This is a genomic window from Marinitoga sp. 1138 (assembly GCF_013363265.1).
Taxonomy (GTDB): Bacteria; Thermotogota; Thermotogae; order Petrotogales; family Petrotogaceae; genus Marinitoga; species Marinitoga piezophila.
Genome location: NZ_LBFA01000023.1, coordinates 1 through 51,296, shown reverse-complemented (window position 1 = coordinate 51,296; position 51,296 = coordinate 1). Strand labels below are relative to the sequence as shown.

At 27.6% G+C, this 51,296-nt stretch carries 50 protein-coding genes; 10 read left to right on the top strand and 40 right to left on the bottom strand.

Going from position 1 to position 51,296, the window contains the following annotated elements:
• Nucleotides 1–226 precede the first annotated feature (226 nt).
• From XO11_RS08145 to XO11_RS10665, 7 genes are all read right to left on the bottom strand, one after another.
• A complete protein-coding gene (locus XO11_RS08145) occupies nucleotides 227–949 on the bottom strand; it encodes an ABC transporter ATP-binding protein (protein ID WP_175418476.1) in 723 nt (240 codons plus the stop codon).
• An 11-nt stretch (nucleotides 950–960) separates the two neighbouring features.
• Entirely contained in the window at nucleotides 961–1,773 is an 813-nt protein-coding gene (locus XO11_RS08140; RefSeq protein ID WP_175418475.1) for an ABC transporter permease, read from the bottom strand.
• A gap of 43 nt (nucleotides 1,774–1,816) precedes the next feature.
• Nucleotides 1,817–2,557 (bottom strand): hypothetical protein, encoded by a 741-nt coding sequence (locus tag XO11_RS10420; protein ID WP_217671692.1) that lies wholly within the window; start codon nucleotides 2,555–2,557, stop codon nucleotides 1,817–1,819.
• Entirely contained in the window at nucleotides 2,554–3,183 is a 630-nt protein-coding gene (locus XO11_RS08130) for an ATP-binding cassette domain-containing protein (protein ID WP_175418474.1), read from the bottom strand. The genes XO11_RS10420 and XO11_RS08130 overlap by 4 nt, the downstream gene beginning before the upstream one ends.
• Nucleotides 3,184–3,338: 155 nt before the next feature.
• Complete coding sequence (locus tag XO11_RS08125) at nucleotides 3,339–4,670, bottom strand: radical SAM protein (RefSeq protein WP_175418473.1); 1,332 nt, start codon at nucleotides 4,668–4,670, stop codon at nucleotides 3,339–3,341.
• Between the two features lie 32 nt (nucleotides 4,671–4,702).
• On the bottom strand, nucleotides 4,703–4,846 hold the full coding sequence (locus XO11_RS08120; protein ID WP_175418472.1) for a hypothetical protein: 144 nt from the start codon (nucleotides 4,844–4,846) through the stop codon (nucleotides 4,703–4,705).
• Between the two features lie 384 nt (nucleotides 4,847–5,230).
• Nucleotides 5,231–5,362, bottom strand: coding sequence for a hypothetical protein (locus XO11_RS10665; protein WP_014295644.1), 132 nt, complete (start codon nucleotides 5,360–5,362; stop codon nucleotides 5,231–5,233).
• A 272-nt stretch (nucleotides 5,363–5,634) separates the two neighbouring features.
• On the opposite strand from XO11_RS10665, the gene XO11_RS10540 reads away from it, so the two are divergent.
• Nucleotides 5,635–7,227 carry a hypothetical protein gene (locus XO11_RS10540; RefSeq protein ID WP_254873320.1) on the top strand — a complete coding sequence of 531 codons (1,593 nt, stop codon included), beginning with the start codon at nucleotides 5,635–5,637 and terminating at the stop codon, nucleotides 7,225–7,227.
• A gap of 47 nt (nucleotides 7,228–7,274) precedes the next feature.
• Here XO11_RS10540 and XO11_RS08110 read toward each other — a convergent pair whose 3' ends face one another.
• The 26 genes from XO11_RS08110 to XO11_RS07985 all read right to left on the bottom strand — a co-directional run bounded on the left by XO11_RS08110 (nucleotide 7,275) and on the right by XO11_RS07985 (nucleotide 28,192).
• A complete protein-coding gene (locus XO11_RS08110) occupies nucleotides 7,275–8,882 on the bottom strand; it encodes a hypothetical protein (protein ID WP_075780693.1) in 1,608 nt (535 codons plus the stop codon).
• A gap of 12 nt (nucleotides 8,883–8,894) precedes the next feature.
• Nucleotides 8,895–9,647: an ABC transporter ATP-binding protein gene (locus XO11_RS10660; protein WP_014297115.1), complete on the bottom strand. Its 753-nt coding sequence runs from the start codon at nucleotides 9,645–9,647 to the stop codon at nucleotides 8,895–8,897.
• Between the two features lie 21 nt (nucleotides 9,648–9,668).
• A complete protein-coding gene (locus XO11_RS08100; RefSeq protein ID WP_014297114.1) occupies nucleotides 9,669–10,415 on the bottom strand; it encodes a LytTR family DNA-binding domain-containing protein in 747 nt (248 codons plus the stop codon).
• A complete protein-coding gene (locus XO11_RS08095; protein WP_014297113.1) occupies nucleotides 10,412–11,434 on the bottom strand; it encodes a sensor histidine kinase in 1,023 nt (340 codons plus the stop codon). Before XO11_RS08095 ends, XO11_RS08100 begins: the two co-directional genes overlap by 4 nt.
• Complete coding sequence (locus tag XO11_RS08090) at nucleotides 11,424–12,068, bottom strand: hypothetical protein (RefSeq protein WP_014297112.1); 645 nt, start codon at nucleotides 12,066–12,068, stop codon at nucleotides 11,424–11,426. Before XO11_RS08090 ends, XO11_RS08095 begins: the two co-directional genes overlap by 11 nt.
• Nucleotides 12,069–12,082: 14 nt before the next feature.
• Nucleotides 12,083–12,724 (bottom strand): hypothetical protein, encoded by a 642-nt coding sequence (locus XO11_RS08085; protein ID WP_014297111.1) that lies wholly within the window; start codon nucleotides 12,722–12,724, stop codon nucleotides 12,083–12,085.
• Nucleotides 12,725–12,737: 13 nt separating this feature from the next.
• Nucleotides 12,738–13,568, bottom strand: coding sequence for a hypothetical protein (locus XO11_RS08080; RefSeq protein ID WP_014297110.1), 831 nt, complete (start codon nucleotides 13,566–13,568; stop codon nucleotides 12,738–12,740).
• Nucleotides 13,569–13,580: 12 nt separating this feature from the next.
• A complete protein-coding gene (locus tag XO11_RS08075) occupies nucleotides 13,581–14,219 on the bottom strand; it encodes a hypothetical protein (protein ID WP_014297109.1) in 639 nt (212 codons plus the stop codon).
• A gap of 158 nt (nucleotides 14,220–14,377) precedes the next feature.
• On the bottom strand, nucleotides 14,378–15,106 hold the full coding sequence (locus XO11_RS08070; protein WP_075780690.1) for an AIR synthase related protein: 729 nt from the start codon (nucleotides 15,104–15,106) through the stop codon (nucleotides 14,378–14,380).
• Nucleotides 15,103–15,654: an alpha-ribazole phosphatase gene (gene cobC / locus XO11_RS08065; protein WP_175418471.1), complete on the bottom strand. Its 552-nt coding sequence runs from the start codon at nucleotides 15,652–15,654 to the stop codon at nucleotides 15,103–15,105. The genes XO11_RS08070 and cobC overlap by 4 nt, the downstream gene beginning before the upstream one ends.
• Nucleotides 15,654–16,394 (bottom strand): adenosylcobinamide-GDP ribazoletransferase, encoded by a 741-nt coding sequence (gene cobS, locus XO11_RS08060; RefSeq protein WP_175418470.1) that lies wholly within the window; start codon nucleotides 16,392–16,394, stop codon nucleotides 15,654–15,656. The genes cobC and cobS overlap by 1 nt, the downstream gene beginning before the upstream one ends.
• A gap of 10 nt (nucleotides 16,395–16,404) precedes the next feature.
• Complete coding sequence (gene cobU, locus XO11_RS08055; protein WP_014297105.1) at nucleotides 16,405–16,965, bottom strand: bifunctional adenosylcobinamide kinase/adenosylcobinamide-phosphate guanylyltransferase; 561 nt, start codon at nucleotides 16,963–16,965, stop codon at nucleotides 16,405–16,407.
• Nucleotides 16,966–17,106: 141 nt separating this feature from the next.
• The gene (rpsB, locus tag XO11_RS08050) at nucleotides 17,107–17,913 is read right to left on the bottom strand and encodes a 30S ribosomal protein S2 (RefSeq protein WP_014297104.1); all 807 of its coding nucleotides are present in this window, start codon (nucleotides 17,911–17,913) and stop codon (nucleotides 17,107–17,109) included.
• Nucleotides 17,914–18,009: 96 nt separating this feature from the next.
• A complete protein-coding gene (gene rsfS / locus XO11_RS08045) occupies nucleotides 18,010–18,369 on the bottom strand; it encodes a ribosome silencing factor (protein WP_014297103.1) in 360 nt (119 codons plus the stop codon).
• A 15-nt stretch (nucleotides 18,370–18,384) separates the two neighbouring features.
• A complete protein-coding gene (gene glmS / locus XO11_RS08040; protein ID WP_014297102.1) occupies nucleotides 18,385–20,211 on the bottom strand; it encodes a glutamine--fructose-6-phosphate transaminase (isomerizing) in 1,827 nt (608 codons plus the stop codon).
• A gap of 12 nt (nucleotides 20,212–20,223) precedes the next feature.
• The gene (plsX, locus tag XO11_RS08035) at nucleotides 20,224–21,216 is read right to left on the bottom strand and encodes a phosphate acyltransferase PlsX (protein ID WP_014297101.1); all 993 of its coding nucleotides are present in this window, start codon (nucleotides 21,214–21,216) and stop codon (nucleotides 20,224–20,226) included.
• Nucleotides 21,217–21,218: 2 nt separating this feature from the next.
• Nucleotides 21,219–21,404: a 50S ribosomal protein L32 gene (gene rpmF, locus XO11_RS08030; RefSeq protein WP_014297100.1), complete on the bottom strand. Its 186-nt coding sequence runs from the start codon at nucleotides 21,402–21,404 to the stop codon at nucleotides 21,219–21,221.
• A 32-nt stretch (nucleotides 21,405–21,436) separates the two neighbouring features.
• Nucleotides 21,437–21,991 carry a DUF177 domain-containing protein gene (locus XO11_RS08025; RefSeq protein ID WP_014297099.1) on the bottom strand — a complete coding sequence of 185 codons (555 nt, stop codon included), beginning with the start codon at nucleotides 21,989–21,991 and terminating at the stop codon, nucleotides 21,437–21,439.
• Between the two features lie 70 nt (nucleotides 21,992–22,061).
• A complete protein-coding gene (locus XO11_RS08020; protein WP_014297098.1) occupies nucleotides 22,062–22,985 on the bottom strand; it encodes an RluA family pseudouridine synthase in 924 nt (307 codons plus the stop codon).
• On the bottom strand, nucleotides 22,964–23,422 hold the full coding sequence (gene lspA / locus XO11_RS08015) for a signal peptidase II (protein ID WP_014297097.1): 459 nt from the start codon (nucleotides 23,420–23,422) through the stop codon (nucleotides 22,964–22,966). Before lspA ends, XO11_RS08020 begins: the two co-directional genes overlap by 22 nt.
• A 2-nt stretch (nucleotides 23,423–23,424) precedes the next feature.
• Nucleotides 23,425–24,243, bottom strand: a complete 819-nt coding sequence (locus XO11_RS08010; RefSeq protein WP_014297096.1) for a protein-glutamate O-methyltransferase CheR — start codon at nucleotides 24,241–24,243, stop codon at nucleotides 23,425–23,427.
• 11 nt (nucleotides 24,244–24,254) lie between these two features.
• On the bottom strand, nucleotides 24,255–25,043 hold the full coding sequence (locus XO11_RS08005; protein ID WP_175418469.1) for a hypothetical protein: 789 nt from the start codon (nucleotides 25,041–25,043) through the stop codon (nucleotides 24,255–24,257).
• A gap of 63 nt (nucleotides 25,044–25,106) precedes the next feature.
• Nucleotides 25,107–25,859 (bottom strand): YebC/PmpR family DNA-binding transcriptional regulator, encoded by a 753-nt coding sequence (locus tag XO11_RS08000; protein ID WP_014297094.1) that lies wholly within the window; start codon nucleotides 25,857–25,859, stop codon nucleotides 25,107–25,109.
• A 12-nt stretch (nucleotides 25,860–25,871) separates the two neighbouring features.
• Complete coding sequence (locus tag XO11_RS07995) at nucleotides 25,872–27,284, bottom strand: PP2C family protein-serine/threonine phosphatase (RefSeq protein WP_014297093.1); 1,413 nt, start codon at nucleotides 27,282–27,284, stop codon at nucleotides 25,872–25,874.
• Entirely contained in the window at nucleotides 27,277–27,645 is a 369-nt protein-coding gene (locus tag XO11_RS07990; protein ID WP_014297092.1) for a response regulator transcription factor, read from the bottom strand. The genes XO11_RS07995 and XO11_RS07990 overlap by 8 nt, the downstream gene beginning before the upstream one ends.
• Nucleotides 27,638–28,192, bottom strand: a complete 555-nt coding sequence (locus XO11_RS07985) for a TIGR03936 family radical SAM-associated protein (protein WP_014297091.1) — start codon at nucleotides 28,190–28,192, stop codon at nucleotides 27,638–27,640. The genes XO11_RS07990 and XO11_RS07985 overlap by 8 nt, the downstream gene beginning before the upstream one ends.
• A gap of 89 nt (nucleotides 28,193–28,281) precedes the next feature.
• On the opposite strand from XO11_RS07985, the gene XO11_RS07980 reads away from it, so the two are divergent.
• The 5 genes from XO11_RS07980 (at nucleotide 28,282) to XO11_RS07960 (ending at nucleotide 33,984) form a co-directional block, all read left to right on the top strand.
• Nucleotides 28,282–30,270 carry a transglycosylase domain-containing protein gene (locus XO11_RS07980; protein WP_014297090.1) on the top strand — a complete coding sequence of 663 codons (1,989 nt, stop codon included), beginning with the start codon at nucleotides 28,282–28,284 and terminating at the stop codon, nucleotides 30,268–30,270.
• 4 nt (nucleotides 30,271–30,274) lie between these two features.
• On the top strand, nucleotides 30,275–31,111 hold the full coding sequence (locus XO11_RS07975) for a cyclic nucleotide-binding domain-containing protein (RefSeq protein WP_014297089.1): 837 nt from the start codon (nucleotides 30,275–30,277) through the stop codon (nucleotides 31,109–31,111).
• 2 nt (nucleotides 31,112–31,113) lie between these two features.
• On the top strand, nucleotides 31,114–31,608 hold the full coding sequence (locus XO11_RS07970) for a hypothetical protein (RefSeq protein ID WP_014297088.1): 495 nt from the start codon (nucleotides 31,114–31,116) through the stop codon (nucleotides 31,606–31,608).
• A gap of 141 nt (nucleotides 31,609–31,749) precedes the next feature.
• Entirely contained in the window at nucleotides 31,750–32,787 is a 1,038-nt protein-coding gene (gene tdh / locus XO11_RS07965; RefSeq protein ID WP_014297087.1) for an L-threonine 3-dehydrogenase, read from the top strand.
• A 12-nt stretch (nucleotides 32,788–32,799) separates the two neighbouring features.
• The gene (locus XO11_RS07960) at nucleotides 32,800–33,984 is read left to right on the top strand and encodes a glycine C-acetyltransferase (RefSeq protein WP_014297086.1); all 1,185 of its coding nucleotides are present in this window, start codon (nucleotides 32,800–32,802) and stop codon (nucleotides 33,982–33,984) included.
• A gap of 46 nt (nucleotides 33,985–34,030) precedes the next feature.
• Here the strand turns inward: XO11_RS07960 and XO11_RS07955 are convergent, their stop codons facing one another.
• Nucleotides 34,031–35,206 (bottom strand): ABC transporter permease, encoded by a 1,176-nt coding sequence (locus XO11_RS07955; protein ID WP_014297085.1) that lies wholly within the window; start codon nucleotides 35,204–35,206, stop codon nucleotides 34,031–34,033.
• Between the two features lie 116 nt (nucleotides 35,207–35,322).
• Between XO11_RS07955 and upp the strand changes: the two genes are divergently transcribed.
• Complete coding sequence (gene upp / locus XO11_RS07950; RefSeq protein WP_014297084.1) at nucleotides 35,323–35,958, top strand: uracil phosphoribosyltransferase; 636 nt, start codon at nucleotides 35,323–35,325, stop codon at nucleotides 35,956–35,958.
• Between the two features lie 33 nt (nucleotides 35,959–35,991).
• Here upp and XO11_RS07945 read toward each other — a convergent pair whose 3' ends face one another.
• Genes XO11_RS07945 through XO11_RS07935 form a run of 3 tightly spaced genes read right to left on the bottom strand, consistent with a single transcriptional unit; the run spans nucleotide 35,992 to nucleotide 39,634 of the window.
• Nucleotides 35,992–37,089, bottom strand: coding sequence for an extracellular solute-binding protein (locus XO11_RS07945; protein WP_014297083.1), 1,098 nt, complete (start codon nucleotides 37,087–37,089; stop codon nucleotides 35,992–35,994).
• The gene (locus XO11_RS07940; protein WP_014297082.1) at nucleotides 37,086–38,546 is read right to left on the bottom strand and encodes an HD-GYP domain-containing protein; all 1,461 of its coding nucleotides are present in this window, start codon (nucleotides 38,544–38,546) and stop codon (nucleotides 37,086–37,088) included. Before XO11_RS07940 ends, XO11_RS07945 begins: the two co-directional genes overlap by 4 nt.
• A gap of 2 nt (nucleotides 38,547–38,548) precedes the next feature.
• Nucleotides 38,549–39,634, bottom strand: coding sequence for a class I SAM-dependent RNA methyltransferase (locus XO11_RS07935; protein WP_217671896.1), 1,086 nt, complete (start codon nucleotides 39,632–39,634; stop codon nucleotides 38,549–38,551).
• A gap of 178 nt (nucleotides 39,635–39,812) precedes the next feature.
• Between XO11_RS07935 and XO11_RS07930 the strand changes: the two genes are divergently transcribed.
• Entirely contained in the window at nucleotides 39,813–41,594 is a 1,782-nt protein-coding gene (locus tag XO11_RS07930; RefSeq protein ID WP_014297080.1) for an ABC transporter permease subunit, read from the top strand.
• A complete protein-coding gene (locus XO11_RS07925; RefSeq protein WP_175418468.1) occupies nucleotides 41,594–44,203 on the top strand; it encodes a sugar ABC transporter permease in 2,610 nt (869 codons plus the stop codon). The genes XO11_RS07930 and XO11_RS07925 overlap by 1 nt, the downstream gene beginning before the upstream one ends.
• A 62-nt stretch (nucleotides 44,204–44,265) precedes the next feature.
• On the opposite strand, the gene XO11_RS07920 is transcribed toward XO11_RS07925, so the two are convergent.
• Both XO11_RS07920 and XO11_RS07915 read right to left on the bottom strand, forming a co-directional pair.
• Nucleotides 44,266–45,909: an ABC transporter ATP-binding protein gene (locus XO11_RS07920; protein WP_041638577.1), complete on the bottom strand. Its 1,644-nt coding sequence runs from the start codon at nucleotides 45,907–45,909 to the stop codon at nucleotides 44,266–44,268.
• Between the two features lie 4 nt (nucleotides 45,910–45,913).
• Nucleotides 45,914–47,470 (bottom strand): ABC transporter ATP-binding protein, encoded by a 1,557-nt coding sequence (locus tag XO11_RS07915; RefSeq protein WP_175418467.1) that lies wholly within the window; start codon nucleotides 47,468–47,470, stop codon nucleotides 45,914–45,916.
• Between the two features lie 547 nt (nucleotides 47,471–48,017).
• Here XO11_RS07915 and XO11_RS07910 point away from each other — a divergent pair.
• Nucleotides 48,018–49,622, top strand: a complete 1,605-nt coding sequence (locus tag XO11_RS07910; RefSeq protein WP_175418466.1) for a hypothetical protein — start codon at nucleotides 48,018–48,020, stop codon at nucleotides 49,620–49,622.
• Between the two features lie 28 nt (nucleotides 49,623–49,650).
• On the opposite strand, the gene XO11_RS07905 is transcribed toward XO11_RS07910, so the two are convergent.
• The gene (locus tag XO11_RS07905) at nucleotides 49,651–51,174 is read right to left on the bottom strand and encodes an AAA-like domain-containing protein (RefSeq protein ID WP_175418465.1); all 1,524 of its coding nucleotides are present in this window, start codon (nucleotides 51,172–51,174) and stop codon (nucleotides 49,651–49,653) included.
• Nucleotides 51,175–51,296: the final 122 nt, after the last annotated feature.

Below are 51,296 nucleotides of genomic sequence, written 5' to 3'. Positions count from 1 at the left end.
CCAACTATAATTAATTTACACAGTATTTTGGATAGTCCCGAATTTAATTTTATAAAAACAGAGCCATTTCTTTGATAAACTCATTAAGAGGTTTTTAAAATAACCTTTCCAGAAATCTGGAAGGGTTATTTTAATTCAATTTCGACGGACTTTCAAAGTTCGTTTTTATAAACCACACATTCTACTCTTCAATTATACCATATCAAAGCAAAATGAGGCTTTCGCCTCATTTGATTAATTCCAGCAATTTTTCTTCATTTTTTCTCGTTGTTTTTTCCAGGATTTCTCCTGTCTTTTTATCTGCTGTTATTTTCCCTTTTTTTAATACCACTATCCTGTCTGTTTTTTCTATTTCACTTACATCATGACTGGCTAAGATTATTGTTTTTCCTTTTTGACTTAATTCTTCCATTATTTCATATATCTTTATTTTCGTTTCTATATCCACTCCATTTGTCGGTTCATCAAGTAAATATATTTCCGCTTCTTTTATTAATGCCCTTGCTAGATTTAATCTCCTTTTCATCCCCGTTGATGCTTCCATATACTTTATTTTCCTGGTTTCGTATAGCCCCATTTCTTTTAATCCCTTTTCTACTTTCTTTTTTAATTCTTTTCCTGTTAGGTTGTTTAACATTCCAAAGAAGTTTAGATTTTCTTCCAGGCTCAATCTATAGTAGAATGACCTTTCGTTTGATGTCGCTATTGATATTAATTTTTTTATTTGTTTTGATTCTTTTTTTATGTCATATCCTTTTATTGTTATTTTTCCTTTATCCGGTATTATGAACATTCCTATTGTTTTTATTAATGTTGTTTTTCCTGCTCCATTTGGTCCAAATATTGTTATTTTTTCTCCTCGGTTTATTGTGAGATTTATATTTTCCAGTGCTTTTATTCCATTTTTGTATATTTTTGTCAGGTTTTTGATTTCTATTATTTTTTCCATTGTTTCACTTCCTAATACTGCGATATTGTTCCATATTTCCTGGCTTTGTTAAATGATTCTCTGAACCAGTATATCCCTATTGGTAATATTATTGCTGTCATTATTATCAGGATTATTATATCCTCTTTTATTTCGTATAGACTGTATCCTTTTATTAATGTTTTTCTCAATCCATCCATTGCATATGTTGTTGGCAGTATATACGATACTCCCCTTATCCATTTTGGCAATATTTCCACCGGATAGTATATCCCTGAAAACATTCCTGTTAAGAATGAATATACCCAACTTACTGGATCTCCTTTTTTGGTTAGCATTATGAACCCTGCACTTAATAACCCTATTCCACTTAAACTTATCATTGTTATTATCAATAATATTATTGATGCTATTATATTCATTTTTATTTCTACATCAAATGTGTATATTAAGAATATAAATACTATTCCTGTGTTTATTATTGTAAATACCAATCTTGAGAAGATTGTGTATATAAATACTTCCCATAATGGTGTTTCTGACAGGAGCAGGTATTCTATTGTTCCCATTACCTGCTCCTGTCTTATTACACTTTTGAATGTTGTTAAGGAGAGAGTAGTGTAACTCATGAATACGCTTCCTGATATGAAATATGCTAGTATGTTTCCTCCATACTGCTCTATCATTGGAAAGTAATTTCCCTGGGCTATAAATCTTCCCATGAATCCAAATTGCAATAATCCTAAGAATCCACTCAGTATTCCCAATACTGCCTGTGTTTTGTAGCTTTTCCATATTAATATGTCTCTTATTAGAAAATATATGAATTTTTTTATTGTTTTCATGGTTTCACCTAGTATTTTAAATTTTTTAAAATATTACTTTTACCTAATTTCCTTGATTGGTTATAACAATCTTATCTATACGTCTCATTGATAAATATGTAAACAACCCAATCCATATTATCCCATAAATAAAAGCTTCTTTCGATTCTGTTAACCAGATCATATCTACTATGATTTTTAATATTTCATTTTCCTGAAATAATATCATTAAAATATTTGTTATTTTCATTATAACAAATATTATTCCAACTGATATAATACTTCCTAACATTAATTTTCCAGGTAAAAATGTGGTCATTAATATTGCAAATGATATGAATACTAATGTTTTTAGAACATTTATAATTATTGGAAAAATTATTTTTATTATTCCAGTATTTTCATTAAGTTCCATTGTTCCTAATGTAAAGGAACCCGTTATTATTCCTGCACTAACTGTTATTAAAATAAACGCTATAAAAAATTGTATAGTTATAAAAAGATAAAAATTGTATAGCCTATTTAGTATCCATTTTCTTCTGCTTTTACCACACAACAAATGTGTTAAAAATGTTCCTTCTACATATTCTATGTTAAAAGCTAAATCGGCTAACATCAACATTAATATTGGAATCAATAATTCCTGAGTATTAGATATGAAATGCATACTTATCGCTAGCCCACCAGCCACCTGACCTTTAATTATTTTTCCACTTGCTTTTAAAATAAAGACTGTTAATATACCTACAATAACATATATTGATTGAATAATTATCCAGTGTTTATATTTGAATAAAATTTTCATAAAATCACCTCTTTTTCTATTACCATATCCACGAGGTTTTTATAAATTTCAGGATTTGTTCCAGCGATTATACATGTCTTTCCTTTTTCTTTATAACTTTTAAGGATTTCTAACAATGTATTGATTCTTTTTTGATCAAGGGCAAGCTCTGGTTCATCCCATATCAATAGTTCTGGTTCATTTATTAATGAAAAGGTTAGTTTTGCTATTTTCCTCATTCCATGCGAGGATTTTTTGTATTTCCTATTAAAATCTATTTCCCAGAGTTTTTCATATTTTTCTATTTCTTTTTTTGCATATTCATATGTAAGACCTTTTTCTTTTGCAAAATATATTATATTTTCTTTTAAACTCAACTCTTTATATAATCCCATACCATCAACTACCATTCCCACGCTTTTTAAAACTTCTGGTTCCTTATATGGTTCTTTTCCTAAAATTTTTATTTTTCCATTTTTAGGTTTAATTATTCCTCCAAGTAATTTCAGAATTGTGCTTTTTCCGGAACCATTTGAACCTTTTATATAAACAAATTCTCCTTTGGTTATCATCATGGAAAATTTTTCAACAATTTTTGGTCCATCATTAAAATGAAACTGAATATCCTCCATAACAACTACATCCATACTTTCACCTCATATATATTTTTATAAATAGTGTTTTAAATTTTTTAAAAGTCTTTTTTTTGGCAAATCACCTTTACCCACAGATTAATTATATAGAGTAGGTAAAGGTGAAAAACATAAATAGTAATAAAATTATATAAATAACTTTGGACTTATTATTTTGTATTTACTTTAACTTCAAACTTTCTATTATTTAAAACATTATTTTTAATCCATAATGAAAGCTCGTTTTTTAATGTCCATTTATATTCACTACATCTTTTTCCAAGAGTATCACCATCTTCTGGAAATAGTATTCTATACGGACATCCACCATTACATAATGGCAAAATACTACACTCACTACATTCTTTTATATCCAATGGATCAAATGCCATCCATTTAATATATCTTGAATAATTTGTTATGCCTTCACTTACTGTTCCAATACTTTTTTCTTTTTGTCCAACTTCATTCCAGCATTTATATATATTTCCATCTGGATCTATAACAAATGAGTTTTTCCTTACAGCACCACAACTTCCAAAAGTTAAAACTGGATAGTTAGATAAATAAGAATATTCATCTTTTTCTTTTATTTTTAAATATTTCAAAGCAAATTCTTCTATATGAAAACAAGTTTTAGCAAAATTATTGTGATGAATATTGTCCAATGAAACAGGCGCTATGTATGGATGAATATTTAAATTTAACTTTTTTAATTCTTCTAACAAATCAGGAACTTTTTCTTCATTAGTTTTATCCATATTAATTCTAACTAATATTCTTTTAAAATATTGAGAGATGTTTTTTAAATTATTTATAATAATATCATAAGATTCCCCATTTTTATGTGGACGACGAATATCATGAATTTCTTTAGGTCCGTCTAAAGTAATCTGAATTGTTTCTACATTACAGTTTTTAGATAATATTTTTGCATATTCCTCATTTAAAAGATATCCATTCGTTATTATTGAAGATTTAAATTCTATTTTTTTATTATCTAATAGTTTTTTTATTTTCTTTGATAAATATTCTATTATCTCGATATTAAGAAGAGGTTCTCCTCCATACCAATTAATATGCAAAAATCGAATATTAGGTGTGATTCTTTTGTCGATAAAATCAAAAACTTTATCAGCCGTTGATTTATTCATATATGATTCTTGCTTATATTCTTGCTGATAACAATAAAAACATTTAAAATTACAATCTAATGTAGGAGCAATTGTTAAAGATAGGTTGTTTTGTAAAAATTTTGCTTCCCAATTTTTTAGTTTAACATAATTCTTTTCATCAAAATCTTCAGAAACTATATACAAAGCCTTTTTTAATTCATAAAAAACTTCAGGATATAATTTCTCTAAACTCTTGAAATCTTTTTTTATTAATATTTCATATGATTCATTTTTTAATTCGCATAACCCATTATTTAATGCATTATATGCATATATTTTATTTTGTATAACAAAAAAAGTTAAATATCTTCCAATTCTCATACTCATATGTCTCACCCTTTAAGATATACAAAGATTATTTAATGTACATATATTACGCATATATGCTTTGAACAATCTTGAGTTGTGCAATTTTGAACAAAACACCAATTTCCACACCAATCAATTCCGCATCCTTCAACTATATTTTCATCATTATTAATGGGTTCTATAATCCATAACATAAATAACACCTCCTAAATTCCTTGATCTACAGCTTTACAAAGATTAGAACCGCAAACGGGTGGTGAAAAATGACATGAATAAATCCAGCTACAACTATGCGAAGGATTATTACATGGACAATTTGTATAACAAAAAACTAATAAACAAAAACAACCTAATTCATCACCTTCATCTACGGGTTTCATTATCCATTCCATTATTACACCCCCACTAAGATCAAAATTACTATTTTAAATATTAAAAATGCTTTTATGGTATAATTTCATAGTAAATAAATACTAATAATTTTTCTCTGACACCAGGATAAAAACAGCCGACTGAAAAATTTAAATTTTTGATATAATATCTACGTAGATATAAAATAGAAAATAGATTTTAGTTGATTACTCAGAAAATTCAATTTGGATTTGAGGATTGATTGAATTTGTTGAAGAGTAATCTTCTTCATCTCCTGCAAATACAATACCCGTTAATAATGAAACTATAATTAATGTTATTACCAGAAATTTTTTCATTTATGCCACCTCCGATATGAATTTTACTATTTCTAACATGATTTTCAAGTGTTACCACAAAGTTAACAGGTTGCTGTTTATCAGGATTTATTTTAAATATTAGATTTAATTATTATTACCATATAATTTGTAACATTACTTGTGAAGTATAAAATATCTTTAAATAGTTTATTTTATCTTGTTTTTATTTTTATTTCACATTTTGATAATTAACAATATTTCTAAAGTTAAGAAAAGGTAAATATTGTAACAGTTTATAAAGGTGATTAATTATGAATATTAATAAATTGTTTCTCAAAAACATTGTAGAGATAATTGAATATGGAAAATTTTCTATACCTATTATTAATTATTTTGAAAATAATAATAAAGATATTTCTTTAAAATATTATTTTCACTTATTAAAATCAAAATGGAAAAAAGATTATTATTCTGCTATTGAATATGCAAATAAAGTTATTTCAACAACAACAACAATATTGAGGGAACTTGCAAGATATGAACTCGTATTAATTTATTCAAGAATGAAGAATTTTGATAAATCAAAAGAAATTTTTGTTTTGTTAAAAAACAATATAAGCAATATTTCTCCCTATGTAAGAAAAATAATTATACCTGGATTAAAAGCTTTAGCTGAAAAGTTAAATCAAGATTTTGAAGTTCTGAAATGTTATGGTGATTTATATGAGGAAAGTTATGTTCAAAAAGCAATAATTGAATATTCAAAAGCCAGGAAGTTATTAAATGAAAATAAATATAATAAAGCTTATAACTATTTTATTAATGGTTTTTTATATGCCAAAAAATTTAATCATCCTTCAATGATATGTGCAGGTTTAAATTCTGCTACCTGGTGGATAAGAAAGAATAATAAGAAAAAAGCATTATATACTGCAAATTTGTTGGAGTATTATACTGGTTATTATTTTGAGGATTTTAATTATATGTATAATTGGTTCGATACTATTATGAATATAAAAATATTGAATAATGATATAAGAATATATGAAATTGAAAATATTTATAGATATTCAAAGAAAAGTTCGAATGTAAAAGCATCTCTTGAAAATAATCAATACCCTGACTTTAAAATTGAGAAATATACATTAAATAAAAATTTGAGTTATTTTATATATAAAAAGAGCAAAAAAAGATTGAAAACTAAAGATATAAATTCAAAAAATCTAAAGGATTTCATTCATAAATATAAATTATCATATAAGAAAACATATCCAATTGAAATAAAAAATGAGTTGTATAAGATGCATATAAATAAAACCTTTAAGGAAAATACAATTAAATTTAGAAAACAAAAAGAAGTAAATATTCCTGTATTATTTTTTTCAACATATACAGCATTAATAGAAAAACCATTTTTTACAAAGAGTCATATTTTAAAATTGATTTTTGAAGGAGATAAAGATAAAATCATTAAATACCTCTCAAGAGATTATGAGAAAATGTATTTTTTTAACTTAATACTTTCTGAGTTTAATGTTAAAGAAGCTGAGAAAAGGTTAATGAATCCTGTGGATTTTGAGGAAATAAAATCTGATGTATCTCCATTTTTTATAGCGAGAAAAAAACTCATCACTGAGCTTTTTAAGAAGTCGAAGAATTTTAAAGACTTTGTTCTTCATTATTTTGAGCTCAGTGATGAGGAAATGAAAATCTTTGATGTGTTTTTAAGAAATTGTGTTCGATACGATATTAAATGGCCCATTACTCCTTATCCAAAAGGTAAGGTTCGTGATTTTGCTCTTAAATATGGTTTAGGCTATAAGCGTGTTGCTCTTGGTTATTACTCTTTTGAAGATGATGAAAGAGCTTTGATTGATGAGATTATTGAGAGGTTTTTAAAATAACCCTTCCAGAATTTCTGGAAGGGTTATTTTTAACTTCTCAAATTTTTTTATTCCCATGAAATAAGTAACTTGTGAATTTTCTTTGTTTCCTTTACAATTAGATATATTGTAAGGCAGAGTAGAAATATTGGTATCCCGGCGCCTATAAAATGATATAAAAATGGCGAATCAAAAAGCCAGTCTATAAATTTATCTTTCATTGAAGGGTTTTTTAATGATGCAATATAAAGATTTCCAAGAACAAAAATTCCCATTGTTAATCCCAGTGTTATACCTTCAAGCATAAAGACTTCTTTCCCATTTAATATATTTTTTTGAGACAAATCTCTTTTTGGGTTAGATAAATAAAGTTTTATACCAAGTATTGACGAATATATTAGAATTAAGGTTATTGGAAATACGCTATAAAATATTATAGTAGATGATTTTTCCATTGTTATTATAATAATCGCCAGAGCTATATATTCCAGAACAAAAATTATTACCGGTATAGCAACTTTCGAAAAAACTAATTCCTGAGATTTTAAAGGATATAATTTGGGATTTGGCCAAATTTTTCCTTCATAAGATAACGCATAAATAGCAATCATTGCTGCGTACATTCCAGATAGCATTATAAATATTGTTCCTATCATTTCAAGAGAATCAGATGTAAAAATCATTATTAGTGGCAAAAAGATAGGATATAAAATTAAAAAGAATGTCTGTGAATCTCTAAATAACAATTTGAAATCCTTTTTGAACATTGGAAATTTTGAATGTTTGAAATTTATTTCTACACTTTTCTTTTTCTTTTTTGATTTATTTGAAGAACTAAATTCTATTTTATCTGAAATTTTATAGATAAAGTAGCCCAATATAAATGTAGCCCCATATAATATAGCCATTGATATTAAATCTCCATTCATAGCTTTTAAGAACCATGTATGAGGCCAGAAATCATTTAAAATAATATTCAGTATCTTTTTAATAACATCCACAAAGTAATTCATATCCCTTCCAACACCTATTGATGGCATCATATTAACGCCACCTACATATAAGAAGATATTTATAAAATACATTATCATTGTCCATCTTTTAGCTGAGGTTTTTGTAAGATATCTTGATAGTATGGAACCAAACAAATTTGCAATAAAAAGCAACAATAATATATACCCAATACCAGATAAAATTGTAAAAAAGATATTTGTTTCTCTTAATATGGCATATATAACAAATACAGGTATCATCATACCTATTGGAATTCCAGCCATTATAAAACTATCTACAGCACTGGCTACATATATCTCAAATCTTCTTACCGGCATTACCAGTAATAGCTGAGTAATTTCACTTTCAAAGAGATTCGCAACTATTGCAGGAGCGTAATTTAAAACAAACATAAATCCCATTGTAAGAAACCAGCCACCAAATATAAGGTCTAATAAATTCCATGTAGTTTCTATTCCAAGTTCAGATAGAGGAAAATTTAAACTTTTAAACATCATATAAAATATTGGAGCAAGCATTCCACCAAATAATATTGGCGGGAATAAATATGCAAGTAATGCGCTCCATGGTCCTCTTCTTTTAATAATACCTTTTTTATTTTTTCTGGGTCTTACTTTATTTTGATATGAATATTTTAATATTAACCATATTTTGCTTTTCATTTTTTCACCCCATTATAGCTCTTTTATTATGTCATCCAATTCCCCAGCACCAGTTAATTCGAGGAATAAATCTTCAAGTGATTGTTTTTCATCTGTTTCAGATAAATGCTTTAATTCTTCCAATGTACCTTCGGCTATAAGTTTTCCTTTTGAGATAATCCCTATTCTATCACACATTTTCTCTGCTATTTCTAAAATATGTGTTGTCATAAATATGGTTGCACCTTCTTTAGCATACTTTTCTATTAACATTTTTAAAAGTTTTGCCGATTTTGCGTCAAGTCCAACTGTAGGCTCATCAAGGAATATTACTTTCGGTTTTCTCATTAATACAGAAGCCACCATTAATTTTTGTTTCATACCATGTGAATAATCTCCTATAAATGAATCGAGATAATTTATTTCAAATATTTCACATATTTCGTCAAATCTTTTTTTTGCTTCTGTTTTATCCACTTCATATATATTCATTATGAATTCTATAAATTCTGTTCCTCTAAGATTTTCGTACATTCTTGGTTCATCTGGAACTACTCCTATATTTGCTTTTATTTCAATTTCTTTTTCTTTCATGTTCATGTTCAATATTTCAACTTCACCACTTGTAGGTCTTAAAGTACCTGTTAGCATTCTTATAGTTGTTGTTTTTCCTGCTCCATTTGGTCCAAGAAATCCATAAATTTCTCCTGGTTTAATATTAAGACTTACATTATCAACTGCTGTAAAATCTCCAAATTTTTTTACTAAGTTTTTTGCTCTTATCACTAATTACACCCCCAGAATTTATTAAAATCCAAATTTTTCTTTTAATTCATGCAAATAGCTTCTTCCTATCTTTAACTCTGTGTTTTTTAAATCATTTAATTCAACGATATATTCTCTTATAAATAATCGTTTGAATTTTTTTATATAATTTATTGAAACTATATAGCTTTTATGTATTCTTATAAATACTTCTGGATCTATTTCACTTTCTAGTTGCTTTAATGTTCTGTTGTAATAATATTCCTTATTTTTGGTGCATAAAAAGACGTATTTTTCTTCCGCTTTAAAATATACTATATCCTTTTCCGGTATTACCAGTATTTCATCATTATCTTTTACTGTAAAAATCTTCTGGTAGTTCGCTTTTTTATTTATGAATTCATCGATTTCAACAATTTTTTCTTTTTTAATTCTTGGTTTTCGTTCATATATTCTTTCAATTGAGCTTTTTAATCTTTTTAAATCAAATGGTTTTAATAAATAATCTATAGCATTTTCTTCAAATGCTTTTATAGCATATTCCTGATATGCCGTTATAAATATCACAAATGGTTCATAGGAAATGGATTTTAAAACTTCAAATCCATTTTTTCCAGGAAGATTTATATCTAAAAATACAAGTTCTGGTCTTTCTTTTTCGATAAGTTCAACGCCTTCATCTCCATCAAATGCTTTACCGCATATCTGTATATCTTCAAAATTTCCCAACATCTTTTCAAGCCTATTTGAAGCATGAATTTCATCTTCAATTATAACACATTTTATCATTGTTCATTCCCCTTTATATTTTTTATTAAAATAATCACTTTTACGCCAGAAGGTTTATTTTTTAATATTTTTACTTCAGCATTATTTTTATATATAAGATTTAATCGCTCTATTACGCTGTTTATTCCAAAACCATACTGAATATTTTTATGTGTTCCTGAACCATTATCCCAAATTTCAAGAAAAAGCGTATTTTTTTCTAAGTATGTTTTTATTGTTATGATTCCTCCTTCTTTTTTTGGAGATATTCCATGAATAACCGCGTTTTCAACAAAAGGTTCCAGAATAAATGGAGGAATTTTTAATTTTAATGTTTCTTTTGAAATTTCAAAATTACATTTTAATCGACTTCCAAATCTAATTTTTTCAATTTCAAGATATTCTTTTATCAAAGATATTTCTTCCTCTACTGTACAAAAATCCTTATCTGATGAATATAATACCTTTCTATATATATCTGAAAGGTTTATCACCACCTGTTCAACCTTTTCTGGTGATGTGTACGCAAGATCAATTATGGTATTTAACGTGTTAAATAAAAAATGCGGATTTAGCTTTGAACGCAATGCTTTTAATTCAGCTTTTAACTTTTCCTGTTTTAACTTTTCATTTTCCTCTATCTTATTTTTAAGCTTATAATATATTATTATCAAAAGTAAAGTTAATATCAATACAATTATGCTATATATTAAAAGAACATACTTCTCCGTAGAAAAAAAAGTATATGATAGCAATCTTGAAATGAGGTCTTCAGCAATAAATACCCCTGAAAAAAAGCTAAATACAAAAATAAGAATTTTTATTATACGTCTTAAAAATTTTATTTCTATTTTTACTGTATGAAACAACATTTCTGTTGAGATATAGTATATTACACCTATAGTTGTAACAAATAATTCCGTAATAATCAGACTAATTTGTATATTAAAATATGGCGTATAAAGATATATAAAATATGTAATTGATAAGGCTATTAATTGTGTTATCAACAAAACCTTCAATAATCGTCTATTTTTCATCATACACCCTTTTATAATATATAGAATTTTTATACTCTTTTAATTCGTTAAAATATTTTTGAGATTTTATAGGAGAAACTTTTTTATATAATATTCCCAATTTATATAGTACTTCTCCAAAGTCATACCTTTTTAAAAATTCTTTCTTTTCCTGAACTCTTAAATATATGTATTCAAAATCTTTTAATGAAATTTCATGTGCAAAATTATATTCGGATATATCATATGCTGTTTTTGCACGAATATATCTATATGTTAAATTATCAAAATCCTCTTCTATTACATGTTTCATTTCAAGCATCCCGGTATATATATAATAATATTTTAAAGGTAAGAACCATTCATATTTTGCTTTTTTTACCAATAAGCTTCCCCTGATTTCTTTTAAAATAGCGTATGAACAGGTATCTATTATTTCACTGTTTAACTCAAGCAATTTATCTATTAGTGATATATTTAAATCATTAAAATTCTTTATGTAAAAATCTTCCAGATCCTTTATGTATTCTTTTTTAAAAGGATTACTTTTAAGATTATTTTCTATTTTTTCAAACTCTTTTTCAATTGGAGTTGAAAAGGTAATAATATTTATCAGATATATAATTAAAAATATATAAATATTTTTATTTTTCACTTATCCATCCCCTTTTAAAATCCCCACATTACACCTGCACCTATTGTGTAATAATAATAATTAGTTGGTAATGTATCTTTTAAATTATATGTATTTTCTATTTTCCAGCCATCTGATGAAAAGCCATATATAAAATTACCATGTACTATTATACTAAAAAATTCAGCAAGATTTAAATATATTTTAGCCTGTGTATTTAATGCAAACATATCTGTATTTAAAGATACTATATAAGGCACTTTTTGAGGTGAATTTACGAAATCATCTATAGTATTTGCATCTCCATCAACAAATTTTTTTATTGCTATTTCGCTTCCACCAAATCCCAGACCAACTTCAAAAGATAATATTTTAAATGGATTTAAATGTGTTCCGAACATAAAGAAACCCTGATTTATACTAATTTCATATTCGCCTGTTCTTAAACTACCAGATTCACCCTGGCCTCCAATATAAATTCCATTTGCAATTCTTCCTGCACCACTGCCACCATATAATACCATTCCTCCATTAATTTTTAAATCATTTAAAGGTATTAATTGTTGCAACGAGCTTTCTGGAATAAACTGTATCTGGGAACCTCCCCAACCAAAATTAAATGCGAAAATTATACTGGTAGAAAGAATCATCATTAAAATTATTATATTTTTTTTCATAGGATTCACCTCTTTAATATTTTTTTATTTTTCCCTTGAAATCAATTATTCCGGGATTTTCTTTTTTTACATATATAATTAAATTATTTGAAATTTCATTACTTTCTAATCTACGAATTCCATCCCACATATCAAGATAATATATTTCACCACTAAGTGTTGTTGATGAAATTTTTATATTTTTTAAATTTTTACATTTAAAGTTAAGTTTAACACTTGTTCCATCTATATATAATTCATGTACATTTATTTCCCCTTCAACACTAATAGTTGTTCCATCAAGATCTATTAAATCAGCTGTTATTAGAGTATTTAAAAATTTTAAAGATGTTGTATCCATATATATCTTTTTGGTTTTAATATAACTGTTGATTATAGAAACGCTTGTTCCATCCACTTTAAATTCTGTATTGTTATTAATTTCAAAATCTCGAAATTTGATGTTCATAGAATCAATATCAAAAAATTCTGTATTTAACTTTCCATATATCTCTGCTGAAGCTGTATCTATAATTACATTTTTATATCTTTTTTTAGTCCCGATAACAATTTCAATAATGTTCTGACTTCCAAATAATGACGGGTTACTACTTCTTACTTCAACCATATTTTCTTTTTTCACAAGTATTATTTTATCTGAAAAATATATTTTATTACTTTCGGGATCAAATTTTATCCTAACCGCTGGATAATTAATCTTTATAATATCTATTCCATTAATTTCAATTGATTTATTCGGTTGTATTACCTGAGAACTCACATTATAATTTTCCAGATTAAAAGAGAAAATCATTAATATTAATGCTGTTATCGGAAATAAAAACCAATATTCTCTGATATTCATTTTGTTCCCTCCTTAATATAAGGAACCAATTTCAAGAAAGACAGAAATATCATACCATTTTAAAAAGTTATTCGTTTCACTGCTATCTCTTACTATATACAATGAAGGATCATCTTCAAAATACCATCCAGATTGAGAATATCCAAAATTATATGCTCCCTTTAAAAATAATCCAAAATGTTTTGTAAAATAAATATGCATTCCCATTGATGGAGATAATATATAATAATCTTTCGAAAGCTTTATATAATGAATAGCAGTATTATTTTTAAAATCTTCTAATGTCTTCCCACCATCAACTACTTTTAGAAAACTTTGAGTGTAATGTCCTCCTAATATCCCAAGATCCACTCCTATTTTGTTAAATATATTAAAAATATATCCAACTTTTCCTCCTTCATAAGATATTTGAAGACTATTGGTATTATTTTCCATATTCATAGTTCCTTCAATACCAAAATAAAATTTATCTACATTCATCCTAAAACCATACAAAGGATATAATACTCCATCATGTAAATCAATTGAATTATCAGGACTTTTTATTTCTGATACAGGAATATACGACATTCCCAAATAAAATCCACTGCTTCCTCCAAATACGATAAGTGATAATAAAAATATTATAATCAATAACCACTTAGGCTTCATTTTATCACCTCCACAATTACTATAATATATAAAAAATATTTTTAAAAACTTTTTCTGATATTCTGTCATTTATTGGAATAAAATTATTTTATTTCTTTTTATTCTGTCATAATACATAAAAACCGGTTTTATCACAACCGGTTTTTATGTGGAATTATTTACACTAACTTTCCTATTTCAACAACTGGAAGACTTATAGCTTTTTTTAATTCTGGAATATTTTCTTTTTTTAATGTAACCAGCACACATGTCGAAGGTCCTGCGCTTTTTGATAAATCTATTTTTATGTTTTTATTAAAAACAAATTTGTATTTCCCTGATTTTTCAATTTCCTTTATTTCATGAGTTATTCCTTTTGAACCAACTGGTATCATCTCATGCACAAATTCCAGATTTCTTATTTTTAATATATCTTTGATTGTCACAATATCCCTACTTTTTAGCACTTCTTCTCCAACACGCGGAATTCCAATTGCAACGCAATAATCATTTTTATTTGATACAAATTCTATACCTTTATTGGCAATTCCTATAATTGTCACACCTATTCCGGTTTGAACGGTAGGAAAATTTTCTTCGGTACTGCCTGTTATAATATTTTCTTCAATATTTATTTCCTTTAATAATTTTTTTATTCCATTTATAATCTTTTTTCCTGTATTATTCATTTCAACAGAAAGAGTATTAACTACAACTATTGGTTTAGCGCCATAAGAAATAATTTCAGCCATTGCAACATGAGTAGCATAATATCCAACTATTTCAGGTTCTGTTTTTACTATATCAAATTCTTTATCACCTACTGCCCCTGAAGAATCGCAGGCTATTACAAGTTTTTTATTTTCCATATCAATAATAGTTAAATCTCTAAATTTTTTTATTTTCATTTTATATTCACCTCTATATATTTTCCATTTTCACATTGTATCTCCCACATTTTATCAATATCCCAATTATATATTTTTGTTAATATTACTCTAATTACACCAAGATGAGTAACTATTAGATATGTCTTATTTGCACCTTTTTCGATGCTTTTCAGGAAATAAGAAATTCTTTCATTAAAATCTTCAAAACTCTCACCTTCAGGAAATTTAAAGGTTTTATAATTATCCAACCATTGTTTACATTCATCAGGAAATTCTTTTTCTATTTCCTGAAAGGTTTTGCCTTCAAAATTTCCAAAATTAATTTCTCTTAACTCTTCATATACTCTTATTTTAATTCCTTTCTGTTCAGCAATTGTTTTTGCAAGATTATATGCTCTTGGCAATGGGCTGGTAAATACCCTATCAACAGGTATTTTTTCCAATTCTTTTACTATATTTTTCATCTGTAATTTCCCTTTTTCAGTTAATGGATAATCTTTCCAACCATTAAATATACCTTTTATATTTGCTACTGTTTCTGGATGTCTTAGCAATAATAATTTCATTAATTTACTCCTAATAAAATTATATATGATAAAAATAAATATATTCCTTGAGATGATTCTATAATTAATCCTGCTATATCTCCTGTTATTCCGTTTATTCTTTTTTCGATATACTTTAAAATCATATACGAAAATATGTATGTTCCTATAACGGCAAAAATTAATTTTATGTTTAAAAAAACAGCTACTAAAATTACCATTAAAAATGAAATTATGGATTTTTTTAAATCACAATTGTCTATAAAAATATTTCCTAATCCATCTTTTTTGCCTGCATATGTTGTTATTGAGGATATAAATATAAGCACACTTCTACTAACCATAGGCATTATAATTACAGAATATGTTGAATAATAACTCATAAGGATTTCAAATCCCAAAACAATTAATAGCCCAATCACTCCAAATGTTCCTATTCTACTGTCTTTCATAATTTCAAGAATTCTTTCTTTTTTTCTATTGCTAAACAGCCCATCAAAACTATCTGCAACACCATCAAGATGTATTCCACCTGTAATCCATATATAAAAAATCCATGTAAAAAATATCACTATACTTTTATCTAGATAATTTGATAGTCTTAATATCAAAAACATCATTATACCTATAAATAATCCTACAATTGGAAAAAATATTATTCCCTTTTTAAAGTACTTTTCAGAAAATTCAAATTCATATTTTATTGGTATTCTTGTAAAAAAGGTTATTATAAGAATTATCCCTTTCATAATATCTTTCATTTTTACACCCCTATTTTAATTTAAGTGGTATACCTGAAATAGTGATATATACTTCATCTGCTCTTTTGGCTATATATTGATTCACTCTTCCTGCAATATCTCTGAAAATATTTCCAGACATATATGCCGGGACTATACCCATTCCCACTTCATTTGTTACTATTACTATATATTTATTATATTTTCTCACTAAATCCAATATAACCTCAACTTCTTTTATAATCTTTTCTTCTATATTTTCAAGCTTTTTATAGTCAATGTTTTCAAAATCTATCTTTTCATCCATTAAAATATTGGTTATCATTAGAGTAATGCATTCAAAAATAATCCCATTTGCATTTAAGAATTCTGGTTTTCTCTCAATATTTTCAAAGTTTTTGTATTGTTCTATTGTTTTCCATGTTTTTGACCTCATTTCCTGATGTTTTTTTATTCTATCTTTCATTCCTGCATCAAAAGGTATTGCAGTGGCTATATATAAGATATTTTTATATTTTTTGCTTATTATTTCCTGCGCAAATGTACTTTTTCCACTACGAGCTCCGCCTGTAATTAAAATAATTTTGGCCATTTTTCACCTCTTTATTTTATTATTAACTCATTTATTTTTCATTTAATCAACTAATATTATATCATGAATATTCAGTTTATGTATATAATATAAAAAATCCCGAGAATAAAATATTCTCGGGATTTATGTTAATTGTTATTATTACTCTTCTTCTTCAACAACATCTCCGTATTTTTCTTCTGCTTCTACTTTAGCTTTTGTTACTTCTTCTACTGCATCTACAACTTCTTCTTCTGCTGCTTCTGCTGCAGCTTCTTCTCCCATTCTTCCTTCTCTTCCTTCGATGTATGCATCTGCAATTTTTGAAGAAATTAATTTTATTGCTCTAATTGCATCATCGTTTCCTGGAATTACTATATCTATTGGATCAGGATCACAGTTTGTATCAACTAAAGCAATGATAGGAATACCTAACATATTTGCTTCAGCAACTGCAATTTGTTCCTTTCTTGGATCGATTAAGAATAATAAGTCAGGAATTCTTTTCATTCCTCTTAAACCACCAAGGTTTTTGTCAAGTTTTTCGTATGTTTTCTTGATTTTACTCTGTTCTTTTTTAGGTAATTTTTCAAATTCTTCTGAATTTACAAATTCATCTAATTCTTCTAATTTTTTAATTCTCTTTTTGATTGTTGGGAAGTTTGTTAATAACCCACCTAACCATCTGTTATTTACGTAGTATGCTCCTGCTCTTTTTGCTTCTTCAGCAATAATTTGCTGTGCCTGTTTCTTTGTACCAACGAACATAATAACCTTACCTTCTGCTGCTTGATCTCTTACAAATTCGTAAGCTTCTTCTACAGCCTTTAATGATTTTTGTAAGTCAATGATGTAAATGCCTTTTCTTTCTGTGAAAATATAAGGTTTCATTTTAGGATTCCATCTTCTTGTTCTGTGACCGAAGTGAACACCTGCTTCTAATAACTGTTTCATGCTAATAACTGCCATTTAAAAACACCTCCATTTTGGTTTTTACCTCCGCCGTTTTTCTGGCTTCCGACCCTTTTAAGGGCACCGGGGAAACCATATACCCGGCGTGCGAGGTTAATCTATTTTAATTCTTTCTGATTCCACCCATAATCCTTCTAAATCATAAAATTCTCTTGCTTTTTCACTAAATAAATGAACAACTATGCTACCGCCATCAACTATAATCCAATCTGTTATTCTATCTCTATCGTAATATAATAATTGATGATCATTTTTCTTAAACTCTTCAACAACAGCTTCTTTTATTGCATTTAAATGTGTTTCTGAATTTCCTGTTGCAATTATAAAGTAATCAACAAGAAGAGGGCTGTTTTTCATATCCAATACTTTTATATTTATTCCGTCTTTTTCATCAATTACTTTATATATTTTTTTTGCCAATTCAAAAATTTCCTCTTCTGATTTTATCTTCACTAATTTTCACCTCCATTACTCTACTGTAACACTTTTGGCAAGGTTTCTTGGTTTATCAGGATCTAACTTCCTTAATACTGCTACATAATATGAGAATAACTGTATAATCGGCGCTATTACTAATGGATATAACGCTTCTTCTGCTTCTGGTACAAATAGATATTCATTTGTAAGTTCTTTTATTTCGTCGTTTCCTTCTGTTGTTATTGCTATTATATTTGCGTTTCTTGCTCTTGATTCCATTAAGTTTGATTTCATTTTTTCATATAATGAGTCTTTGGGTATTATTGCAAATACTGGAAATTGTTCATCTAATAATGCTATTGGTCCATGTTTTAATTCTCCTGCCTGATATCCCGCTGCATGTATATAACTGATTTCTTTGAGTTTTAACGCTCCTTCTAATGCTGTTGGATATCCAAATCCTCTTCCTATATACATCATGTGCTGATAATTTACATATTCTCTTGATAGTTCTTTTACTTTTTCTGCATTTTTTAATACTTCTTCATATATTTCTGGCATTTTTTCTATATCTGATAATATTTTTTCTATTTCTTCTGTTAATCCTTCTGTTATTTCTATTATTTTTGCACCCAATGCATATAATATTGCTATTTGTGCTGTATATGTCTTTGTTGCTGCTACTCCTATTTCTGGTCCAGTATTCATGTATATTGCACCATGTGATTCCCTTGGTATTGTTGATCCAAATACATTGCTTATTGTTACTACTTTACTTCCTTTTTCTTTTGCTATTCTTATCCCTTCTAGTGTATCTATTGTTTCTCCTGATTGGGATATTGCTATTACTAATGTATTTTCATTTACATGTGGATTCATGTACCTGAATTCTGAGGCTACTTCTATATCCACGTCTATTTTTGAATATCTGTTCATGAAGTATTTAAATGCTAATCCTGCATGATAACTTGTCCCACAGGCTACTATGAATATCTTTTTTAAATCTTTTTTTATGAATTCTTCTAATTCTTTTATTTCTGATATTATTGGTTTCCCATTTTTTATCCTTCCAGCTATTGCCGATTTTAATGCTTCTGGTTGTTCAAATATTTCTTTTAACATAAAGTGTTCGTATCCGCCTTTTTCTGCTGCTGCTTCATCCCAATCTATGTGTACAGGTTCCTTTTCTATTTTTTCACCATTTACGTTATAAAATTCTATCTTTCCTGGTTCTAATACCGCCATTTCATTGTCATTCATAAAATATACGTCTTTTGTATATTTTAATATTGGTGTCACGTCTGATGCCAATAATGAATAATTTTCATTATGTGCAACTACTAACGGACTTCCTTTTCTAACTGATACTATTTTCTTTTCTTCAGCATGTATTACTCCTATGGCATATGCCCCATCTAATCTTTTTATTGCTTTTAATACCGCTTCAAATAAATCTCCCTCATAATATTCTTCGACTAAATGCGCTATTACTTCTGTATCTGTTTCTGATTTAAATTTATGTCCTTTTTCTTTTAATTCTTCCCTTAATTCCTGAAAGTTTTCTATTATTCCATTATGAACCAATGAAATTTTTCCTGTACAATCTGTATGTGGATGTGCATTTTCATCTGTTACTCCTCCATGCGTAGCCCACCTTGTATGTGCGATACCTATATTTATTTCTTTTTCTAATTGAGAGTTTAATTCTTTTCTTAGATTTTCTATTTTCCCTGTTTTTTTAACAAGCTCTACCTTCCCATTATTTGAAAATGCTATTCCTGCAGAATCATATCCTCTATATTCTAATTTTTGTAATCCATTTATTATATCCTTTACTTTTGCTTCTTTTTTCCCTACAAGTCCCACAATTCCACACATTTTTAATTCCTCCTATAACAATTCCTTTATCTTTGACACTATATCTTCTTCCACTGCTTTTTGAGCTACTTTTAGTGCATTTGCAATGGCCTCAGAATCAGAAGAACCATGTGCCTTTACAAGTATTCCGTTAATCCCTAAGAAGAAGGTTCCTCCGTATTGTCTATAGTCAAGACTGGATTTTAAGCCTTTTAATGCATTTTTCATTAATAACGCACCTATTTTTGCAAAAAATCCACCTTTTGATATTTTTTCCTTTAATTCAGAAAGAATATAATATGCTGTTCCTTCTACTGTTTTTAAAACTGTATTTCCTGTAAAACCATCTGTAACTATTACATCTACATTTTCTTCAAAAATGTCTCTTCCTTCAACAAATCCATCATATACTATTTTTGAATCTTCTTTAAATATTTCTGAAACTTCTTTAACCAATTTTGTTCCTTTTTCCTCTTCGGTTCCTATATTTAATATTTTTACTTTTGGATTTTCTATTCCCAGAAACTTTGCAAAGGCAATTCCTTCTTTTGCCAACGAAACAAAATGTTTTGGTTTTAATTCTGCATTTGCTCCACCATCAACAAGAACTCTTACCTTTCCTTTTTTTCCAGGTAATGGTATTACCAATGCTGGTCTATCAATTCCCTTAATTCTACCACAAACAAATGTTCCCGCTGCCAATAAAGCGCCTGTACTTCCAGCACTAACAAATGCATCTATTTCACCATTTTTCATCATTTCATTACCTATATAAATAGAACTTGTTTTTAGTTTTAATACATCTGTTGGTTTGGTATTATTGGTAACTGTGTTTTCTGCTTTTATAAATATAAATTTTTTATGTAATTCTTCTGGTATTTTTTCTTTTAAACTTTGATCTCCCCCAATTAAGTATACAGAATCGACAAAGTTATTTTTTAATGCAAAAATCGCGCCCTCAAGTGTAGCGTTGGGCGCGTTATCTCCACCAAATAAATCCAAGCCGATTCTGGCTTTTTCAGGCATTATTATTCTCCTATTTCTAAGATCTGTTTTCCGTTATAGTATCCGCAGTTTAAACATACTCTGTGGGGGAGTTTTGGTTCGCCACAGTTTGGACATTTTACTACATTAACCTTTACTGCTTTGTATAAATTTGCTGCTCTTCTTCTGTGTGTTCTTGCTCTTGATGTTTTTTGCTTAGGTACAGCCATTTATAATCCCTCCTAAAATTTATTTATTTTTATTATTCTTCGTCGCCAAATATATCAAGCAATTTAGCCATTCTTGGATCTATATACTGCTCTTCATGTTTATGATCTGGATTTTCGTTTAAATCTATCCCGCATATTGGACATAATCCTTTACAATCTTCTTTACACAATGGTTTTTCTGGAATTTCCATCATTATTGCTTCTATTATCCTATCGGTTATATCAACCTTCATATCAGAATAGAATATTATGTTATCCAGTGTTTCCAATTTTTCATTTTTGGTGAATATATCCTGAAGCCTATCGTCTATATAATATGCTTCTATCTCACCATTTATATCCTGCTCATATTCTTTTAAGCATCTTGAACAGACAAGTTTTACAGTTGTTTTTAGATTACCTTTTAATATATATCCCTGAGATGTTTTTGTTATATCAAATTGTATTTTTATAGGTTTTACTATATCCACTACACCTTCTGGTGTATCTAATTTTTCCCATGTTATTTCAAATGTATATTCTTCTTTTTCTTCTATTTTATCAAGATCATATATTAATTTTTGGTCATGTAATTTATCATTTAACATAAAATAACACCTCGCGCTTTATTTTACGACAATATCTTTTAATATATAACAAGAGTATGTTAATTTTCTGTTATAATTTTTCTATATTGACAATAGCTTTTTTAAAATCTTCTGGTAATGGTGCCACAAATTCCATCCATTCACCGGTTCTCGGATGAAAAAGACCTAATTTTAATGCATGAAGCATCTGTCTTTTTATTCCATATTTATAATCTTCATATGCTTTACCATATACTTCGTCACCAAACAATGGATGCCCAATATATTTAAAATGTACTCTTATTTGATGCGTCCTTCCTGTTTTAAGGTGTATCCATGCAAGCGACGCTTTATCTCCAAATTCTTTTATTATTTTATATACCGTAATTGATTCTTTTCCTCCCGGCACAACCGCCATTTTTATTCTTATTTGAGGATGTCTCGCAAGTGGTTGATTTATTTCACCCTGCTTTTTCTTTAAAATACCTTTTACCAAAGCTATATATGTTTTTTTAGTTTTTCTATCCTTAAACTGAGCACTTAGCGATTGATGTGCTCTATCATTTTTAGCAACTACAATTGCACCTGAGGTATCTTTGTCCAGTCTATGAACTATACCCGGTCTAATTTCTCCGCCTATTCCCTGTAAATCTTTGCAATGATAAAGTATAGCATTTACAAGTGTTCCACTAACCTTATTTGCAACTGGATGAACTATCATTGAAGGTGGTTTATTTATTACTATAATATCTTTGTCTTCATATATAATATTTAAAGGTATGTTTTCAGGTAACACCTCTATTGTTGGTGGTTTATCTGGAACTTCTATTGAAACCACTTCACCATTTTTTACTTTATATGATGGTTTTTTCAGTTCTCCATTTACTATTATTTGCCCCTGTTTAATAGCTTTTTGAACATATGTTCTTGATATCCAATCAGGAACCTTTTCCACTACAAATTTATCAAGTCTCCACCCATCTTCTCTATTAGTTACCAGGAAGTTTTCTTCCACGTATAATTTCTCTCCTTTTTTATAAAATATATTGCCAGTAAAATACCTCCAATTGTAACAAATGAGTCAGCAACATTAAAAACTGAAAAGTATTTTACACTAAACATATCAACAACATATTCAAATCTTATTCTATCATAAAGGTTTCCCATAGCTCCCCCTATAATAAAAACCGTGGCTATGTCAAATAATAACGACTTGTTATTATTCATATAAATTTTTCTATAAATATATATAATTGTCACAATTATCGTTGAAACTAATCCAAGATAAAAGGAATGGCCTTTTAACATTCCAAACGCCATTCCTGTATTTGTTACATATGTTAATGTTATATAATCTCCTATTATCTCTATGTTTTTTCCAATAAGATATTCTCTGGCAAGTACTTTTGTAATTTGATCTAAAAACAAGATTATAGGTATTAACCAGTCCAAGTTTAATCACTCACTTTTTGATAGAAGAACGGTTCAATTACTTCGAGGCCAAGACTTCTATAATTAAAAATTCTTTCTGTTGAACCAACGAATAACACTCCACCTTTTCTTAATGAAGCTGCAAAATTTTTATATAATCCATTTTTAGCTTCCATATCAAAATATATTACAACATTCCTACATACAATAAGATCAAGATTTTTTTCAAATGGATCCATTAATAAATTATGTTGTTTAAATACAACTCTTGATTTTATTATTGGAGATACTTCATATGAATCAGGCCCAACCTTTTTAAAGTATTTATTCTTTAGATCTTCTGAAATATTCACGAGCGATCTTGAAGAATAAACTCCTCTTTTAGCTTTTGCAATAACAAATTTATCAAGATCTGTAGCCATAACTTTTATGGTTTTTGGCGCTTTTAATTCTTCAAGTATTATGGATAATGTGTACGGCTCTTCACCTGTTGAACAACCTGCACTCCATAATTTGGTTTTTGATCCACTTTCTTTCATTAAACGCGGTAAAACATTTTTCTTTAAATATTCCCATTTTTCTGGATTTCTGAAAAATTCTGTAACGTTTATTGTGAGTTTATCAAGAAATTCATCCCATTTCTTAGGATCTTTTTTTAAGTCATTGAAATATGTTTTATAATCTTTATAAGAATATTTCCTCATAATCATGTCTATTCTTCTTCTAACCCTATGCTGTTTATAACCCCTTAAATCAAGTTCAAAATGTTTCGCTATGTTGTCCAATAGCCATTTATATTCGTTGTCATCATATGGTGATGTGTAAAGGCTTTTTTCGTTCATACTTATTCCTCCTACATTTCTAAATTAAAAGTAATTCCATAAACCTTTTTAGGCAGTATTGTAAAATATATTCTATCTTTTATTATTGGAATATTTATTTCAAATTTTCCAGAATTTATATTAAAAAATTCACTGTATATATTATTTTCATTTTTGGACAAAAATGTATATTTTAAATTTATATTTTTATTTATGATTTCTACATCTATCTCTTCTTTTGAAAAACCTATCATCCATGTATTTCCAACTACTAAAAAAATTCCATAATTATATTTTTTATTAATTGAATTTGAAAAAAAACCCACTTTAAGTTCAGATCCATTATAATAATATCCAATTGCTAATTCAGAAAAATTCGATGAATTTATCCAGTAATAAAAGTTGTTTTTTCCATTATACAAATTTAATCCCAACATTCCATTTGAAACTACATATGCCACTGGATATTTATAAAACGCATTTTCGAAAGTTATTATAAACGATTCATTTGCCCATTTAAAATAATTATAATCATCAAAATTTGGATTTTTATATTTATACTTTATACTAAAACCGGGTTGTGAGAAATCAAGATATTTTAAAACTTTGTTTAATTCAGAAACTTCAATATTATTTTCAAAATTTTCAGCCTTTAAATCTATATAAAAACTTAACCCGGCAACATATAAGTCTGTTGCTTCAAATGTAAAGTCAAATGTTGTTCTCAAATCACCATTATTTTTATATGTAAATTGTATGTTCTTTGAAAATGTAATTATTCCTAATGTTATCATTATTATTATAACAGATATTCTTTTCATTTTGACTCCTCATTTTATTTTTATTAAAAATAAAGGGGCATAGATGCCCCTGAATTATTGAAATTACATTTTTTGTGCTAATCTTTCCATTTCTTCATCATCAATTTCAAAATTTGCAAATACTTCTTGAATATCATCGCTATCTTCAAGAGCATCTATTAACTTTAACATTTTTTCAGCATCGCTACCTGCTATCTTTACTGTATTTTTAGGAATATATGTTAATGATGCTTTCACTGTAAAGCCTTTATCTTTTAATGTATCTCTTACCTGAACCATATCTTCTGGTGCAGCTATTACCTGTATTGTTTCGTCTTCTATAACATCTTCTGCTCCCGCATCTAAAGCTTCCATCATAAATTCGTCAAGATCTGCTACTTCTTCTTTTGGAACTGTAATCATAGCTTTTCTTTCAAAATTCCATGCAACAGCTCCACTTTCAGCAAGACTTCCTCCATTTTTTGAAAGAATATGTCTTACTTCTTGAGCAGTTCTGTTTTTGTTATCTGTTAATGCTCTCATTATTATTGCTACACCTGCAGGACCATAACCTTCATACATTATTTCTACATAAGAATCTGCATCTGTTCCTCCAGCACCTTTTTTAATTGCAGCTTCAATCTTATCTTTTGGCATATTTGCATCTTTTGCTTTTTCAATAGCTGTTCTCAATCTTGGATTTGCTTCTGGATCATCTCCACCTTCTTTAGCAGCAACTGTTAATTCTCTGATTAATTTTGTAAAGATCTTTGACCTTTTTGCATCCTGAGCTGCTTTTCTATGCTTTATATTTGCCCACTTGTTGTGACCTGACATAATAAAACCTCCTTATACTTTTGATTTAACTATCATTATTGTAGTATCATCGTGTTGTGGCGCCCCGCCAACAAATTCATCGAGTTTCTTTATAATTCGTTCCAGCGTTTCTTTAGAACTTAATTCTCTCGACTTAACGAATAATTCCGTGAGTCTCTCTAATTCAAATTCTTCTTTTTCCATATTTCTTGCTTCAGTTATACCATCTGTGTAAATAGCTATATTAATTTCATTCTCATATTCTAATGTTTGACTTTCAAAGAAAAAACCATCCATAATTCCAACAGGCATATATTCAGCTTCAAAACTAAGTAATTCTCCGTCTTTTATTATCAATGTCGGATTATGCCCACAATTTATCATTTCCAGTTTCTTTTCTTTGTAATCAAGAATAATGAATATTGCAGTAACAAACCTATCCTGCGGAATTTCTTTTGAAATGTAATTGTTTAATTTATATACTATAGTTGTTAGATCGTTATTAGACTCCAGTTCGTGCCTTAAAATAGATCTAAATGATGTCATAATCAATGCTGCAGGTACGCTTTTACCTGAAACATCTGCAAGAACTAAAAATGCCTTGTCATCATCCATTTTTACAACATCATAATAATCTCCACCTATATCATATGCTGGTCTATAAAATGCATGAATATCCACATTTTCAAATTCCGGTAAAGTTTTTGGAAGTAATGATTGCTGAATCTCCGAAGCTATTCTCAACTGTTCTTCTAATTTTTCCTGTTCAATTTTTTTGTTTAAGAAATCTAAAGTATCATAACTAAAAGCTATTTGTTCCGCAACAGATTCCATTATTTTTCTATTACCTGCTGTAAATAATCCTTTACTTGAACCATAAAAAAGGAAGAATCCCCATACTTTCATTCTGGATTCTATTGGTATAAACATTATAGGTACTTCTTCATGAGTTATTGGATGTTTTTCAAGAATTATAGGTTTTATTTTACCTTCGGCATTTAAGTAATCTATTATTTGAACTGTTTTTTCAAAATCCAATATGGTAAAATCAGCATGCAGTATACTAAAATCTTTTCGTGGAGGAAAATCGGAAAATTCTCCCACAATAATATCATTATAGCTTATTATATCTTTAATTCTTTTTATTATACTTTCCATCGAACCATGTGGATCTAATGTTTCATTTAAAATTTTACCTATATCAAGAACAGCGGTTAATTCTTCATATAGTTTGGATAACTCTTCAACCTGTGCTTCAAGTTGAAGCGAAAATTCCTCTAATTGCGTTCTATAACTTTCCCCTTCTTCAAAAAGCACATCTATCAAAACTTCTATACGTTTTTTTATTTCTTCTAAATCTTTGGGTTGATCTTCTTTTTTATAATATGCCAGCTTTTCGTTTAATTTGTTATATATTTCAAGTCCATACTGGGTACTTTTATCCATTTCCCCCCACCGCCTGTTTTATTATATCCACTATATTTTTAGGGCTAAATGGTTTTGTTGCAACTTTAAAAGCTCCTAATGAAAGAGCTAATTCCTCATCTTCTTCCCCACCTTTTGCTGTAAGAACAAGTATTGGAAGGGATATATTTTCTTCTTTTAATTTTTTTAAAACAGTAAAACCATCCATTTTGGGCATCATAATGTCCAAACATACTGCATCAGGTTTTAATTCTTTTATTTTTTGAAGTCCTTCTTCACCATCCCTTGCTTCGTGAACTTCAAAACCTTCTTTTTTAAAATTAAAATTTAATATTTTTCTCAACACATCAGAATCATCTACTATAAGGATTTTTTTACTCAATTTTCTCCCCCCAAATCGCATCATATACTATGGGATAAAACAAAAAGTCTTCTTTTGTATCGGAAAAAGTTTTCCATATATTATATACTTTATTGTACTCCTGTTTATATTTTAACACATAAATCCCTTTTTTGTTTATATAATATTCAAAATCAATAAATCGCTCTTTCATTTTGTTATATTCTTCAATAAATTTATCGAACAAATTTCTGGAAAGATAAACCCTGAAACTGTAATATTTTATTTTTATTTTAAAGTTATCCTCCACCTTTTTATAATCTAATAATCTAAATCCTTCTGACATAAAATCATTTAATCTGGAAAAATCATATTCTTCTATTGTATTAAGGGTTACATATAAGCTTCTATTTATATATCCCAGAGGAATAGCCTGGGCTATACTCATTTTTGGTTTTGAATGAAAACCTTTTGTAAATTCCATTTTTATTTTAGCACGTCTAAAGATACGTTCTATTTCTTCCAGTGTATCATTATGCGAAATATAAGCAGATTTCCCGGATTTCTTAAATCTCAAAAGATATTTCAAGTTCCCACTCCCAATATGATATAATATTAATAGCGTTTTTATTATATACTACTTTTATTAAAAAGTCTTTAAATATGGAGGAATATGCTTTGAAATATTTTTTTTCTGGTGTTATTGTCTCATTACTTATCAGTATTATACTACTTGGATACTCTTATTCTATATATAAATCACGTTCTATTTTTTCTATAAACAATAATTATAATACATATCTCTTTTCTGACGGAAATGAAATATTTCCACCTAAGTTTAAGTATATTGAGTTTAAAGATATTCCCGTAGATTTAACTTTTATATTATTATGGTCAGAAGATAGGGATTTTTATGGACATCCGGGGTTTAATTTAAAAGGGTTTACAAGAGCTATTATAACAAATATTTTGCACGGAACTTCATATGGCGGAAGTACCTTAACCCAACAAATTGTTAAGAATATTTATCTAACAAGAAAAAAAGTTATTACCAGGAAAATTATAGAAATATTCATCTCTTTCTGGGTTGAGAGAAATTACACAAAAAATGATATACTTGAAGCTTATATAAATACTGCTTATCTTGGTAATGATATAAATGGATTTGGCGCTGCAGCCAAAAGATACTATAATAAAGAACTAAAAGACTTAAATATGGCTGAAATTTCTGTACTCGTTGGAATATTAAATGCACCAGAATACTATAATCCTTATAAACACCCATTAAAAGCAAAAAAACAGGGACTTATTATACTTGACTCACTATTCACAAATAATTTTTTATCAAAAGAAGAATATAAAAATTATACTCAATTGTTAAATGAAATGACCTTTAAAAAACCTGATTTTGATGATAATAACTTACAACTTGTTCTTGCAATAAAGGAAGAAGCCGATAGATTGGGTATTAAAAATGGTGGGTATATTATTAAATCTACTATTAATAGAGATTTATTTGAAACAGTAAAAGATACCTGGGATGCTTCAAAAAATGCTATTTTATTAAATAACAAAACCGGAGAAATAATTTCTTTTTTTGGCAGCCAATATGATGTTTTTAAATCAAAACGTCAAATCGGTTCTAATATAAAACCTTTTTATTATTTACTGGCAATAGAAAAAGGTTTTTCTCCGGAAACTCAATTAATAGATGAACCTTTAAAAATTGGAAATTGGGCTCCTAAAAATTTTGAAAAGACATTTAGAGGCAGTGTATCTCTCAAAGAAGCTTTGATTCATTCTATTAATATACCTTCAATACAATTATTTCTAAAGCTTGGAAATAGTCCAACCGAATCAATAAAAATTGTTGAAAACTTTCTTAAAAATGAAATTGGTATGGACGCATATTATCCTGATGATATTACTATTTCTCTTGGAACTATTGAAAGTAATACCTACAATATAGCTCGCGCTTTTACAATATTCCCTAATTTTGGATTAATACCTAAAATTTATATAATCGATGAAATTATGGATAAAAACGGAAATGTTATTTATAAAAGACAACCTAAAATTGAAAGAAAGATTAAAACCATTTCTAATACTTCTTATAATACAATGAACAAACTATTAAAAGAGGTTGTTGAAGAAGGAACTGCCAGAAATTTATTTGCGTCTAAAAGAGATTTTTATGGAAAAACAGGAACGGCTGATAACTCTGTTTGGTTTTCTGGATTTGACGGAAAGATAACTATATCCACAAGAGTTGATGGAAAATTCTTATTATCAACAACACACGCAATACCAGCCGCCAGAAAGATTTTAGGAAATTATTATTCATATAATTCATTTGCACATGTCCCATATTATTATTTAGAATTAAGCAATAAACAGAATGATTCATTAACAACGTTTTTATCTACAAAATTTAATATTTCAGAGTTGAGATATAGTAAATCAGGATATATAAAAAATATTCAAAATTATGAATTCCTATTTCCAGATTACTATTATAAATCAAACAAATTATTAAACAAAGATAGTAATCCTCATATTTTCGAATATGAAAATATTCCTAACCAAACACAAATAGACAAAGATTCAACTGATATATTATTCATGGATACAGAGTTTCCTGATTTATATTTTAAAATTAGAAGGTGATTTTATGAAAGACTTTTTTAATCCTGGCGAAGTAATTTTAAAAGAAAATGAAACGTATAATTTTTGTTATTATATTATCTCCGGAAAGGTTATGACTTCTTTAAAAAACAACGAATTACAGCCAGGTGATTTTATAGGTACAATGAGTTTTATTACTGGAAAACCTTTGCTTGAAAGTTATATAGCAAATACTCGGGTTGAAGTTTTAAAAATAAGCAAGGAAACGCTTATAAAATTAATTGATGAAAAAGAATTCGAAAAATTTTTTGAGCATATTTCAAATCTTTACATAAATTTATTTTATAAAAGTGTTTTTGGAGTTATTCCTGATATTTCAGAACTTTTAAAAATGAAAGCTCGCGCCCTTAATAAACGCGATGTATTGGATGATTTAATTTTAGATGAAACAGACGCATTATTATCAGAATTAGATCAAATCTTAAATGCCGGTGAAATATTTGAAACTGAATTGCCGGATGATCCTGATGTTGCAGCTGAAAGTTTTAAGGCTTTATTTGATAAAGATAATTTAGACCTTCCCGGAATAATAGTATATACAACAAATTATATAAGAAAGAATTTAAGCAATAATGTATTGTGTGAGGACTTAATATATGCTTTTGAGAAATCAATAGAAATAGAAGACAGAGCGCTTGTAAAATATTTTTTATATCTATCTACCATTTTTTGTAAAGATAGAGAAAGAATACAGGAAATTTTAGAAGAATACCTTGAAATATTGCGTTTCTGGGGGATTCCTTCCTGGGGAGAAATGTTAATTAGAATAGAAAATTATGAAATGTATCTTAACTTATTTAATAAAAAGAATGAAGGTGAATAATCATGGAAGTTTCTTTAATTACAAACCTTTCAAAAGAAGTTCAGGAAATTGCATATATACAAAGCGGCGTTGTAATTTCTGTATTAAAATATGGAAATGATGAAAAGATGGGGCAGGTATTTTGCGAAGATGATTATTTTGGTCTTGATTCATTAATTTTTGGATTAAATATTATTGATTATTATAAAGTTGGAAAAACTCGTTTTAAAAAAGATTCTTATTCTTTATTTAGAGACCTTTTAAAGGATCCAAATTACATGGAACAATTCTTTTTTAATTTAAAAATAATCTTTATGGAAATAGCTTCTTTTATGAAAAAACCAGAAGAAGAAATATTATTATTAAATTTAAAAAAATTACATAATAGAAGTCAAAAAATAAAAGGATTACCCAAAGAATTTGTTTTAACATATATTTCTCAGGATAAAATACAAAAATTACTATCCAGCGAGCTAATTACTGAAGATGAAGAATTGTATTATTATAATCCTAAGTAAATCACACATATTTAACCTTCATTGTTTTTTAAAACATCTAATTGCACGTAACCTGAAAAAAATGACATTGAAATTTTTTTCATTTTTGCGATAAACTTAAAGTACGAAAACTAAAAAGGATGGTGAACTCTGTTGGGAACAATGAAGGCTATTGTCAAAAAAGAACCTGGAAAAGGATTTTCGCTTGAAGAAGTTGAAATTCCTGAAATTAAAGAGCCAAATGATGTAAAGGTTAAAGTTTTAAATGCTTCCATATGCGGAACTGATTTACATATCTGGAAATGGGATGAATGGTCACAGCAAAGAATTAAAACTCCACAAATTGATGGTCATGAATTTGTTGGTGAAGTTGTTGAAGTTGGTCCTATGGTAAAAGGATTAAAACCGGGAGATATTGTTGCTGCAGAAACACATATTCCATGTGGCGTTTGTAAACAATGTAAAACTGGTAAAATGCACATATGTAAAAATATGCAGATATTAGGTGTGGATAGAGACGGTGTTTTTGCAGAGTATGTTGTAGTACCTGAAATTGTGTTATGGAAACTTGATCCATCTATACCAAGAGAGTTTGCTTCTGTTATGGAACCCCTTGGAAACGCTATACATACAGCTACTGCAGTTGATTTAAGAGGAAAAACCGTTTTAATTACAGGTGCAGGTCCAATTGGAGTTATGGCTGTTCAGGTTGCAAAGGTATCTGGTGCTGCTACAATAATAGTAAGTGAACCTTCAGAATATAGAATGAATATGGCTAAAGAAATGGGAGCAGATTATATTATAAACCCTCTTGAAGAAAATCTTGTAGAAGAAGTTATGAAATTAACAAATGATGATGGCGCAGATGTTTTACTTGAAATGTCAGGTAATCCTAATGCTTTAAATCAAGGAATAAATGCTTTAACTAATGGCGGAGATGCTGTTATACTTGGCGTTTTTCCAACTAATCCTGTTCCATTTGAAATGAATACTGCCGTATTTAAAGGTATAAATATACATTGTATTACAGGAAGAAAAATGTTCGAAACATGGCAAATAGCATCAGAATGGCTAAGAACAAAAAAACTCGATCTTTCAAAGGTTATTACACATGTATTACCAATGGAAGAATTTGAAAAAGGTTTTGAAATTATGAATTCTAAAAAAAGTGGTAAAATAATCCTTAAAATCTCTGAATAAGGGGGAGAGAAAATGAATTTCTATGAACAACTTGTAGCTGAAATGAATGAATTAAAGGAAAATGGATTATTTGTAACTATTAGAACACTTGAAAGCGCTCAGGGTGCATGGTTTGAAGTTGATGGAAAAAAAGTTTTAAATCTTTGTTCAAATAATTATCTTGGTTTCGCGAATAATGAAAGAATGAAAAAAGCTGCTATAGAAGCAATAGAAAAATATGGAGTAGGTCCTGGTGCTGTAAGAAGTATTGCAGGTACAATGGATATACATACACAACTTGAGAAAGAACTTGCTGCATTTAAAAAAACTGAAGCAACTTTAGTTGTTCAATCAGGATTTAATGCTAACCAGGCAGTTATTCCTGCAATTACAACTAAAGATGATGCAATATTATCAGATGAATTAAACCATGCAAGTATTATAGACGGTGTAAGATTATCAAAAGCAAAAAAATACGTATGGAAACATAAAGACGTTAAGGATCTTGAAGAAAAATTAAAAGAAGCTAAAGAAGCTGGAGCAAGAAGACTCTTAATTATCACAGATGGTGTTTTCAGTATGGATGGCGATTTAGCTCCATTACCAGAAATTGTTGAAGTTGCTGAAAAGTATGATGCTATTGTTATGGTTGATGATGCACACGGAGAAGGAGTTCTTGGTGAAAGTGGAAGAGGAATTGTAGACCATTTCCACCTACACGGAAGAGTTCATATAGAGGTTGGTACTCTTTCTAAAGCATTTGGTGTTGTTGGAGGCTTTGTAGCTGGTAAAAAGGAATTAATAGACTATTTAAAACAAAAAGCAAGACCTTTCTTATTTAGTAGTTCATTATCCCCAGCAGAAGCAGGCGCTGCTCTTGAAGCTGTAAGAATACTTGTTGAAAGCGGAGAAGTTGTAGAAAGATTATGGGATAATGCAAAATACTTCAAAGAAAAATTAAATGCACTTGGGTTCGACACATGGCATAGTGAAACACCTATTACACCTGTAATGTTATATGATGCAAAGGTTGCAAAAGAGTTTAGTTTAAAACTCTTTGAAGAGGGTATTTTCGCTCAATCAATTGGATATCCTACAGTACCAAAAGGATTAGCAAGAATCAGGGTTATGATTAGTGCAGCACATACAAAAGAAGATCTTGATTTCGCTGTTGAAAAATTTGAAAAAATCGGTAAAGAATTAAATATTATAAAATAAATAAAATAGCAATGCCTTTGGCATTGCTATTTTATTATAATTTTAATCATCTTCTTTCAACATGTGATAGAGATAAATAACTTATAAAAAAGGCTATAATTGTAAATCCGACCATAATGAATATATCTTTTTGAATCATAGAAAGATTATAATTTAATAAAGCTACTTTTCTTAAAGAATCTATGGAATATTTTATAGGTAATGCATATGACCATTTATACCATACAGATTCCTTAGGAATGGAGATTAATACATCGCCAAATAAAATCATAACTCCAATAAATATAGCGAGCATAAATGTTGTTGTTCTTGTAGTTTTGGCAATAGATGCTATTAACAGCCCAAAAGTAGCAAACATTATTACATTTAATGTTATTAAAATTACTAAATTAATTTCACTCCCAGCAAAATTTGTTCCATAATGTTCAAAAACATACCAGGTTATAAAACTTGAAATTAACCCAAGAAATACATATGTCAATAACTTATATACTGAAAATTCCCAGATTTTAAGCCCATTTGCTCTATATATATCAAGTAATCCATTTTCTCTTGTTTGTGAAACAGATATACCAATTCCTCCCATTGAAAATATCAATATTAATACGAGTATTGATGATGGAGCTAGCATATCCTGAAAATCCAATGATGCACCTTTAACATTTTTTAAAGATCCATCTTTTATATCGGGGATCTTTATGGTAATTTCCGGAGGTACTCTATCCTTATCTACTGAAATACCTCCTTTTAAAACAAATTGCGTTGTTGAACCAACTGAAATTTCAGGAATTCCTGCCAATTCATTAAATAATGCTTTTACCACGGTATAAATAGCAACACTGCTATTTAAATCGTTCGGGTTGGGAACAATTATTAATTGTGTTTTTTTGTAATTCTTTAAATCATTCATAAATCCTTTTGGAATAATTAGAATTGAATCAAATTTATTTTCTTTAATGGCTTCTGTCATCTCTGTTTTAGAGGAAAGCTGTACAGCATCTTTCCATTTAAAAAATTGACTTAAAAACATAAATCCAAATTTACCCAAAAATGAATTATCCTCATTATAAACAGCAATTTTATAATCTGCCAGCATATTTTCTGGAAACAAATTAGAACCAAGATATGCTAACAAAAACGGAATTAGAATTATTGATATAATAAATCCTTTATTTCGAAAAATTTTTATGAGTTCATATTTCATCAGGCTAAATATTTTCATTTTTTTCCTCCTTCTAATTTGACATCATCTTTTTATATTTTATCAAAATTTTTTCACACTTCCAAGTATATTTTATGATATAATGTTAAAGAATTTAAATATAGGAGGTTAAAGTTATGGATTTTAAAAACCTTACTGTGGTAAACCACCCTTTAATCAAACACAAACTTACAATTATGAGAAACAAAAACACCGGTCCAAAAGAATTTAGAGAATTATTAAATGAAATAACTCTATTATTAACTTACGAAGCAACAAGAAATCTGCCAACAATAGATGTAGATGTAGACACACCTATTCAAACAACAACAGGTCAAATGGTTGAAGATAAAAAAATCACCATAGTTCCAATATTAAGAGCAGGTCTTGGTATGATGGATGGTATTTTAAGCCTTGTACCAAATGCCAGTATAGGTTTTCTTGGAATCTATAGAGATCCTGAAACCTTAAAACCTGTAGAATATTATTTAAAATTTCCACCATTTACAGAAAATCACTATGTTTTCATAGTTGATCCAATGCTTGCAACAGGATTCTCAATTAAATATGCCATTAAAAAAGTTAAAGAATTTGGAGTTAAAAATATTATTGTTATGTCATTGTTAGCCGCTCCAGAAGGAGTTAAAAATGTAGAAGAGGAACATCCAGATGTTAAGATTTTTACTGCCGCAATGGATGAAAAATTAAATGATCACGCATATATTATCCCTGGACTCGGGGACGCTGGAGATAGGTTATTTAGAACAAAATAAAAATTAAATTAAAATAAGGGGTTTTAAAACCCCTTATTTTTTATATTTTATTTTATTAAGCCAGCTTTCAAATAATTTTTCCTCACTTATTTTATCGTTTAAATATTCCACAAATTCATTGGAAAAAAATTCATATAATATATAATCTGTGTTTTTATCTATTTTAACTGCATCTTTTAATTGTGAGGCTACAATATTTCCACTTTTCTCCAATCTTTCTATTAACCCTTTATTTGGCATCAGTGTACTGTTATATTCATAAAACTTTTCTGCAACATAATTAGAACCCAAATACTCAAATGCTTTCTCGGTATATTTATTATCTTTCAATAATACCCATTGCTGCCCACCCATAGGTGAAAATCTTCCAGAAAATCCACGAGGTGTATAATAAACTTTAAAATCTTTACCTTTTTCTCTTAAAGTTGAAAAACTCCATGGACCATTAAATATTATTTTTACATCACCAGAAATAAACATTCTCATCATTTCTTCATAAAAATCCGAACACACTCTCGGAATTAAACCATTTTTGTAATAATATTTTATTCTTCTTGATATAGAAATAAAATTTTCCTTATCGGCATTTTCCGTCAAAAAATTCCTATCATTACTTCCATATAAAACACTCATCCACCACCCAGAAACATATGGAATATAAACTGCATATTGCATAATTTTATCTTTATCAAAACCTTTATCCTTAATTGTCTTTCCATTAATATCTACAGTATTATTTTCAATAAAATCAAAAAAATCATTAATAGTTTCTGGCGGTTTTATTTTATCATTCGCATCATAAATCATTACAAGCGTGTCCACTGCCTGCAATACAGGTTCTGATTTTACATATTTTTTAAACCACTCCGGCATTTTTATATCAACACGTGCAATATCAATATTAATATTTTGTTTTATCATTTCCTGAATTCTTGAAAAATGGCCGGAAAAAGGAACTCTTATTATATTAAATTTAATAAAATGAAACATCTCATAATGTTTTAATATTTTTTCTAATCCTATTATTTCTTCTTCAGACATTTGAGTTACAATATTTATATTTTTTCTTGGATATAATATATATACCCCTATTAATACTAAAATCAGAGCTATTCCAAGAATTTTTTTCATTCTTTTTCCCCCATGTTTTTATACAGGTTTCTAATTTTATCTATGTTATTCACAAAAATCTCAACTATTTTCGGATCAAAATGTTTTCCTTCACCGCTCATAATTATTTTTACACCTTCTTCAAATTCAAAAGCTTTTTTATACGGTCTTTCTGATAACAAAGCATCAAACACATCACAAACCGCTACTATTCTTCCTTCTATAGGTATTTCTTCTCCCTTTAATCCTTCTGGATACCCACTCCCATCGTATTTTTCATGATGATATAAAGCTATTTTACTTGCCATTTCAAATAATTCATCATCAACCTTTTTTAATATTTCATATCCTATTGTTGTATGCTTTTTCATTATTTCAAATTCGTCATCATCTAATTTTCCGGGTTTTTGCAAAATTGAATCAGGAATACCTATTTTTCCAATATCATGTAATTGTGCAGCATAATAAATCATTTCTACCTTTTTTTTATCTTCAAATACCTCTTCTGCAATTATTCTTGAAACTTTTCCTACTCGTATTATGTGGTTTCCTGTTATTTCATCTCTAAATTCCGAAATATTTCCAAGGAGTTTTAAAATTTCCTGAATAAGCTTCTTATTTTTTTTCATATATTCTATATTTTGCAAAAACATCATAAATAATGTTTTCCCTATATCATCTATTTCTTTTATATTTGTCTTAGGCACTTCAAATTTTGTATCTTCACCATGAATTAATTTTTCTCCTATAATCTTTGATTTTTCAGAAAATTCTTCTATATTCCTTCTAATTTTTTCATAATGTGATTTTTCTATATAAAAAACAATTATAAATATAATAAGTAATATAGCAATCCATTGTATAGAAGTTTTTATAATATAATCCCATATATGCACATTAATATCTATTAATAAATAAAACGGATAATATGTAAATGTATCATTATTAAATCTCGAATAATAAAATGCATCACCTATTTTTACCAAACCTTTTAAATTAAGATTTTTATCTTTTAAATTTACGTTTTTTTCTATGTTAGAATAAATTATTTTTTTATTATAATCTACAACCATAAAATTCTCTTCAAACTCTAATTTCCTTGCCACATTTTTTATTATATTTGGAAGAAAAACTCTTTTTACATAGTAACTATCATTAACTTTATAAAACGTAAGCAGTTCCTTATCTTTAATTACCGAATATCCACCTAAAGATCCCACATCTTTTAATGCATTTTCAATATTATTTTCTACTATTGAGACCTTTTCAGCCTTTTCGGTTAATAATTGATTATTTATTTCTCTTGTAATTTCTGTAAAAAAGAAATTTGATATTTTATCGTAAATTTTTTCCTTATAACATGTTTCTTTTCTTATATTCATGTATATATTCGGTGGCAGTAAAAGAAGCATTATCAAAAATAAAAATATTAAACTCATTCTATCAAATAGCTCTCTTACTGAGTACTCTCTTCTCATTTTTATACCCCTTCAAAATAATATATATACGCCTCGTGATTTCCATTTATTATTTTCTTTTTATTCTTTGCTTTACTTCCAAAAAAATCTTCAAATTCTTCATGTGAAGTAATGATAGTATATTTAAAATCAGGATATTTTCTTTTTAAATATCTCATCTGTTCATAGATTTTTTCTGCATGATCTTTATCCTTTAATCTATCGCCATACGGCGGATTTGTAATTATATGTCCTTCTTTATAATCAAGATTTATACTTTCCATATTTGCTTTTACAAAGGTTATATATTTATTTATATCAAAATTTCCAGCATTTTTTCTGGCAATTTCTATCATTTTATATGCTTTGTCATAACCATATATTTTTAACTCTTTATTATAATCAATTTCTTTTAATAACTCTTTTTTCATTCCATCAAAAAGATTTGAATTAAAATTATACCAGTCATTAAATGAAAAATCTCTATAAATTCCCGGCGGAATATTTAAACCATACAATACACCTTCAATAGGAATTGTTCCGGAACCACAAAATGGATCTATTAAAGGATATCTTCTTTTCCATCCACTTTTTAATATCATCGCCGCTGCAATTGTTTCTCTCAATGGCGCTTCGCTCACATATTTTCTATATCCCCTTTTGTGCAAGCCATCTCCTGAAGTATCGAGCGCCAAGGTTACTTTATTGTTTTTTATATATACCCTTATTTTATATACGCCTTTTTCTTCATTATACGTGTTTATTTTATATCCTTTTTTTAAATTTTCAATTATTGATTTTTTTACAATTGATTGAATTGTTGATTTATTATATAACTTTGATTTTGAGCTTCTTACCTTGTCAATAATTATTTTTCCATTTTTTGGTAAATACTGTTTTAAATCAATATCCAAAATTCCATCAAATAATTCGTCAAACGTTTCTGCATAAAATTCTCCTATTTTAATCATAACTCTTTCTGCAGTACGCAATAAAATATTTAATTTATAATAATCATATTCTTTACCATAAAATTCAACAATTCCATTATTTGCATTTTTTAATTTATATCCCATTTTTTTCAATTCATTTGAGAGAATTTTTTCCAAACCTATTGAACATAACACCATATATTCCATAATATCACCACACTTAATTTTTTCTATATTATAACATATTTCTTTGTAAAAAGTATGGTAAAATAGCTATTTTTATGTTATAATTATTAAGTATCAACGTTTAAAAGGAAATATATAAAAAATTTACTTATTTTAAGGGAGGGACACCATGAAATTCATCGGCAAGGCATTGTTGTACTCATTTATCGCACTTCTAAATGCCGGATTAATCTGGACTATATTTATTTTATCTGGATTGGGAAATTACGGTCTGGCAGTTGTTATTGCAGCATTTACTATACTCGCAAATATTGCAATATTTTCAAAAAAAGGATACCCATATCGTTATACCTTACCTGCAATGTTTTTCCTATTTATTTTAACAGTATACCCTATTTATTACACAGTAAAAACTGCTTTTACCAATTATGGAACAGGACATTTATTTACAAGAGATCAGGCTATTCAAATTTTATTGGAAGATCCAAATTATTTATATGAACCACAAAATGGTGAAAATTTTAATTTTAAAGTATTTGTTGTTATGAAAGATTTTAAACCAACAGAAGATTTTTTAATACTTTTATATAACGATGATAAATTACTTTTAGCACAAAAACCTTCTGAAATAAAAACAGATGCAAAGGGAAATACCAAATTAGCAGTTTCAGAATTATATGAAATTTCTAAGGATAAATTAAAAGCAAATATTAATGGCGAAATTTATACAGCATTCACAAGAATCGCTATAGACGAAACCTTCAAAGAATTGCCTTTAGAAAAAAAGGCCGAAGAAATTATAGGATTTGAAACGGATTCTGGAAAGAAATATGTATATTTTTATTCACCTATAGACAGAGAAACTTTCAAAAATGCCGCGTTTTATAATTCTGTTCTCAGGCAAAAGTATATAGGAGCTCTTGAATTAAAAACACCAGAAGGAAAAAGTTACAGACTGTCTTCGAGATACATATATAAGAAATTTAATGAATCGTATAGAATATATGAATTAAGAGTCAAACCTATATACAAAAATAATAAAAAAACATACAAAACTATTATATTTAATACCAGAACCAATAGGGAATTAGTAGAAAAAGATGGTGCTTTCTGGGATTATAATGAGAACGGAAAATTAGAAAGACTTATAGGTTATTCGCATTTTGTGGGAGCATATCAATTCAAGCGTATAAAAGATGACCCAAAGATTTCCGGTCCATTTCTTAAAATCTTTGGTTGGACATTTACTTATGCAGCTTTAAGCGTGTTGTTTAGTTTTATTATAGGTATGATTCTGGCTTTAATGCTTAATGATAAAAATATGAAAGGTAGAATATTATATAGAACTCTTTTAATAATACCCTGGGCAGTTCCGGCATTTATTTCTGTATTAATATGGAGAAACGGCTTTTTCAATGAAACATATGGTATATTAAACAGATTTGTTATTACAACGTTGGGACTGGAACCTATAAAATGGTTAAATGACCCATTTTGGGCAAAGGTAGCTGTGTTGATTGTAAATACATGGCTTGGATTTCCATATATGATGACAATAACCTTAGGTGCTTTACAGAGTATTCCAGATGAACTTTATGAAGCAGCTTCTATTGACGGAGCAACACGTTGGACACAATTTAAAAAGATTACTTTACCATTATTAATGGTTTCCCTTACACCTTTACTTGTAAGCAGTTTTGCATTTAATTTCAATAATTTTGTTAATATATATTTGTTAACAGGTGGTGGCCCTGCAATGCCAGGAGCAACAACACCTGCAGGTTCAACAGATATACTCATCTCATATACATATAAATTGGCTTTTGAAGGTTCTCGAGGTCAGGATTTTGGTTTTGCAAGTGCTATTTCAATATTAATCTTTGCTATAGTATCCGGTATTAGTTATTTCAACTTTAAATTATCCGGTGCATTTGAAGAGGTGAGCAGATAATGGCTATGATACAGAAGAAAAATTATATATTAAGACATATATTTCTTATTATAATCACTATAATTGTGCTTTTCCCTTTAGTTTGGGTTGTTACAACATCTGTAAGACGAGATAATGCAGCATTTTCTCCAAAATTATTTTCATCAAGAATTACATTTAATTATTATAGAGATTTATTGTTCCCAAAAGCTACTGTTCCGGAATTAATAAAAGATATGAACAGTACTGCACATTTTATCGGTGAAAATTCTTCTCTTTCATTTGATGAAGCCAGAGAAAAGTTAAATACACAAATCTCTGATTTTGAAACATATATATCAGAAACAAAACAATATTTCGAAGATATAAATTTAAGATTTGAAAATATCCTTACTAATATTAACTCAAAATACTCAAATGAAATATTAAATGACATTAATACTGCAAGAAATAATGAAGTAAAAAATCTTTCCGAAATTGAAAAAGAATTAGTTAGGGGAATGGATTTATCAGAAATAAATGAAAATATATCCTCTTTAAAAACTAAAATCAATGAATATTTGAAGCTTAGAGATGAAGCAAGAACCATATTAAACAAAATCTCTATAACTCCAAAAAATAAAACATATATATCTAAAACTTTTGATACAATATATGGCTTAAAACCAGGCTATACGCTCTGGAACATAAGAGTATATAAAAAATGGAAAAAGTTACAACCTGATAATTCAGAATTACAAAAATTACCAGCGATTATAAAATCACTATATGCAAATTGGAAGGATATTACTAAAACAGCTGAACAAGTTGATGATTACTTTGCAACTCTTGAAAATGAAAAATACGGTAATGAGCTTTCAAAACTAAAAGATTATGAAAGTAAAATTAGTTCTTTACAGAAAAAATCAAATGAATTATCTTCAAAAATTAGCGAAAAGAATAAAGAAATATTAAAATTAAATGGTGACTTAAATGCATTATTGGAAATCTACGCTCCATATGGCGAAAAACTTTCCTCGGCAGTTGATATATTTAAAAAGTACAATTTAAAGGAAAAAAAGATTTATACATTGGAAATGCAAAAATTAATGGATAATGCAAAATATCTTTCAAATGCATTTACTACAATAAATGAAAATTTTGTATTATTCGATGATTTTAAAGAATACAAAACCTACATTGAATCATTTGCCAGTTCTTTCATATGGATAAATGATAATGCAGTAAAAATTTATTCAAATAAAGATGTGGAATTTTTAAATCCCGCATATAAAACAATTACAGGTGTAATTGAAGCTATTAATCCAACAATAAAAACCTTTGAAAATCTTGTTTTAACCTTAGCAACGAATATAAAAGAAGCTGAAACATTGGATAGCGAGTATTCAAGGATAAAAACTGAATTAGAAAAATACAATAATGAATATAACACTTTATACAATTCTCTTAAAACTGAATTTGATAAATTTGATAAATTAAAGAATTATGGCGAATTATTAATGGTAAAGGAATTTATAAACGCTGATGTTAATAATTATGAAGAAGCACAATTTATTTCAACGTTATTAAATTCTAAAATATTTAAATACTACAAGCCAGATAAGAAGGATATAAACATCTTCACATTAAAAGAAAATATTGAAGAAGCCAATGAAAAATTCCAGAAAAGTCTTGTTTCATTTAATAAAATAATAGAAGAATTTGAATCACAATTAGCAGAGTTGAAAAACAATTCTGATGATTACTTAAAATTAAATTATGGTGGATATACAGCAGATATTTTGCCTATTATGCAAATTTCATCTATATACAACTCAAAATACGGTCCTGCAAAGGCTGATCTCTCAAGATCCTCAAGAATTGTATCAGACCTTTCTGATTCTGTAAAATATAAGGCTTTAAAATCAGATTTAAGAAAAATAGATGGAAATATATATAATCTACTTGACAAATGGAATCCAAAGCAAAGAAAGCCTTTCTTAAGATGGCTCATGAACTCTATAATCGTGGCTGGAATTACTGCAATACTAACAGTTTTAATGACAGCTGTTGCAGCTTATCCATTTAGTAGAATGAGATTTAAAGGAAGAAAAGAAGGGTTATTATATTTAATGCTTATTCAAATGTTCCCTGCAATTATGTATATGGTTGCATTATATGGAATCCTTAAATTCATGGGTGATTATTTTGGATTTATAGGTCTCGATACGTTATCAGGGTTGATATTTGTTTATCTTGGTGGTGTTGCATTTAATATGTGGCTTATAAAAGGGTATTACGATACTATTCCAGATTCTCTTGAAGAATCTGCCATGATTGATGGCGCTACAAGATTCCAGACTTTCTGGTTAATTGTATTGCCTCTTGCATCACCAATTTTAGCAGTTGTAACTATATTATCATTTATGGGAACATTCAATGAATTTGTTATGGCAAGAATAGTTCTTGCAAGTGAACAGAACTTCACATATGCTGTCGGATTACAAACATTCTCATCAGGTCCATTTGAAACTGAATGGGGTCTATTTACAGCAGCAGCATTATTAGGTGCAGTTCCAATGGTTATTCTATTCCTTTCCATGCAAAAATATCTTGTAGGTGGATTAACTCAGGGTTCAGTAAAAGGATAATTCACATAACATAAATAAATCCCCGTGTAATTACACGGGGATTTATTTTATCAAATTTGATATCATTTTTCATTGCTATTTACTGCTAAATATTTTTCAATATCAATAATCTTTCCCAATTTAGTTATGTCATCATCATGTGTAGAAATTATAGCTATTTTGTTTTTAAAAAACTCGTTTAATCTATCCAATATTTTTTGTTTTGTTTTTTTATCAACTCCGGTTAAAGGTTCATCAAGCAATATTACTTCTTTTTCTTTAGATATTAATGTTCTGGCAAGTAATATTCTTGATTTTTGCCCCCCGGATATATTTTTCCCATTTTCTTCTAATTCATAATCTAAATCAAAATCTTTTAAATCTAAAATTTGTAAAATCCTTTCCACTTCTTTTTTATCTATATCTCTTCCAAGAGATATATTTTCATATATACTTTCTTTAAATATATAATCATTTTGATTCATATATGCAGTTTTGTTTAATATACTTTCTTTTAATTCTTTGCCATTAATTCTTATTTTACCATCTAACAACGGAAGATTCCCCACTAATACCTCAAAAAATGTAGTTTTTCCACTACCGCTTTTTCCTTTTAATATAATCACTTCATTTGATTTTGCTTTAAACGTTAAACCTTCTATTATTTTTTTATCCTCATATCCATAACCAGCTTTATCAATTTCCAATGATTTTATACTTTCATTAAACTTTTCTATTTCATTTTTTTGTGAAATATCTGTAACTTTTTCTATTTCATTTTTAGTTGGAATGCTTATATATTCCTGTAAAATCTTTTTGGTTGACAATGCTTTTGAAATTTCACCTGTTATTAATGATAATTGCGATGCAATTATCAATATTGTTCCTGAATAACTCATTATCATCTGAAAGGTTCCAAAGGTTATTTCTCTCTTTATTAATTGATTAATTGATATTATTAAAATCAATACGAATGCTGTATTTCTAATAAATTCAGGAAACATATTTATATATTTATGATTAATTGAATATGCTTTTTTTGCTTTTTGAGTATAGCTTCCAAACCTATTATTCAATTTAACATCAAAAAAATGTTTTATCTTATTAAACAAATATAGATCAACCCTGGCTTTCAATAAATTTTCTGTATATGCTTTTATTTCCCTTTCTTCATTTCTTAATTTTTCAAAACCTTTTGAATTTATTTCCCAGGCTTTTCTGAAATACATAAATACTACTATTATATAGGCTATTAAAATTACTGTGTAAACCTTATTTATCTGGAACATTATATAACTTGATAATATTATATATATTATAGACAAAACACTTAAAACAATTCTTGGATTCATTATTGATAAAAATGTTTCTATATCAGTAAATATTATTGCCTGTATATATCCTATTCCATTTTTAGATATATCTTCTCTCTTATTTTCTATAATATTTTTCAGTATTCTTTTTCTTAATTCCTTTTCAGATAAAAGTTGAGAATATACAGATAAAACCTTTGAAATTGATTCCGATAGTTCTGATAATATATAATATAAAAATAGCATAATTATCAAATTTAATTCAAAATTTTTATTTTGAATTACTCCATCCAGTATTTCTTTTATTTGCATTGGAACCTTCACCTGAAAAATCATACTTGATACTCCAAATATTACTGAAATAAAAAAGAGAAACAGATTTTTATATCCAACATTTTTTATAATTTTCCACATAATCTCACCCTAACTCCAATATTTTGTCAGCTTTAGTATCAAGGATATGATCATGAGTTATTACTATACACATTTTCTTCTCTTTTATTTTTTCCAATATCTCAATTATTAATTCTTTATTTTTATTGTCTATATTTACAAATGGTTCATCAAAAATTACTATTTGAGAATCGTCTATTATAGTTCGCCCAATTAATACACGTTTTAATTGTCCTCCTGAAATATTTTCTCCGTTAAAATCTATTGTATAATTTACATCTAAATCTTCTAAGCCCGTTTTTCGCATTGTTTCTTTTATTTTCTCTTCTTCATGATTTCTTCCAAAATCTATATTTTCTTTTATTGTTCCTCTAATATGATAACTATCCTGCATCAAAACCTTTATATTTCTTTTCAGATATTCCGGACTAACCTCTTTTATATTTTTCCCATTTATTAATATATTTCCGTATTCTGGCTCAAAAAATTTTAATAGAATTTTTATCAATGTACTTTTTCCTATTCCACTTTTTCCTCTTATTAAATATAATCCTGGCCCTGAAAATTTAAAATCTAAATTTTCAAATATTTTATTCTTCCCATTATATCCAAATTTTAATTTTTCAACTGCAATTTCAGGCTTTTCTATATAATCATTTCCTACTATTTCATAAGTATTTTCCGTAGAAATTTCCTCTATTTCTTTAACTTTTTCTCTACTTACTTTTATCTTTTTAAATTCGTTTAATAAGAAATATAATACTTCTGGTGGATCTGTTATATCTTCTTTAAACTGGAAAATCATAAAATATGTTCCAAGAGTTAAAATTCCAGTTTTTATGTCATTTACCAATAAATATACCATCATTACATTATATATTACTGTTGATATTGAATTTAAAAGATTTCCAAAAACATATTTTATATAATATTTCATTTGCTCTTTTATATTCTTAATTTCATGTTTTTCCTTTAACTTATAGAAGCTATCAAATATATTATATTGGTATATAACCTTATTTCCAGAAATAAAATCCAGATAATGATCCATAAGATTTTTATATGCATTATTTATTTCGTCATACTTTATTTTATGAATAATATATGAATTTATTCCCAATACTGCTAAATATATCAATGATATTAAAAAATATTTTAATCCGGCTATATACCAGATTATTCCAAAAGCTATAAATGTTTTTATTAATCTTGCATATAGCATTGCAAAGAATATCTGTGTTGGTTCAACTACATTATATGAATCATCAAATATTATATTTATTAATTTTCCATTTTCATGTTTTTTGTTTTTATCATATAATCCCTTTAATATTAAACTTTTTATTTTCTCAGTATAAAAATGTGGCCATATATGCCTATTCTTCACTCCAAAATATAACAATAACATCAACTCAATAAGCACCATTGCTGAATAAATATACGCTCCGTACAATGCCTTTTCAGGACTTTTTATTGACATATCTATTATCCACTTTAGTAATAAGGGAATTGCTATTCCATATCCTACTCTCAATAATATTTCTAATACAAATAATATATTATTTTTTGTTTTTAGTTTCATAACTCACACTCCTATTTCCAAAGTTATTGCTTCCTTCAGATAATCTTTTTCACTAAATTTTTGATATAATATCTACGTAGATATAAAAAGAGAAAAATAGAAATAGATTATTTATTATTCAGAAAATTCAATTTGGATTTGAGGGTTGATTGAATCTGTTTTATATTCATCATCATTATCTCCAGCAAAAACAATGTTTGCTGACATTAGTAGTAAAATAACAAATAAGGTTATTATTTTTTTCATTTTTTAAATCCTTCCCCCCTTTTATGTGTTTTATTTTTCAAGACACTAATATTTTACCAATTCTAACATGGTTTTCAAGTGTTTTTTCTAAAATAGAAATCCTCTTTTTATCAATGTTTTAGGATTTGCATTTGTTAATTTTATTATTAATCCATTTTCGTTATTTTATTGTAACAATCTAAAAAATAATTTTATAGCGATTATAAGAATCTAATACATTTATTTTTTTTGAGAATTATTATGAATTAAATAACAAAAATAGATGTAAAAAAAGAGTTACAAATTATTTGAGGTGTTTTTAATGAAAAAAGAAATTTCTCTAAAATCGATAATTGATATTATAAATTTTGGTTATTATTCCCATCCTCTAATTAATTTTTTGAGTTTAAACATATCAGATGTTTCTGTACAATATTATTTTTTATTGTTAAAATCAAAATGGAAAAAAGATTTTAAATCCGCAATATTTTATGCGAATAAAGTTATTGCAACAACAACAACAACAACAACAACAACAACAATATTAAAAGAATTAGCAAGATTTGAACTTATTTCCTTATACTATAAAACAGGAAAATATAAAATTGCAAAAAGGGAATTTGCAATTTTAAAAAAACGTCTAAGTAATATACCGGTATATGCAAGATGTTTAATACTCCCTGGATTAAATTTGCTTAATAAAACCTATAATATAATTGATAATTTTAAAGTCTATTCAGAAAACTATGTTGAAAATGATTTAGATAAAGCAGTTTTTTTATATTCTAATGCAAGAATTTTTATCAAAAGGGAAGAATACTATAAAGCATATGAATTATTTATAGAAGGATATAATCTTGCAAAAGATTTTCCTCATCCTACAATGATGTGTAATGGTTTAAATGGTGCTGCATGGTGGATAAGAAAAGTAGATAAAAAGAAAGCTTTGATTGCTGCTGATTTATTAGAGTATTATATTGGTTATTATTTTGAGGATTTATCTAAAATATATAACTGGTTTGATACGATTTTTGAGGCAAAATATCTTAATAACGATATAACGATATTTGATATGTCAAATATCGTTATTAAATTAAATAAGAACAATAAGGTTAAAATAAAAAAGAAATTTTTTCATTTTATCCATGACTTTACTGCATCAACTTATAATATAACCGACGAATTAAAAAAATATATTTTAAAATATGCTGATTTAAAAATAAAAAAAGGAATTATAAATTCAAAAAGCTTACTAAAAATCATAAATTCAAGAAAAGTAAATTATACTTCCAGAAAACCTTATGCTATAAAAAATGAATTGTATAAATTACATCAAAAAAAATTGTTTAATCATTCTATAGAAAAATTAAAAAACAAAAAAGAAACAAAAATCCCCATATTATTTTTCTCAACATATACAACATTAATAGAAAAACCATTTTTTACAAAGAGTCATATTTTGAAATTGATTTTTGAAGGTAATAAAGATAAAATCATTAAATTCTTTTCTGCTAATTATGAGAAGATGTATTTTTTTAATGTTATGATGAGTGATTTTGATTTGAAGAAAGCTGAAAGAAGATTATTGAATTCTGAAGAATTTGAAGATACAGCATATAATATTTCACCATTTTATTTAGCAAGAAAAAAACTCATCACTGAGCTTTTTAAGAAAACAAAGAACTTTAAGGAATTTGTTTTTAATTATTTTAAGCTCAGTGATGAGGAAATGAGAATATTTGATGTGTTTTTAAGAAATTGCGTTCGATACGATATTAAATGGCCCATTACTCCTTATCCAAAAGGAAAGGTTCGTGATTTTGCCCTTAAATATGGTTTAGGTTATAAGCGTGTTGCTCTTGGTTATTACTCTTTTGAAGATGATGAAAGAGTTTTGCTTGAGATTATTGAGAGGTTTTTAAAATAGACCTTCCAGAAATTCTGGAAGGTCTATTTTAATTCACTTTCGATGGACTTTCAAAATTTGTTTTTATAAACCATACATTGATTTTTACTCCATTTATTTCTTCTATTTCTTGTTTGAAATCTTCTATTGTATTTGAATATACTACAAGCCAACCTTCTTTTGAACCACTTCTTTTTAAATATTCCACTAATTGCTTTTTCGATTTTTCATATTGATCTTCATCTATATTTGATTTTATTTCTATTAGATATTCTTTGTTATTTAGATTTATTAAGAGGTCTATCCTTCCTCCTCCTATTTGTGTTTCTGGATATACCTTTCCTTCTGCTGCTTCTACATATAAGCTTAAGAATTGGTCTAAGTTATATTGATATACCCCTTCATAATAATTCCTGCCCTTGAACATTATCGCTCCTCTATTTTTTATATATTTTATGTATCTTTCAAGTAATTTATTTAAATCCAAACTTCCATCTTTCCTCAAATATGTTTTTACACTTTCATTTAATGTTTTCATTTCACTTTTTTCTCCATTTACTTTTGGTCTAAATCTTGTATATAATGCTTTATAATATAATGGTACCTTTACACAACATTTTCCGTCACAATTGTCTATTACTCCATTTAAATATAAATACTGTATGTTTTCATCGTATATGTTAAATTCTATTTTTTCCGGTTCAAATAATATTTTCATTATTAATTCTTTTTCTTTTTTCGCTTTATTTATTATGTTTGATATGTTTTTGTCTATATACACTCTCAGGTAATCATATAATGTCTTTTCAAAATGCTTTTCTGTTATTATCTTTTCCCCTTTTGCTTTTTTTGCTACTAAATCATATGCAAGGCCATTGGTTAATCCAGGTTGCCCTGCTGCATTATGCCATATTAATTCTTTTACTTTTTCATCAAATATTTGCCCTGTTTCTCTTTCATGCTGTGAAAGTAAATCATATACCTGTTCTTTTGTAAAGTATGGCACTTCCATGTGTTCTGCTATATTAAATGGACTTGCGTTATCTTCTAATATCCCGCTTAAATAGCTTACGCTAATAAGTACTACACTCCTCAATCCATATATTTCTTTATCGTGATACATACTTCTTATTACATGCAAAAATTCATTCATTATCTTTTCATCTAACTTTTCAAATTCATCTATCATCAACACTATTTCTTTTCCGCTTTTTTCATTAAGTTCTTCTATTAAGTTTCTTATTTTATCAATCTTTTGAGGTATTATCAATTCCATTTTTTTTCCATATATTTTTTTATTTGAGCGATTGATATCCATTACTAACGTTTCAAGAAAATCCTCTTTATCTTTATCTTCATAACTTTCAAATGAGATAAATATTGTTAAATACTTATCTTTTATTTTTTCTACAATATCTCTTAATAATGTGGTTTTTCCACTCTGTCTTGGTGCAGATACTGTAAAGTATCTCCAGTTTTCTATATGATCAAGCGCTTCTTCCATTATATCCGGTCTTTCCACATAATAACATGTTTTCTTATCAACAGGTCCTGATGTGCAAAAAGTTCTCATTATTTCCACCTCCGCTTCAATTATACCATATCAAAACAAAATGAGGCTTTTGCCTCATTTGATTAATTCCAGCAATTTTTCTTCATTTTTTCTCGTTGTTTTTTCCAGGATTTCTCCTGTCA

Excerpts from the sequence above, each read along its gene's own strand:
- XO11_RS08145 (WP_175418476.1), bottom strand. The coding sequence starts at position 949 with ATGGAAAAAATAATAGAAATCAAAAACCTGACAAAAATATACAAAAAT.
- XO11_RS08140 (WP_175418475.1), bottom strand. The coding sequence starts at position 1,773 with ATGAAAACAATAAAAAAATTCATATATTTTCTAATAAGAGACATATTA.
- XO11_RS10420 (WP_217671692.1), bottom strand. The coding sequence starts at position 2,557 with ATGAAAATTTTATTCAAATATAAACACTGGATAATTATTCAATCAATA.
- XO11_RS08130 (WP_175418474.1), bottom strand. The coding sequence starts at position 3,183 with ATGGATGTAGTTGTTATGGAGGATATTCAGTTTCATTTTAATGATGGA.
- XO11_RS08125 (WP_175418473.1), bottom strand. The coding sequence starts at position 4,670 with ATGAGTATGAGAATTGGAAGATATTTAACTTTTTTTGTTATACAAAAT.
- XO11_RS08120 (WP_175418472.1), bottom strand. The coding sequence starts at position 4,846 with ATGTTATGGATTATAGAACCCATTAATAATGATGAAAATATAGTTGAA.
- XO11_RS10665 (WP_014295644.1), bottom strand. The coding sequence starts at position 5,362 with ATGAAAAAATTTCTGGTAATAACATTAATTATAGTTTCATTATTAACG.
- XO11_RS10540 (WP_254873320.1), top strand. The coding sequence starts at position 5,635 with ATGAATATTAATAAATTGTTTCTCAAAAACATTGTAGAGATAATTGAA.
- XO11_RS08110 (WP_075780693.1), bottom strand. The coding sequence starts at position 8,882 with ATGAAAAGCAAAATATGGTTAATATTAAAATATTCATATCAAAATAAA.
- XO11_RS08100 (WP_014297114.1), bottom strand. The coding sequence starts at position 10,415 with ATGATAAAATGTGTTATAATTGAAGATGAAATTCATGCTTCAAATAGG.
- XO11_RS08095 (WP_014297113.1), bottom strand. The coding sequence starts at position 11,434 with ATGAAAAATAGACGATTATTGAAGGTTTTGTTGATAACACAATTAATA.
- XO11_RS08085 (WP_014297111.1), bottom strand. The coding sequence starts at position 12,724 with ATGAAAAAAAATATAATAATTTTAATGATGATTCTTTCTACCAGTATA.
- XO11_RS08080 (WP_014297110.1), bottom strand. The coding sequence starts at position 13,568 with ATGAATATCAGAGAATATTGGTTTTTATTTCCGATAACAGCATTAATA.
- XO11_RS08075 (WP_014297109.1), bottom strand. The coding sequence starts at position 14,219 with ATGAAGCCTAAGTGGTTATTGATTATAATATTTTTATTATCACTTATC.
- XO11_RS08070 (WP_075780690.1), bottom strand. The coding sequence starts at position 15,106 with ATGAAAATAAAAAAATTTAGAGATTTAACTATTATTGATATGGAAAAT.
- cobC (WP_175418471.1), bottom strand. The coding sequence starts at position 15,654 with ATGAAATTATTATTGCTAAGACATCCAGAAACAGTAGCAAATATAAAA.
- cobS (WP_175418470.1), bottom strand. The coding sequence starts at position 16,394 with ATGAAAGATATTATGAAAGGGATAATTCTTATAATAACCTTTTTTACA.
- cobU (WP_014297105.1), bottom strand. The coding sequence starts at position 16,965 with ATGGCCAAAATTATTTTAATTACAGGCGGAGCTCGTAGTGGAAAAAGT.
- rpsB (WP_014297104.1), bottom strand. The coding sequence starts at position 17,913 with ATGGCAGTTATTAGCATGAAACAGTTATTAGAAGCAGGTGTTCACTTC.
- glmS (WP_014297102.1), bottom strand. The coding sequence starts at position 20,211 with ATGTGTGGAATTGTGGGACTTGTAGGGAAAAAAGAAGCAAAAGTAAAG.
- plsX (WP_014297101.1), bottom strand. The coding sequence starts at position 21,216 with ATGCCTGAAAAAGCCAGAATCGGCTTGGATTTATTTGGTGGAGATAAC.
- rpmF (WP_014297100.1), bottom strand. The coding sequence starts at position 21,404 with ATGGCTGTACCTAAGCAAAAAACATCAAGAGCAAGAACACACAGAAGA.
- XO11_RS08025 (WP_014297099.1), bottom strand. The coding sequence starts at position 21,991 with ATGTTAAATGATAAATTACATGACCAAAAATTAATATATGATCTTGAT.
- XO11_RS08010 (WP_014297096.1), bottom strand. The coding sequence starts at position 24,243 with ATGAACGAAAAAAGCCTTTACACATCACCATATGATGACAACGAATAT.
- XO11_RS08005 (WP_175418469.1), bottom strand. The coding sequence starts at position 25,043 with ATGAAAAGAATATCTGTTATAATAATAATGATAACATTAGGAATAATT.
- XO11_RS08000 (WP_014297094.1), bottom strand. The coding sequence starts at position 25,859 with ATGTCAGGTCACAACAAGTGGGCAAATATAAAGCATAGAAAAGCAGCT.
- XO11_RS07995 (WP_014297093.1), bottom strand. The coding sequence starts at position 27,284 with ATGGATAAAAGTACCCAGTATGGACTTGAAATATATAACAAATTAAAC.
- XO11_RS07975 (WP_014297089.1), top strand. The coding sequence starts at position 30,275 with ATGAAAGACTTTTTTAATCCTGGCGAAGTAATTTTAAAAGAAAATGAA.
- XO11_RS07970 (WP_014297088.1), top strand. The coding sequence starts at position 31,114 with ATGGAAGTTTCTTTAATTACAAACCTTTCAAAAGAAGTTCAGGAAATT.
- tdh (WP_014297087.1), top strand. The coding sequence starts at position 31,750 with ATGAAGGCTATTGTCAAAAAAGAACCTGGAAAAGGATTTTCGCTTGAA.
- XO11_RS07960 (WP_014297086.1), top strand. The coding sequence starts at position 32,800 with ATGAATTTCTATGAACAACTTGTAGCTGAAATGAATGAATTAAAGGAA.
- XO11_RS07955 (WP_014297085.1), bottom strand. The coding sequence starts at position 35,206 with ATGAAAATATTTAGCCTGATGAAATATGAACTCATAAAAATTTTTCGA.
- upp (WP_014297084.1), top strand. The coding sequence starts at position 35,323 with ATGGATTTTAAAAACCTTACTGTGGTAAACCACCCTTTAATCAAACAC.
- XO11_RS07945 (WP_014297083.1), bottom strand. The coding sequence starts at position 37,089 with ATGAAAAAAATTCTTGGAATAGCTCTGATTTTAGTATTAATAGGGGTA.
- XO11_RS07940 (WP_014297082.1), bottom strand. The coding sequence starts at position 38,546 with ATGAGAAGAGAGTACTCAGTAAGAGAGCTATTTGATAGAATGAGTTTA.
- XO11_RS07930 (WP_014297080.1), top strand. The coding sequence starts at position 39,813 with ATGAAATTCATCGGCAAGGCATTGTTGTACTCATTTATCGCACTTCTA.
- XO11_RS07925 (WP_175418468.1), top strand. The coding sequence starts at position 41,594 with ATGGCTATGATACAGAAGAAAAATTATATATTAAGACATATATTTCTT.
- XO11_RS07920 (WP_041638577.1), bottom strand. The coding sequence starts at position 45,909 with ATGTGGAAAATTATAAAAAATGTTGGATATAAAAATCTGTTTCTCTTT.
- XO11_RS07915 (WP_175418467.1), bottom strand. The coding sequence starts at position 47,470 with ATGAAACTAAAAACAAAAAATAATATATTATTTGTATTAGAAATATTA.
- XO11_RS07910 (WP_175418466.1), top strand. The coding sequence starts at position 48,018 with ATGAAAAAAGAAATTTCTCTAAAATCGATAATTGATATTATAAATTTT.
- XO11_RS07905 (WP_175418465.1), bottom strand. The coding sequence starts at position 51,174 with ATGAGAACTTTTTGCACATCAGGACCTGTTGATAAGAAAACATGTTAT.